The organism is Kribbella sp. NPDC000426, from assembly GCF_040300265.1.
Lineage (GTDB): Bacteria > Actinomycetota > Actinomycetes > Propionibacteriales > Kribbellaceae > Kribbella.
On record NZ_JBEPDK010000005.1, the window covers coordinates 780658 to 837557 of the forward strand.

Here is a 56900-nt window from a genome sequence, read left to right on the forward strand (position 1 = left end):
GCCCGCGGGGGCATCCACGACCTCGCGCAGGATGCCGAGCACCTTGTCCGACGACTCTGTGCCCAGGGCAAGCAGGCCGACGACCGCTTGCGGCCGCACCTGCCAGGCCGAACAGACGCGGATCCCGGCGAGGCGGCGTGCGAACGAGGTCGTCGTACAGTCGTCGTCGACGAGGTTGTCGATCGCAACGACCAGGTACGGACCGTTCACCGGAAGGTCCAGGACGGTGGCCGCCTCCTGGACGAAGGCGCGATTGGCCCGGCCCTCCAGCAGGCCCTCCCAGAGCGTCGACCGGCGTTGCTCGTCTGCGCGGACCAGATAGCGCTCGGCGGCGTGGTACGCGGCCGCCACCTGCGACGACGTACGGTCCACGACCTCCCATACCTTGCCTGCGACGTCCAGCAGGACCTCGGACTCTGCCATCCCCTGGGCGCGCGCCTCGTCGATCAAGGCCTCCCAGACCAGCCGGCCACCGAGCCGGAACGACTTGAGTACGTCGTCCAGCGGCATCCGCTGCTCGGCCCGCCGGCGCCCGGTTGCGAGCGCGGCGTCGAAGTAGTGCACGCCCGGGTTGTCGCCCGCGGCAATCATCTGCACGACCCGGGCAACGTTGTCATGACACGAACGCCACAGATCCTGCCGCGGCACCGACCCCATCTCGCGGTACGCCGGATTCTGCTCGTGGATGGTCTCCACCAGCGCATCGGTCAACGCCGGCAGATGAAGCAGCACACTCTCGGCGAGCGCCTCGACAGTCAGCGTCGCCACCGGCAGCACGACATCCCGACCCGCAGCCCTACTCATAGTCGGCACAGCATCGCACAGAGTCGCCACCCCGACCACCCCTCACCCCACCCGACGGAGAGAAGAGAAAGGAAGAAAGAAGAAGAGATTCAGAGTGGTAGCTGCCCTCGGCGGTCAGCCGGAGGTTCAGCTGTCCGACGCGCACACCCGCCGGCCGCGTCATCCACAACCTCGCCGAGTCGTGGCGAATGGTTTGGACCCCGTACGCCGAGTCGTGGATTACGGCAGATTTTCTGGACCAATCTCCACGACTCGACGAACGGCCCTGGAGCCGGTTGCCGGCACGAGCCCGGGGGTTCAGACGGAGCGGGTGGCTACCAGGTCGCAGAGGGTGTCGAGGGCTTGGCGGCCGGGGCCTTCGGGGAGGGTGGTGAGGAGTTTGCGGGCGTCGGCGGCGCGGCGGCGTACGTCGTCCTCGGCCTGCTGGAAGGACGGGTGGGAGCGGAGCAGGTCCAGCGTCTCGGACAGCCGCGCGTCGTCGGACAGGTCTGAGTCGAGGAGGTCCAGCAGACGGGCGTCCGTGGGATCCGTGGGATCCGCCTGGGCCCGGAAGATCAGCACCGGGAGCGTCGGCACACCTTCGCGCAGGTCCGTGCCGGGCGTCTTGCCGGACTGGTCGGACTCCGAGGCGATGTCGAGCAGGTCGTCGGCGAGCTGGAAGGCGACGCCGATCTCCTCGCCGAATGCGCGCAACGACTCCTGCACCTCCTCCGAGGCACCGGCGTACCGGGCACCGAAGAGGACGGACGTCGCGATCAGCGAACCGGTCTTGTCGGCGACCACCGACAGGTAGTGCTTCAACGGGTCCTGGCCTTCGCCGACACCCATTGTCTCGCGGATCTGGCCCTCGACCAGCCGGCCGAAGGTCCGCGCCTGGATCCGGACCGCTTCCGGCCCGAGGTCCGCGACCAGGTCCGACGCGCGGGCGAACAGCCAGTCGCCGGACAGGATCGCGACCGAGTTGTCCCAGCGCGCGTTCGCGGTGGACGAGCCGCGGCGCAGCGCCGCCTCGTCCATCACATCGTCGTGGTGCAGCGTCGCGACGTGCGTGAGCTCGACGACGACCGCCGCCTTCACCACCTCGTCGGCGCCGATCTCAGCGCCGGCCCCAGCGCCGAACTCGGCCCCGAGCAGCACCAGTAGCGGACGGAACCGCTTGCCGCCGGCAACCATCACGTGCTGGGCGGCAGCGGTGACGAACGGCGCCTCGGACTGGGTCGCGTCGAGCAGGGCCTGCTCGACCCGCTCCAGCCCGGCACGAACCCGGGACTCGAGCGCCGCATCGGCGAACTCGAATCCCAGGCTCTCGGCCGGCAGCGGGGTCGGACTCAACGGATGAACTCACCAGCTCGGGCCGCCAGGTCGAGCACCGGTCCGGGAACCAGACCGAGCACCACCGTGGCGGCGAGACCCAGTGCGACCGCCGACGTGGTCTGCCAGCCGGGCAGCGCCACGTCCGGCGCGTCGGCCGGTAGGTCGGAGAAGAACATCAGCACGATCACGCGGACGTAGAAGAACGCGGCGACCAGGCTCGACAGTACGGCGACGACGACCAGCGGCCAGGCGCCGCCCGACCACGCCGCGCTGAAGACCGCCCACTTGCCGGTGAAGCCCGCGGTCAGCGGGATGCCGGCGAAGGACAGCAGGAAGAACGCGAAGATCCCGGCCAGCAGCGGCGACTTCTTGCCCAGACCCGCCCAGCGGGACAGGTGCGTCGCCTCGCCGCCCGCGTCGCGGACCAGCGTCACGACCGCGAACGCGCCGATCGTCGGGAAGCCGTACGAGACCAGGTAGAACAGCACTGCCTGGGTCGAGGTGACCGCGTTGTGGTTGCCGCTGCTCACCTGCGACAGGCCGACGAACGCGGTCAGCAGGAAGCCCGCGTGCGCGATCGACGAGTACGCGAGCATCCGCTTCACGTCGGTCTGGGTGATCGCGACGATCGAACCGACCACCATGGTGAGGATCGCGACGATCCACATCATCGGCGCCCAGTCCCAGCGCGTACCGCCGAGGGCGACGTAGAACACCCGCATCAGCCCGACGAACGCGGCAATCTTGGTGCAGGCCGCCATGAAGCCGGTGACCGGCGTCGGGGCGCCCTGGTACACGTCCGGCGTCCAGGAGTGGAACGGTACGGCGCCGACCTTGAACAGCAGGCCGACACCCACCAGGCCGGTCCCGGCCAGCAGGATCGTGTCGCCGCCGGTCTGGGTGGACAGCGCGTCCGAGATCCCGCCGAGCGACATCGTGCCGGCGTACCCGTAGAGCAGCGCGATCCCGAACAGCAGGAACGCCGACGAGAACGCACCGAGCAGGAAGTACTTCATCGCGGCTTCCTGCGAGATCAGCCGGCGACGACGCGCCAGGCCGCAGAGCAGGTACAGCGGCAGCGAGAAGACCTCGAGCGCGACGAACAGCACCAGCAGGTCGTTCGACGAGGCGAACAGCATCATGCCGCCGACCGCGAACAGGGTCAGCGGGAAGATCTCGGTGTGCTCGATCCGAGCCGCCGTACCCTCCCGCTCGGCCTCGGAGCCCGGTACGGCGGCCGCCTGGCCGGCGAACGCGGACAGGCCGCCGTCGATCGAGCGCTCGGCGAACAGCAGCACGCTGATCAGCGTCAGCGCCAGCAGGATCAGCCAGGTGAACAGCGCAGGGCCGTCCACCGAGATCGCACCCTGCGCGGCGATCAGCTCCTTCTTGTCGTTCATCAGCAGGCCGGTCAGGACCCCGGACACGACCACGGCGACCACCGTGATCGCCAGCTGCACCAGGTGCCGCAAGGGCCGCGGCAGGAACGCCTCGACCAGGACGCCGACGCACGCCGCACCGAAGACGACGAGCAGCGGCATCAGCTCGTTGTACTCGATCTTCGGCGCCGTGAAGTCCGCCAGCGGCAGCAACATCGCGCTCACTTCTGTCCCTCCGTCACGGGGATCTGCGGTGCCTTGTCGGTCACGCCTACCCGCTGCATGGTCGATTCGACCGCGGGCTTGATGATGTCGACCACCGGCTTCGGGAAGATGCCCAGGCCGATGATCAGGATCACGAGCGGTGCGATCGCGAGCAGCTCACGCGGGTTCAGGTCTTTCAGTTTCTCGATCCCGTCGCGGACCGGACCGGTCATCGTGCGTTGGTACATCAGCAGGATGTACAGCGCCGCCAGCACGATACCGACGACGGCGATCACCGCGATCACCTTGTGCCGGCTGAACGTCCCGGCCAGCACCATGAACTCGGAGATGAACGGCGACAGGCCGGGCAGCGCCAGGCTGGACAGGCCGGCGAAGAGGAACGTACCGGCGAGCACCGGCGCCACCTTCTCGACCCCGCCGTAGTCGGCGATCCGCGCGGACCCGCGCCGGGAGATCAGGTACCCGGCGACCAGGAACAGCGCCGCGGTGGAGAGACCGTGGTTGAACATGTACAGAGTCGACCCGGTCAGGCCCTGCGACGTCAGCGCGAAGATACCCATCACGATGAAGCCGAAGTGCGAGATCGAGGTGTACGCGATCAGCCGCTTGATGTCGGTCTGCCCGATCGCCAGCAGCGCGCCGTACAGCACCGAGATCAGCGCCAGCACCAGGACCACCGGGGTGGCCCACTCCGACGCGTTCGGGAACAGGCCCAGGCAGAACCGGATCATCCCGAAGGTGCCGATCTTGTCCAGGATGCCGACCAGCAGCACCGACGTACCCGGGGTCGCCTCACCGGCCGCGTCCGGCAGCCAGGTGTGGAACGGCACCATCGGCGCCTTCACCGCGAACGCGAACATGAAGCCGAGGAACAGCCAGCGCTCGGTGTTCTGGCTCATGTCCAGCTTCATCATGTCGCTCAGCAGGTACGACGGGGTGCCCTGCTTGGCCGAGACGACGTACAGGCCGACGACCGAGGCCAGCATCAGCAGACCGCCGAGCAGCGAGTACAGCAGGAACTTCACCGCGGCGTACGAACGCTGCGGGCCGCCGAAGCCGCCGATCAGGAAGTACATCGGGATCAGCGTGGCCTCGAACAGCACGTAGAAGAGGAACACGTCGGTGGCGGCGAACACGCCGATCGACAGCGCCTCCAGGCCGAGGATCCAGGCGAAGAAGGACTTCTCCGACCAGCGGCCGTTCTGCGCGTCGTTCCAGGAGGCGATGATCACGACCGGCGACAGCAGCGCGGTCAGCACGATCAGCACCACACTGACACCGTCGAGGCCGAGCGCGTAGTGCGCGCCGAAGACCTTGATCCAGGTGTGCGTCTCGGCGTAGTCCTCGGCGCCGTTGCGCTGGTAGCCGATCGCGACGATCGCGGTCAGCACCAGCGTGACGAGCGAGAACCCGAGCGCGACCTGCTTGGCCAGCAGGCCTTTCGCCTTGGGCACCAGCATCGTCGCGACGGCCCCGACGAACGGCAGGAGCAGTAACAGGGTCAGCCAACCGATGTTCACGACAACCTCACCGCGAGGAGGGCGACGACCACGAATGCGGCGCCGAAGACCATGCTGAGTGCGTACGAACGGACGAAGCCCGTCTGGACCCGGCGGAGCCGGCCGGACAGTCCGCCGAAGAGCGCGGCCAGGCCGTTGACCAAGCCGTCGACGACCCGGTTGTCGAACCAGACCAGTGTCCGGGTCAGGTACTGGCCCGGGCGCATGAACAGAGCCTCGTTCAGCGCGTCGCCGTACAGGTCACGCCGCGCGAACGTGGTGATCGGCGATCCGGCCGGCGCCTCGCGCGGGATGTCCCGGCGGTACATCAGCACCGAGATCGCGATGCCGACGGCAACCACCGCAAGCGTGATGATCGTCGACACAGTAGCGCTGAACGGAGCGTGCTCCTCCTCGTTGCCGACGATCGGGTCGAGCCAGCCGACGATCCAATGACCGACGAAGTACAGCGCGCCGCCGCCGAGGGAGAGCGCGGCCAGGATGATCAGCGGCCACGTCATCAGCTTGGGCGACTCGTGCGGGTGCACGTCCTCGGCCCAGCGCTTCTTGCCGAAGAACGTCATCATCATCACCCGCGTCATGTAGAACGCGGTGATACCCGCTGCGAGCAGCGCGCAGAGACCGACCACCAGATTGTGGGCGAAAGCCGCCTCGATGATCTTGTCCTTGCTGAAGAACCCAGCGGCGCCCGGAAAGCCGATGATCGCGAGGTAACCGCACGCGAACGTGATGAAGGTGATCTTCATGGGGATCCGCAGGGCGCCGTAGTGGCGCATGTTCACGTCGTCGTTCATGCCGTGCATCACCGAACCGGCGCCGAGGAACATGTTGGCCTTGAAGAAGCCGTGCGCGATCAGGTGGAAGATCGCGAACACGTACCCGGCCGGGCCGAGGCCCGCGGCCAGCATCATGTAGCCGATCTGGCTCATCGTCGAACCGGCCAGCGCCTTCTTGATGTCGTCCTTGGCGCAACCGATGATCGCACCGGCGACCGCCGTGACCGTGCCGACGATCACGACCGCGGTGGACGCGGCGTCGGACTGCTCGAAGATCGCGTGCGAGCGGACCACCAGGTAGACGCCCGCGGTGACCATGGTCGCCGCGTGGATCAGGGCCGACACCGGGGTCGGGCCCTCCATCGCGTCCAGCAGCCAGGACTGCAGCGGCACCTGCGCAGACTTACCGCAGGCGGCCAGCAGCAGCATCAGGCCGAGCAGCGTGGCCCAGGTGTTCGACAGGTGCTCGGCGCCGGCGTTCACGGTGGCGAAGGCCGACGAGCCGAACAGCGCCCACATGCTCATCACCGCGAGCGACAGGCCGATGTCACCGACCCGGTTCACCACGAACGCCTTCTTCGCGGCGACCGCTGCCGACGTCTTGTACTGCCAGAAGCCGATCAGCAGGTACGACGCCAGACCGACGCCCTCCCAGCCGACGAAGACCAGCAGGTAGTCGGCGGCCAGCACCAGCAGCAGCATCGCGGCGATGAACAGGTTCAGGTACCCGAAGAACCGCCGCCGGCGCTCGTCGTGCGCCATGTAGCCGATCGAGTAGATGTGGATCAGCGAACCCACACCGGTGATCAGCAGCACGAACAGGATCGACAGCGGGTCGATCAGCAGCGTGAAGTTGACCGTGATGTGGCCGACCGAGAACCACTCGAACAGCTTGACCGTTTCGGACCGCTCACCGTCGGGCTTGCCGCTCATCTGGACGAACAGCACGACGCCGAAGGCGAAGGAGATCAACGGCGCCAGCGTGCCCAGCAGGTGACCCCATGCGTTGGTGGCCTTGCCACCGAGCAGCAGGATCGCCGCGGACAGCGCCGGTACCGCGACCAGCAGCCACGTCAGCTCATGACTCATCGGTGCTTACCTCAGTACTTGAGCAGGTTGGCGTCGTCGACCGAGGCCGAGCGACGGGTGCGGAAGATGGCCATGATGATCGCCAGCCCGATCACGACCTCGGCCGCGGCCACCACCATCACGAAGAAGGCGGCGATCTGGCCGTCGAGGTTGCCGTGCTGGCGGGCGAAGCTGACGAACGCGAGGTTGGTCGCGTTCAGCATCAGTTCGACGCACATGAACACGACGATCGCGTTCCGGCGTACCAGCACGCCGAGCGCGCCGATACTGAAAAGGATCGCCGCGAGCACGATGTACGGCTCGGTGCTCATGCGCGTCCTCGCTTCGCTCCGGGCGCGCATGAGCATGGGCTGCTGCGCTTAATGGCTCGCTCGCTACGCTCGCTCACGGCTTCGCCCCTTCGTCGTAGTCCTCGCCGGCGTCGAGCTTGCGGACCTCGTCGACGTCCGCGCGCTCCTCGGTTTCGGGGAACACGGTGCCACGTGCCTGCAGCACGCGCGAAACCGAGGTCGGTGCGATCGACCCGTCCGGCAGCAGCGCCGGGGTGTCGACGGCGTTGTGCCGGGCCAGCACACCGGGGGTCGGCAGCGGACCCGGGTGGATGCCCTGCTCGGCGTACTTGCGGATCCGCTCCTCGGCGTGGTCGCGCTGGGTGCGCTTCTTGGTCAGCCGCTCGCGGTGGGCCAGCATCATCGCGCCCATCGCCGCGGTGATCAGCAGCGCGGAGGTGACCTCGAAGGCCCAGACGTACTTGCCGAACAGCAGCGCGGCGATCGCCTTCGGGTTCCCGTCCGGCTGTGCGTCGGCCAGCCCGGTCGGGTGTCCGAACGTCGCGTTGCCGACCGCGGCGAGCAGCAGTACGCCGAACGCGATGAACGCGATCGAGGCCAGCAGCCGCTGACCCCGGATCGTCTCCACCAGCGAGTCGGACGCGTCGACGCCGACCAGCATCAGCACGAACAGGAACAGCATCAGGATCGCGCCGGTGTAGACGATGATCTGGACGGCGAACAGGAACGGCGCGTCCTGGGCGGCGTACTGCACCGCAAGGCACACCATCACCGTCGCCAGCAGCAGCGCGGAGTGCACCGCCTTGCGGACCAGCACCATGCCGATCGCGGCCAGGATCATCACCGGGGCCAGCAGCCAGAACGCGACCTGCGGGCCGGTTACCAAGCCGATCACTTCGCGTCACTCCCCTCGGCCGGTACGGCGGCACCGGTCAGACCGAGGTAGTAGTCCTTCTCGGTCGCGCCGAGCTGCATCTCGTGCGGCGGCTCCTGCATCCCCGGGAGCAGCGGCGCCAGCAGGTCCTTCTTCTCGTAGATGAGGGACTCGCGGCTGCTGTCGGCCAGCTCGTACTCGTTGGTCATGGTGAGCGCCCGGGTCGGGCAGGCCTCGATGCACAGACCGCAGAGGATGCAGCGCAGGTAGTTGATCTGGTAGACGCGCCCGTACCGCTCACCCGGCGACATCCGGCCGCCCTCGGTGTTGTCGGCGCCCTCGACGTAGATCGCGTCCGCGGGGCAGGCCCACGCGCACAGCTCACAGCCGACGCACTTCTCCAGCCCGTCCGGCCAGCGGTTCAGCTGGTGCCGACCGTGGAACCGCGGTGCGGTCGGCTTCTTCTCGAACGGGTACTGCTCGGTGAACACCTTCCGGAACATCGTCCGGAAGGTGACCCCGAACCCGGCTACCGGGTCCCAGAGGGACTCTTTGACACTAGCCACGGGAGGCTGCCCCCGATTTCGTCTCGGACTGTTGAGTGGTGATCGGTGGTGGGACCGGGAAGCCGCCGGCGAAGGCGTCGAACTCCTTGCCGTCGGCAACCTCAGGCTTGTCTTCGGGCTTCGGCTTCTGCGGGACGAACATGCTGACGGCCGCGATCACCAGCACCACGGCGGCGGCGACCAGCAGCGTCGTCCGGCTGAAGTTGGTCTCCCGGCCGACCGCGCGAACGGTGGCGACCAGCAGGATCCAGGCCAGCGAGATCGGGATCAGGATCTTCCAGCCGAGCTTCATGAACTGGTCGTAGCGCAGTCGCGGCAGCGTTCCGCGCAGCCAGATGTAGAAGAAGATGAAGCCCATCAGCTTGCCCATGAACCACAGCACCGGCCAGAAGCCGGAGTTCGCGCCGTCCCAGATCGAGATCGGCCACGGCGCCCGCCAGCCGCCCAGGAACAGGGTGGTGGCCAACGCGGACACGGTCGCCATGTTGATGTACTCCGCCAGGAAGAACATCGCGTACTTGATCGAGGAGTACTCGGTCAGGAAGCCGGCCACCAGCTCGCCCTCGGCCTCGGGCAGGTCGAACGGCGCCCGGTTGGTCTCGCCGACCATCGAGATCACGTAGATCACGAACGACGGGAACAACAGGAACGCGTACCACCCGGGCAGCGGGATCGCCGCCCCGAACCAGTGCACGGTCTGGTGCGACTGCGCCGCGACGATCTCCGAGGTGGACATCGAACCGGCGAACAGGAACACGGTCACCAGGGCCAGGCCCATGCCGACCTCGTAGGAGATCATCTGCGCGCTGGACCGCAGACCGCCGAGCAGCGAGTACGTCGAGTTCGACGACCAGCCGCCGAGCACGATGCCGTAGATGCCGATCGAGGCGACCGCCATCACGTACAGCACCGAGACCGGCAGGTCGGTCAGCTGCAGCCGGGTGTAGGTGTCGGTGCCGGGGATCTTCACCGTCGGCCCGAACGGGATCACCGCGAAGGTGAGGAAGGCCGGTACGGCGACGATGGCCGGCGCCAGGATGAAGACGATCCGGTCGACGCCCTTCGGCATCAGGTCTTCCTTGAGCATCAGCTTGACGCCGTCGGCCAGCGACTGCAGCAGACCGAAGGGTCCGTGCACGTTCGGCCCGATCCGGTGCTGCATCCGGGCCACGACCCGGCGCTCCCACCAGATGTTGAACAGCGTCAGCACTACCAGGAAGACGAAGATGAACAGGACCTTGATGAGGACGACCCACCAAGGGTCGTGCCCGACCCCCGCATCCGGCACCGCGAGCGGGATGTTCGTCATGCGTTCCCTCCGGCGATCGTCACGATCGAGCCATGGTCTGCGTGCAGTGACCGGCGGACGTGGGAGTCGGCCGAGTTGGTCGGCAGCCACACCACGTTGTCGGTCATCGGGGTGATCACGACCGGCAGCCGGATGCTTCCGGCGTCGGTGCTCACCACCAGCTCGTCCCCGTCGGCGACGCCGACCCGGCGCGCGGTGGTGAGCGAGATCCGCGCGACCGGCGTACGGGCGGTCGCGGTCAGGTGCGGCTCACCGTCGCAGGCCCGGCTGTCGTCGATCAGCATCCGCCAGGTCGCGAGCCGGGTGGAGTCGAACGCGCCGAGCGCCGGAGCGGCCTGGTACGTCGGCTCCTGGGCGCGGTCGCCGTCCCAGCGGCCGAGCTCGTCGTACTCGCGCTTGGCCCCTTCCGGCGTGCTGAACCCGATCGAGCGGCCCATCTCCTGCGCCAGCGCGGCCAGCGCGCGGACGTCCGGCATCGCGGTCGGCACCTTGAGCACGACCGGGAACGACCGCTCGCGGCCCTCCCAGTTCACGAAGGTGCCGGACTTCTCCACCGGCGGTACGACCGGGAACACCACGTCGGCGTACTCGGTCACCTGGGAGTTGCGGACCTCGAAGCTGACCACGAACGGGGCCGCCTCGAGCGCAGCCAGGGCCGCGGCCGGGTCGGGCAGGTCGTCGATCTCGACACCCGCGACCACCAGCGCCTGCAGCGATCCGGCAGCAGCGAGGATCTCGGTCAGGTCCTTGCCGGTCTCACCCGGCAGGTGGTCGACGTCCCATGCGGCCTGCAGGTCAACCCGCGCCTGCGGGTCGGTCACCAGCCGGCCGCCGGGCAGCAGCCCCGGCAGACAGCCGGCCTCGAGCGCACTCCGGTCACCGGCACGGCGCGGGATCCAGGCCAGCTGCGCACCGGTGTCGAGCGCCAGCCGCAGTGCCGCGGAGTACCCGCCCGGGACGCTCGCCAGCCGCTCGCCGACGACGATGATGGAATCCGCGCCGAGCGCGGCCCGGGCAGCTGCCCCGGCCTCACCGGCGTTGCCGAGGTCACCCAGTACGGCGGCCTCGGTGCCCGGCGACGTCAGTACGACGACGCCGTCCAGCTTCTCGATCCCGCGCGAACGGTGCGCCGCGACCGTGAACACCTTGGTCCCGTGGGTCCGGACGCCCTTGCGGACCCGGAGGAAGACCGACGCGGCTTCTTCCTCGGGCTCGAACCCGGCGAACAGCACGGAACCCGCGTTCTCCAGGTCGGTGAACGTCGTACCCAGGCCGGTGCCGGCCACCGCGGCGGCGAGGAAGTCCGCCTCCTCCGCGGAGTGCGGGCGGGCCCGGAAGTCGATGTCGTTGCTGCCCAGTGCGACCCGCGCGAACTTCGAGTACGCGTAGGCGTCCTCGAGGGTCAGCCGGCCGCCGGTCAGCACCGCCGCGTTGCCGCGGGCCGCCGTCAGCTTCTCCGCCGCGAAGGTCAGCGCCTCCGGCCAGGACGCCGGCCGCAGCTCGCCGTCCTCGCGGATCATCGGGTGGGTCAGCCGGTCACCGGTGGTCGCGTAGTTGAACGCGAACCGGTCCTTGTCCGAGATCCACTCCTCGTTGACCTGCGGGTCGTCGCCGGCCAGCCGGCGCATCACCTTGCCGCGCCGGTAGTCGATCCGGATCGCCGCACCGGACGAGTCGTGCTCGGCCACCGACGGCACCGACACCAGGTCGAACGGCCGCGAGCGGAAGCGGTACGCCGCACTCGTCAGCGCACCGACCGGGCAGATCTGGATCGTGTTGCCGGAGAAGTAGCTCTCGAAGGGCTCCTTCTCGTAGATGCCGACCTGCTGCAGTGCACCGCGCTCGATCAGCGCGATGAACGGGTCACCGGCGATCTGCTCGGAGAAGCGGGTGCAGCGCGCGCAGAGGATGCAGCGCTCGCGGTCCAGCAGCACCTCGGCCGAGATGTTGATCGGCTTCGGGTAGGTCCGCTTGACCTCGGTGAACCGGGACTCGCCGCCGCCGTTGGACATCGCCTGGTTCTGCAGCGGGCACTCGCCGCCCTTGTCGCAGACCGGGCAGTCCAGCGGGTGGTTGATCAGTAGGAACTCCATGTTCCCGTGCTGCGCCTTGTCGGCCACCGGCGAGCTCACCTGGGTGCGGATCACCATGCCGTCGGCCACCGTCAGCGTGCAGGACGCCTGCGGCTTCGGCATACCGCGGCCGTTACCCGCGTCGGTGACCTCGACCAGGCACTGCCGGCAGGCGCCGACCGGGTCGAGCAGCGGGTGGTCGCAGAACCGCGGGATCTGGATGCCGATCTGCTCGGCCGCCCGGATCGCCAGGCTGTTCTTCGGAACCTTGACCTCGATGTCGTCGATGGTCACGGTGACAGTTTCGACACTGCCGGTCCGCTCCACCTCCGACCCGGCCGGCGGGTTCACGGCGTTATTAGCGATCGTCATGCGCTAGCTCCAGCGGTCGCGAAGACAGTGCTTGCCATCGGGTCGAACGGGCAGCCGCCGTTCTCGAAGTGCGCCAGGTACTCGTCCTTGAAGTACTTGATCGAGCTGGTGATCGGAGCGGTCGCACCGTCGGCCAGCGCGCAGAACGAGCGGCCGGTGATGTTCTCGCACAGGTCCAGCAGCGTGACCAGGTCCTCCTCGGTGCCCTTGCCCTGCTCGAGGCGCTCGAGGATCTGCACCAGCCACCACGTGCCCTCGCGGCACGGCGTGCACTTGCCGCAGGACTCGTGCTTGTAGAACTCGGTCCACCGCAGTACGGCGCGGACCGAGCACACCGAGTCGTCGAAGATCTGCAGGGCCTTGGTGCCCAGCATCGATCCGACCGACCCGACACCCTCGTAGTCCAGCGGTACGTCGAGGTGCTCGCCGGTCAGCAGCGGCGTGGACGAACCGCCCGGCGTCCAGAACTTCAGCGTGTGGCCCGCACGGATCCCGCCGGCGAGATCGATCAGCTCGCGCAGCGTGATCCCCATCGGGGCCTCGTACTGCCCCGGGCGGGCGACGTGCCCGGACAGCGAGTACAGCGTCATGCCCTTGGACTTCTCGGTGCCCATCGAGCCGAACCAGTCCGCGCCGTTCTTGACGATGGCGGGAACCGATGCGATCGACTCGACGTTGTTGATAACAGTGGGGCAGCCGTACAAGCCCGCGACCGCGGGGAACGGAGGGCGCAGCCGGGGTTGACCGCGACGTCCTTCGAGCGAGTCGAGCAGCGCCGTCTCCTCGCCGCAGATGTAGGCGCCCGCTCCGGCGTGCACGACCACGTCGAGGTCGTAGCCGGTGCCGAGGATGTTCTGGCCGATGAAGCCCGCGTCCTTCGCCTCCTGCACGGCCTGCTGCAGCCGGCGGATCACGTGCAGCACTTCACCGCGCACGTAGATGAAGGCGGCCGACGCGCGGATCGCGTAGGACGCGATGATGACGCCCTCGACCAGCGTGTGCGGCGAGGCCATCATCAGCGGGATGTCCTTGCAGGTGCCCGGCTCGGACTCGTCCGCGTTCACCACCAGGTACTTCGGCTTCGGGTTGTCCTGCGGGATGAAGGACCACTTCATCCCGGTCGGGAAGCCCGCGCCGCCACGGCCGCGCAGACCGGAGTCCTTGACGGCGGCAACGACATCTGCCGGCTGCATACCGAGCGCCGTCCGGAGCGCGTCGTACCCGCCGGTGCGCTGGTAGGACGCCAGCTGCCAGGCGTTGATCTGGTCCCAGTTGTCGGACAACACCGGGGTCAGCGTGTCGGCCATGGTCAGCCCTCCTTCGGGGTGTCGGAGCCGTTCGGGGCGGTCCAGTTCCGCTCGCGGGCCAGCCGGAGACCGGCCAGCGACGCCTTGCCGCCGGTCGGGCCCTCGTCGGCGCGGCCGTCGGGGAAGCCGGCCAGCACGCGCTCGGCCTCACGCCAGCTGCAGATCGTGGCGCCGCGCGGCGACTTGACCTCGGTGCCCTCGCGCAGGTCGTCGACCAACTGGGTCGCCGTCTCCGGCGTCATGTCGTCGAAGAACTCCCAGTTCACCGTCATCACCGGCGCATAGTCGCAGGCGGCGTTGCACTCGATGTGCTCGAGCGTGATCTTGCCGTCCTCGGTGGTCTCGTCGTTGCCGACGTCGAGGTGCTGCTTGAGCCGGTCGAAGATCAGGTCGCCGCCCATCACCGCGCACAGCGTGTTGGTGCAGACGCCGACGTGGTAGTCGCCGACCGGACGGCGCTTGTACATCGTGTAGAAGGTCGCCACCGCCGACACCTCGGCACCGGTCAGCCCGAGCAGCTCGGCGCAGATCTCGATGCCCTCCGGGGTGACCCGGCCCTCGACCGACTGCACCAGGTGCAGCATCGGCAGCAGCGCCGACTGGGCCTGCGGGTACCGCGCCATGATCTCGCGCATCTCCGCGATCGTGGCGTCGGTGATCTTCGAGTCGCCGGTGCTGTAGGGCACCGGCTTGTCGGTAGCAGTCGCGTGGTTCTCGGCCATTTAGCGGTCCACTCCACCCATCACCGGGTCAAGGCTGGCGACGGCGACGATCACGTCGGCGACCTGGCCGCCCTCGCACATGATCGGCATCGCCTGCAGGTTTGCGAAGGACGGGTCACGGAAGTGCACCCGGTACGGCTTGGTGCCGCCGTCGGAGACAACGTGCGCGCCGAGCTCGCCGCGCGGCGACTCGATCGCCACGTAGGCCTGGCCGGCCGGGACCCGGAAGCCCTCGGTGACCAGCTTGAAGTGGTGGATCAGCGCTTCCATCGACTCGCCCATGATGTGCTTGATGTGGTCGAGCGAGTTGCCCATCCCGTCGGCGCCGACGGCCAGCTGGCTCGGCCAGCCGATCTTCTTGTCGGCCACCATCACCGGCTGGCCTTCCATCTTCTCCAGCCGGTCGGCGCACTGCTCGACGATCTTCAGCGACTCGTGCATCTCCTGCAGCCGGACGCGGAACCGGCCGTACGAGTCCGAGCTGTCCCAGGTCGGTACGTCGAAGTCGTACGTCTCGTACCCGCAGTACGGCTGGGTCTTGCGCAGGTCCATCGCGTACCCGGTGGAGCGCACCGTCGGGCCGGAGATACCGAGCGCCATACAGCCGGCCAGGTCGAGGTAGCCGACGTCCTGCAGCCGCGCCTTGAAGATCGGGTTGGCGTTGCAGAGCTCGGCGTACTCCTTGAGGTGCTTGTTCATCCAGGTGATGTACTCGCGGATCTTGTCCAGCGCACCCGGCGGCAGGTCCTGCGCGACACCGCCCGGCCGGATGAACGCGTGGTTCATCCGCAGGCCGGTGATCAGCTCGAACAGGTCCAGCGTCTTCTCACGCTCGCGGAAGCCGATCGTCATCACGGTCAGCGCACCGATCTCCATACCGCCGGTGGCGATGCAGACCAGGTGGCTGCTGATCCGGTTGAGCTCCATCAGGAGCACCCGCATCACGTTGGCCTTGTCCGGGATCTGGTCCTCGATCCCGAGCAGCCGCTCGACCGCGAGGCAGTACGCCGCCTCGTTGTAGAACGGCGACAGGTAGTCCATCCGGGTGACGAACGTGACGCCCTGCGTCCAGGAGCGGAACTCCATGTTCTTCTCGATGCCGGTGTGCAGGTAGCCGATGCCGCAGCGGGCCTCGGTCACCGACTCGCCCTCGAGCTCGAGGATCAGCCGGAGCACGCCGTGCGTGGACGGGTGCTGCGGGCCCATGTTGACGACGACGTGCTCTTCCGGCTCGTCACCGAGACCGGAGACGACCGAGTCCCAGTCCTGACCGGTGACGGTGAAGACCTTGCCCTCGGTCGTGTCCCGGGTGGTCGCGTACGGATCTGTAGTGGTCATTAGTTGTACGACCTCCGCGTGTCGGGCGGTGGGATGACAGCGCCCTTGTACTCGACGTCGATACCGCCGAGCGGGTAGTCCTTGCGCTGCGGGTGGCCCGGCCAGTCGTCGGGCATCTGGATCCGGGTCAGCGCCGGGTGTCCGTCGAAGACGATGCCGAAGAAGTCCCAGGTCTCCCGCTCGTGCCAGTCGTTGGCCGGGTAGACCGAGACGATCGACGGGATGTGCGGGTCGCCGTCGGGCGCCGACACCTCCAGCCGGATCCGGCGGTTGTGGGTGATCGACAGGAAGTGGTAGACGGCGTGCAGCTCGCGGCCGGTCTCCTCGGGGTAGTGCACCCCGCTGACACCGGAGCAGAACTCGAACCGCAGCGCCTCGTCGTCACGCAGGTGCTGACAGACCTCGACCAGCTTCTCCCGCTTGATGTGCAGGGTCAGCTCGTTGCGGTCGACCACGACCTTCTCGATCGCCCCGTCACCGACCAGCCCTTCGAGGCGGTCGACGGCGCCGTCGAACCAGGAGCCGTACGGCTTCGGCGTACTGCCCGGCAACGCGATCTGGCGCTTGAGCCGGCCGAAGCCGGAGGTGTCACCGGTACCGCGGACACCGAACATGCCCTCGCGCTGCTCGATGACCTCGGCCTGCGGCGTCTGGGCGTCACTGGCTGCCGATGTCGCCGGCAGGTTCTCCGGCTGGGTGTCGCTCATCGGAGCAGGCCCTTCATCTCGATCGTCGGCGCGGCGACCAGGGCCGCGGCCTCCTGCTCGGTCTGCAGCGCCTTCTTGTGCGCGCCGAGCTTCATGTGCTGGATCTGGTCGTGGATCTTCAGGAACGCGTCCAGCAGCATCTCCGGCCGCGGCGGGCAGCCGGGCAGGTACATGTCGACCGGTACGACGTGGTCCACGCCCTGGACGACCGCGTAGTTGTTGAACATGCCGCCCGACGACGCGCACACGCCCATCGCCAGCACCCACTTCGGGCCGGGCATCTGGTCGTAGATCTGGCGCAGCACCGGGGCCATCTTCTGGCTCACCCGGCCGGCCACGATCATCAGGTCGGCCTGCCGCGGCGACGCCCGGAAGACCTCCATGCCGAACCGGGCCGCGTCGTACCGCGGCGCGCCGGTGGTCATCATCTCGATCGCGCAGCACGCCAGCCCGAAGGTTGCCGGCCACAACGACGCCTTGCGCATATAGCCGAGCAGGCCTTCGACCGTGCTCAGCAGTACGCCGGCCGGAAGCTGTTCTTCAAGACCCATGTCAGTCCCACTCCAGTCCGCCACGACGCCATACGTAGGAGTACGCGATGAAGACCGTGACGATGAAAATGACCATCTCGATCAGCCCGAACAGCGCCATCTGGTCGAAGGCGACGGCCCAGGGGTAGAGGAAGACGATCTCGATGTCGAAAACGATGAACAGCATCGCGGTGATGTAGTACTTCACCGGGAAGCGCCCACCGCCGACCGGCTGTGGGGTCGGCTCGATGCCGCACTCGTAGGAGTCCAGCTTGGCCCGGTTGTATCGCTTCGGGCCGACCAGCGCGCTCACGGTGATGCTGCCTGCGACGAAGAGCGCCGCGAGCACACCAAGAGCGAGAATCGGTGTGTAGGGGTGCATCGCTGGGTGCTCCCTCCTTCAGCCGGTTGGATCTGTCGATCAGCCCAGTTACCAGGACTGTGTTATCAGTAGCGCTGTGGCTCAGCTCACTCGCCCCGCCGGTTAGGCGGCCGGTGCGAGCTTCGTGAGACCGTTGATGATTTTGTCCATCACGTCCCCGTCACGCGGGTCGGTGAGGTTCGCGAGCAACTTCAAGGTGAACTTCATCAGCGTGGTGCGCGGCAGACCGTACTTCGTGCACAGCCGCATCACCTCCGGATTTCCGATCAGCTTCACGAAGATCCGGCCGAGCGTGTAGTAGCCGCCGTACTCCTGCTTCAGCGCCTTCGGGTACGCCGACAGCGCGCGCTCGCGCTGGTTCGACTGCCGGCGCAGCGCCTGGGCGGCGACCTCGGCGGCGAACGCCCCGGACTCCATCGCGTACGGGATGCCCTCGCCGTTGAACGGGTTGACCATGCCGCCGGCGTCGCCGAGCAGCATCAGGCCGCGGGTGTAGTGCGGCTGCCGGTTGAAACCCATCGGCAGCGCCGCACCGCGGATCGGGATGGTCTGGAACTCGTCGCGGAACTGCCACTCGTCCGGCGTGACCTTCAGCCACTGCTTCAGCAGGTCCGCGTAGTCGACCTTGCCGAACGCCTCGGAGGTGTTCAGGATGCCGAGGCCGACGTTGACCGTGCCGTCGCCCATCCCGAAGATCCAGCCGTACCCGGGCAGGAGCACCTTGCCGCCGGGCTGCTTCGGGTCGTCGGCCCACAGCTCCAGCCAGGACTCCAGGTAGTCGTCGTGGGTCCGCGGGCTGGTGAAGTACGTCCGGACCGCGACACCCATCGGCCGGTCGTCGCGCTTGTGGATGCCCATCCCGATGCTCAGCCGGGACGAGTTGCCGTCGGCCGCCATCACCAGTGGCGCCCGGAACTCGAGGTCGGCGCCGGCCCGGCGGCCGTTGTCGTCGACCGGCTTCGCGGTGACGCCGACGATGAAACCGCGGTCGTCGAGGATCGGCCCGCTGACGTTCGTCCGCTCGCGCAGCCGCGCCCCGGCCTTGACGGCCTGCCGGGCGAGCATGTCGTCGAAGTCCATCCGGTTGCGGGTCAGGCCGTAGTTCGGGTGGCTGGCCAGATCCGGCCAGTCGAGCTGCAGCTGGTGCCCGGCGCCCTGGATCCGCAGCCCGTAGTTGCGGATCCAGCCGGCCTCTTCGGAGATGTCGATGCCCATGTTGATCAGCTGCTTGGTGCCGCGCGGGGTCAGCCCGTCACCGCACACCTTCTCGCGCGGGAACGCGGTCTTCTCCAGCAGCAGCACGTCGAGTCCGGCGTTCGCCAGGTGGTACGCCGCCGCTGATCCGGCGGGCCCGGCACCGACGACGATCACATCGGCGGTCTCCACCTGCTGCGCGCTCGGCACGCTCTGGCTCATCTCGATTCCTGGCCTGGCTGAGGGGGCTGGTGCGCTCGTGAATCGCTTCACGAGCACTCGTCACTTGACAGTCTAGGACTGCCTGACGCGGACACGAAACTCGCCCCAACCCCCTTGCAGGCAAGCAAATTACGCTTAAGTTCCGTTGCGTAATTAAACTGCCGCGCTTTTACCCTGAGAAGGCTTCACTCCTCGGTGGATGGCGACCAGACCGCCGGTCAGGTTGCGCCACTGGACGTGGCTCCAGCCGGCGTCCTGGATCGTGCGGGCCAACGGCTCCTGCGGGAGCCACGCACGGGTGGACTCGGCCAGGTACTCGTACGCCTCGGGGTTGCTCGAGACCACCTTCGCGACCGCCGGTACGGCGCGCATCATGTACTCCAGGTACACGACCCGGAACGGTTTCCAGGTCGGGTGCGACTGCTCGAGTACGACGAGGCGCCCGCCCGGGCGGGTCACCCGGAGCATCTCCTGCAACGCGACCGTGACGTCGTTCACGTTCCGCAGCGCCCACGAGATCGTCACCACGTCGAAGGTGTCGTCGGCGAACGGGAGCCGGAGCGCGTCACCGGCGATCAGGTCGAGTTCGGGGTGGCGGCGCTTGCCGACCCGAAGCATCCCGACCGAGAAGTCGCACGACACCACCTCGGCGCCGGCGTCGCGCAGGTTGACGCTCGACGCACCGGTCCCGGCGGCCAGGTCGAGGATCTTCATCCCCTTCCGCGGGGCGATCTCCTTGACCGTCTCCGGTCGCCAGTAGTGCTTCTCCAGACCCATCGTCGCGACCGCGTTGGTCCGGTCGTACCCCTCGGCCACGTTGTCGAACATGGCCGCCACCGCGTGCGGTTCCTTGCTCAGGTCTGCCTTCGTCACCTGTCTAGTTCATCACGGGTGAGGCGGTCGGCCGACCGGCAGGCATACGCTTGCATCTCGTGAGTACATCTCTTGGGAGCCGTCCGGCCGCCGCAACCCGGGGCCGCAGCACGTGCGAGGAGTGGTCCCGTGAGTTTGTCTGAGCCGGTGCGCGACCAGGCTCCGCGCCTGGTGATCCGCAGCCAGGTGGTCGACGACGTGTCCGCGCAACTGCTGGACCATCTGCCCGCCGAGGGGGGACTCGCCTGGGTCCGGCGGGGCGACGGCCACGTCGGTTGGGGTGTCGCCGCCCGGCTCGACGTTGCCGGTGGCAACCGCTTCCAGGACGCGATGCGCTGGTGGCAGGAGCTCACGTCCGCGGCGGTGGTGCGCGACGACGTCGGCGTACCAGGGTCCGGGCTGGTCTGCTTCGGATCGTTCGGCTTCACCGACCAGGACCCGAGTGTGCTGGTCGTCCCCGAGGTCATCGTCGGCCGTCGGGCCGGCACCACCTGGGTGACCACGGTCTCGCCGGCCAGCTCGCTGGCCGCGGCGCCCGAGCTGGTCAAGCACGAGCCGTCGCCGGTGTACGACGTGACGTTCGCGGACGGCGCCCGCACCGGCACCGCCTGGTCGAGCATCGTCGCCGAAGCCGTCCGCCGGATCACGGCCGGTGAGCTCGACAAGGTGGTACTCGCCCGCGACCTGATCGCGATCGCCGAGCAGCCGATCGATCTGCGCTGGCCGCTGCACCGGCTCGCGACGTCGTACCCGAACTGCTGGACGTTCTCCGTCGACGGGCTCATCGGCGCGACACCGGAGCTGCTGGTGCGCCGGGAGAAGGGCCTGATCACGTCCCGCGTGCTGGCCGGCACGATCCGCCGTACCGGGGACGACGCGCACGACCTCGCGCTGGCCGCGTCGCTGGCCCGGTCGTCGAAGGACCTCGAGGAGCACGAGTACGCCGTCCGGTCGGTCGCCGAGGCGCTCGAGCCGCACTGCAAGTCGATGAACGTGCCGGAGACGCCGTTCGTTCTCCACCTGCCGAACGTGATGCACCTCGCGACCGATGTCGCGGGGGTCGCGAACAACGGCGCGTCCGCCCTGGGTCTGGCCGCCGCGCTGCATCCGTCCGCGGCAATCTGCGGTACGCCGACGCCCGTTGCGCGCGACCTGATCGGTGAGATCGAGGGCATGCAACGCGGACGCTTCAGCGGCCCGGTCGGCTGGATGGACGCCGCCGGCGACGGCGAGTGGTGCATCGCCCTCCGTTGTGGGCAGGCCGACCCAGACAACCCCCGCCGGATGCGCCTGTTCGCGGGCGCCGGCATCGTCGCGGGCTCCAACCCCGACGCCGAACTGGCCGAAACCAACGCCAAACTGGTCCCGATGAGAGACGCACTAGGAGACTGACAAGTGAAGCTGACGAAGTTCGCGCATGCTTGTGTCCGGTTGGAGAAGGACGGGAAGGTGCTGCTGATCGATCCCGGATCGTTCAGTGAGGACGCCGCGTTCGAGAAGGCGGACGCGATCCTCGTCACGCATGAGCATCAGGACCACCTGGACGTCGACCGGGTTGCCGCGCTCGATGTGCCCGTGTACACGAACCCCGGTGTCGCCGCGCAGCTGACCGCGCTGGGCGAGCGGGTGCACGTGGTCGAGGGCGGGCAGTCGTTCGAGGCCGCCGGCTTCTCGGTGAGTGCCTATGGCAAGGACCACGCGGTGATCCTGCCCGAGTGGGGCGTGCCTTGCGAGAACATCGGATTCCTCGTCGACGACGCCGTGTACCACCCGGGCGACTCGTTCACCCAGCCCGATCGCGCCGTACACACCAATCTCGTGCCGATCTCCGGCCCGTGGTTCGCGCTTCCGCCGGCCGTCGACTACGCCCGCTCGATCAAGTCCCAGCAGACCGTCGGCATCCACGACGCCCTGCTCAGCCCGATCGGCCAGAGCATGTTCTCCCGCTTCCTGAACGCGGACGACCGCCCCTACCTCGGCCTCGCCCCCGGCGAATCCACCGAGATCAACTGAAACCTGCGCAGGTCGGCCACAGCCTCGAAGCCGAGCTGCTGGTAAACGCGATGTGAGTGCGGATTGCCGAGGTCTGTCCGCAAACAGACCTCGGCAGGCCGCAGGTACTCCGCAAGCCGCCCGGTCAACGCACTCCCGTACCCACGCCGCCACGGCAACAGCCCAGGCGTCGGCGAACCGCCTCGACCAGCGCGCCGCCGGCGTCCAGCTCTTCCAGGAGTACGACGTGACGCACCGGATCGATGATCATGCGGAGAACTCGACTTCGACGAAGTCTGCGACCGGGCGGTAGCCCGCGTGCTGGTAGATCTTGTTGGACGTGGGATCGGCAAGGTTCGTGTACAAGCAGGCTTGATTGCCGGCGGCGAGGATCTCAGCGGACACGCGACTCGTCAGGGCGCCGGCGTACCCGTGCCGCCTGTGCTCGGGCGGCGTGTACACGGGCCCGATACGGCAGACGCCGAAGACCGGCAGGTGATGAGCGACCATGCTCACCGGTTCGCGGTCGACCGTCCAGAGCCAGAGCCGCTGTTCGCGCAGGTGCAGCCTGGACCAGTCCAGGTAGTTCCCCCCGATCTCCTGCGCGAACCCGTCCGCTCCCCACGCGGCGACCAACTCGACGTCAGCCGCTGTCATGAGGCGTGGCACGCCGTCCGCCGGCAGCGGTGTCAAGGTGTCCAGCTTGTGCAGACGAGCTGCTCGGACCTCGGTCGCCCGGCAACCGCGCCGCGCACACCACCGATCAGCGAAGCGAGCTGCGACAGCGCGATCGCCCGCCACCCCTGGCGCATCCGGCAGCGCTTCGAGGAACGCATCCGCGACGATCTCGGCGTACGCCGGGCGCAGCGCGCCCAGATACACCAGCCGACCCGGCGCTCGCATCGCGGCACCTGTCACAACACCGTCGGGTCCGTCGTGCACCGAGACGAAGTACGCCGCCTCACGCTCGGACCGTGGCGTGCCGGCGAGTTCCTGCACGCTGGTCAGGATGATCAAGTTCCGGACCGGATCGCTTTGCAGGAAAGGGAAGACGAGATCCCGGTACGCCGACGCGTCCGACGTGAGCTCGGCTCTCACCTGGTGAACTCCACGTCGACGAAGTCGGCGACCGGGCGGTAGCCGGCCTGGTGGTAGATCTTGTTGGAGGTCGGGTTGGCCAGGTCCGTGTAGAGGCAGGCTTGGTTGCCGTCGGCAAGGATGATGGCGGAGACGTGGCTGGTCAGCGCGCCGGCGTACCCGTGGCGTCGGTGCGTCGGCGGCGTGTAGACCGGACCGACGCGGCAGACGCCGAAGAGCGGGAGGTGGTAGCCGACCATGCTCACCGCCTCGCCGTCGACCTCCCAGATCCACATCGTGCCCTCGGCCAGGCGCTTGGCAGCCCACTCGTGATGACCGGTGAACAGCTCCTCCGCGAAGCCGTCCTTGCCCCACGCGGCGACCAGGTCGACCTCGTCGGCGTTCATCGGGCGCGGCGCTCCGCCGTCCGCCGAGAGCGGGGTGAAGTCGATCAGCTTGTGCAGCCGGGTGCCGCGCGTCTCCGTGAGGCTTCCGCCGCGTCGCTCGACCCAGCGTTGCGCGAACCTGTGCGCGGCCGGCCGATCGCCCGCGACCCCGCCGAGCTCTGGCAGTACTTCGGCGAACGCGTCGGCGATCGGTTCGGCGAGCTGCTCCGGGAGCGCACCGAGGTACACACCGCGGCCCGGCGTCCGCATCGCGACGCCGATCACATCCGGGTCGTGCGCAGAGTCGTGCACGGAGACGAAGTACGACGGCTCGGACTCGGCCCGCGCCGTACCGTTCGCGCGCTCGTGCACGTTGCTCATGATGATCGTGTGCAGCACCGGATCCTGTTGCAGGAAAGGGAACACGGTCTGCTCGAACGCCTGCGGATCGCTCGTCACCCGGACATCCATGGCCCGGATCGTACGCCTGCAGGCGTACGCGGGTCGTCCGGATTTACACTGCGACCATGTCCACCACGCGGTTGTTGCTGCTCGGCGTCGTGCGGATCTTCCAGCCGGCGTACGGGTACCAGCTGCGCCGCGAGCTGATGAGCCGGGGTTGATGTTCGCCCACGCCTGCACGTTCCACGTCATCCACCCGCTAATCAGGATTGATTAGTCAAAGTTGATTAGTCACACTGGCTCGCATGATGATCGAAGCTCGTGGGCTGGTGCGGACGTTCAAGACCAAACGCGGACCCGTGCAAGCCGTGCAGGGGGTCGACCTGGATGTGGCCGACGGGGAGATCGTCGGCTTCCTCGGGCCGAACGGGGCGGGGAAGACCACGACGATGCGGATGCTGGCGACGCTGATCAAGCCGACCAGCGGGACCGCGACCGTCGCCGGTTGTGATCTCGCGAAGGACCCGGTCGGCGTCCGGCGCGGCATCGGGTACGTGCCGCAGAGCGGATCCACGCTCCCCGAGGCGATCGCCGGCGACGAGGTCGTCGACCACGCCCGGCTGTACGGCGTACCGAAAGCGAAGGCGTCCGCGGACGGGCAGCGCCTGTTCGAGGAGTTCGACCTGCCCGGCCTCTGGCGGCGGCAGTGCAAGACGCTGTCCGGCGGTCAGCGCCGGCGGCTGGACATCGTGATGGGCCTGATCCACGACCCGAAACTGATCTTCCTCGACGAGCCGACGACGGGCCTCGACCCGCAGGCCAGGGCCAACCTCTGGGAGCACATCCGCGGCCTCCGCGACCGCGGCGCGACGATCTTCCTCACCACGCACTACCTGGACGAGGCGGACGCGCTCTGCGACCGGATCCTGGTCATCGACCACGGCAAGATCGTTGCCTCCGGCACCCCGGAGAACCTCAAGCAGCAGGTCTCCGGCGACGCCGTCCGGCTGAGTCTGGCCGACGCCACGCAGGCACCCGAGGTGATGAAGATCGTCCGCGAGCTCGACGGCGCGGTGGAGGTCGAGACCGACGCCGACGTGGTCGGTTTCCGGATCCAGCGCGGCGGTTCGGTGCTGCCCGGCCTGCTCCGCTCGATCGATTCCCAGGGCATCGAGTTGCACGGGGTCGAGGTCCACCGCCCGACCCTCGACGACGTGTTCCTGACCATGACCGGCCGCTCGCTGCGCGACGAGGACACTGCCGCCCCCACCGCCCCCACCGACGAGAAGGAAGAGGCCGTCGCATGACCGTCCTCCGCGAAACCTGGATCGTGTTCCATCGGCAGATGCGGCTGTCGCTGCGCAACCCGATGTGGTCGATCCTGATGCTCAGCCAGCCGCTGATGTACCTGTTCCTGTTCGGCCCGCTGCTCAAGCCGCTCACCGCGCAGATCAGCCAGGGCCAGGCCACGAACGCCTACCAGGTGTTCATCCCGGGTCTGATCGTCCAGCTCGGCATGTTCGGCGCGATGTTCGTCGGCTTCGGCCTGATCGCGGAGTACCGCGCCGGTGTGATCGAGGCCGACCGCGTGACCCCGGCGTCCCGGATGGCCCTGATGGCAGGCCGCGTACTGCGCGACGTCGTCGTATTGGTGGTCCAGTCGATCCTCCTGCTGCTCGCCGCGCTCCCGCTCGGCCTGCGCGCTCCGTGGGGCGGCGTACTGCTCTCGCTCGTGATCGTCGCCCTGCTCGGTGCGACGTTCGCCTCGCTGTCGTACTCCGTCGCGCTGATCACCAAGAGCGAGGACGCGCTGGCCCCGCTGCTCAACGGGATCGCCATGCCGTTGCTGCTGCTGTCCGGCATCCTCCTGCCGATGCAGATCGGCCCGACATGGCTCCAGCGGCTGTCCGACATCAGTCCGCTCAAGCATGTCGTCAACGGCGTCCGCGCCCTGTTCCGTGGCGACATCAGCAGCTCTGCGTCGATGTGGGGCCTGTTCTGGGTCGTACTGCTCACAGTGATCGGTCTGGCCGTCGGAGCGCGCACTTTCCGTAAGGAGTCCGCCTGACGCTAGGCACTGTTCACGTGGAGGTCGCTCAGGGCCACTAGCGTTTCGGGCATGCGTTCGCCGATGGTCCGTGGGCTGGTCGGCTCTGTCGTCGTTGCTCTGGCCAGCCTGGTGACCTCGGTGGTGCCCCAGTCGTCCTGGGTCGCCGGTCTGCCGATCACGGGCGATCTCCGTCACTCGCTGGTCGGCCGGATGGTCGGCCTCACGTTCATGGTCGCCGGGCTCGGGCTGATGGCCTGGGCCTGGCTGGCCGTGGGCCGCCGAGTCATGGCCGGCGAACGGCTCCCGCTGCTCCGCATGACGGCGTACTGGAGCGCACCGCTGTTGCTGGCCCCGCCGCTGTTCAGCCGCGACGCCTGGAGCTATGCGGCGCAGGGCGCGCTCGTGGCCAACGGCTACAACCCGTACGACGTGGGCCCGGGCGTGCTGTCAGGCCACATCGTCGAGGCCGTCGACCCGATGTGGATGCAGACACCTGCGCCGTATGGGCCGTTGCCGCTCGCGTACGGCGGACTGGTCGCCCACGTGACCATGAACCCGTACACGCTGATGCTGGCGCACCGCCTCCTCGCCGTACTGGGCATTGTGCTCATCGCCTGGGCTGTACCGCGTCTGGCCGGCGCATGTCGGGTCGACCCGGCCTTTGCGACCTGGCTGGTCGTGCTGAACCCGATGCTGATCACGCACGGCATCGGTGCGGCCCACAACGACGTACTGATGATCGGACTGGCCTGTAGTGCGTTCGCGGTAGCGCTGACCGGCCGGTGGGGTACGGCGGCTGTCATAGCGGGCGCCGCAGCAGCGGTGAAGCTGCCGGGTGGACTGGTGGTGATTGCTATTGCTGCAGTGATGAGCCCACTGGCCGGACGGCTGCTTCGGTTCGCCAGTCTGGCGATTGCTGGCGCTGTGTCGGTGCTGACGCTGTTCACCATCGGTGCACTGACCGGTGTGGGCTCTGGGTGGTTCGGTGCGCTGGATGTACCCGGACTGGTCCGGTCGCCGTTCTCCATCGCCAATCTGGTCGGCATGGCAGCGTCCGGCGTACTGGGGTGGCTGGGCGAGGACACTGCGGCTGCGCAGGCGCTCCAGATCGTCAGACTGGTCGGAATGGTCGCTGCGCTCGGATTGATCGCAGTACTGAGTCTTCGGTCGTCGATCCACTACGCCGCGCGGGCAGTCGGCATCGCATTGCTCGTAGTGGTCGTGCTGGGTCCGAGCGCCCACGACTGGTACTTCCTGTGGTGCCTGCCGTTCCTTGCCGTCGCGAGGCCCGGCCGGAAGCTGACGATGATCATGACCGCCGTCAGCCTGATCTTCACGATCGCCGCGCCGCTGAACTCGTCGCTGCGCGGCGCGACCATCCCGATCCTGACCACGACCGCGCTGGTGATCGCGGTGGCGCTGCCCCTGCTCAACCACCTGCGCACCATGCACCCGGCGCGGAAGCCGGCGAAGGTCCCGGTTACAGCTGCTTGAGGGCAGCCACCATCGCCTCACCCAGCGGGCGGTGGTCGTCGCGTGAGATCTTCACCTCGACGACGTCCAGGCCGGCCACCGTCGGCGTCAGCGCAGCCCGCAGCTCGTCGACCGTCGCGACACTCGTGTACGGCGTACCCGTCGCGGCGCACAGTGCGCGCAGGTCCACGTTGTGCGGCGTACCGAAGACTCGCTCGAAATGCGTGGCATGCGTCGGATCGCCCTGCTCCAGCGTGGAGAAGATCCCGCCGCCGTTGTCGTTCACGACCACGATCCGCAGATCAGGACGGGCCTCGTCCGGGCCGATCACGAGCCCGTTGCTGTCGTGCAGGAACGCCAGATCACCGATCAGCGCGTACGTCGGACCCGCGTTCGCCAGCGCTGCGCCGACGGCCGTCGAGATCGTGCCGTCAATGCCGGCCAGCCCACGGTTGGCGATCGTGCGGATCGGGACGACCGGGGCCAGGTCGAGGTCGCGGATCGGGTTCGAGGACGCGACGACGAGCATGCCGTCGGCGCCGGCCGCCGCACCGACGAGTGCTGCGACGCGCGGTCCGCTCAGACTGTCGGCGAGGACCTTGTCGATCTCCGGACGCGCCAGCTGGTCGGCGTGCTGCCACTGCTCGAGCCAGTCGGTCGTATCGGCGCCGGTGACCTCGAGCCCGGTGACGACCGACCTCGCGCGCCGGGCCGGGTCCGGCCAGAGACCGGTCGGCGAGACGACGATCAGCTCCACGTCCGGCCGGGCCAGCAGCTTCGAGATCGGCCGGGACAACGTCGGGTGCCCGAACACCAGCACCCGTTCGATCTCCGCGCCCAGAGAGCTTGCCTGCAGCAACAAACGGTACGCCGAGATCGCCGCCGAACCGATCCGCGCCCGGCTGGACGGCTCCGCGAACAGCGGCCACTTGCCTGCCTCCGCGGCCAACCGCGCGGCCTGCGATGCGCCGTCACCTGCGACCACTACCGTCTTCGGGCCTGGTGAAATGACCGACGGCTTCGCGGCTGCCGCGTGCACTGCAGTCCAAGGTCCAGTGCTGCGGCCCTGCAAGGACTCCGGCCACTCTGGTCCGTCTGTGGGCACCAGCGGCTCACTGAGCGGGCAGTTGAGCTGGACCGGGCCGGGGTCGGCCGAGCGGGCCCCAGTCGCGTTGGCGACTGCGCGCGCGACCTGAGACCGCCAGTACGCCACCTGTCCGATCTCGCGGACCGGCGTACCCATCTCGTGGAACAGCCGGACCGCAGAGCCGAACACCTTGATCTGGTCGGTCGTCTGGTTCGCACCGCTACCTCTGAGTGCCGGCGGCCGGTCCGCACTCAGCACGATCAGCGGGAGCCCACTGTGCGATGCCTCGAGTACTGCGGGGTGCAGGTTCGCCACCGCCGTACCGGATGTGGTGACCACTGGGACCGGCAGACCGGTGCCGCGCATCAGACCGATGGCGAGGAATCCCGCCGTACGCTCGTCGATCCGCACGTGCAGCCTGAGCCGGCCACTGCGATCCGCCTCGGCGAACGCCAACGCCAACGGCGCACTCCGGGAGCCCGGTGACACCACCGCTTCCCGTACGCCGTTGCGGATCAGCTCGTCGACCACCACAGTCGCAAAGGCCGTGGACGGGTTCATCCCGCACTCCTCACTCGCATCAGGCGTTCTTCCCACACCTTGGTCCGCTCTGCATCGGCACGTGCCGCTTCCAAGCGGTCCGGTACGACGCGCTTGACCGGCAGGAACCCGTCAACTGCAACTAGAGGCTCTGTAACTAGTTCGGATGTGAACATGGAGACGGTTGCCAGACCGCAGGCGTACGGGAGCTCGGGAAGTGCGGCGGCGAGCGCCACCCCCGCAGCGATCCCGACCGAGGTCTCCAACGCCGATGACACCACGACCGGCAGCCCGATCTGCTCGGCAATCTCCAAGCACGCCCGGACCCCACCGATCGGCTGCACCTTCAGTACGGCGATGTCCGCAGCGTCGAGTTTCTTCACCAGCAGCGGATCCTCGGCCCGCCGGATCGACTCGTCCGCCGCCACCGGTACGTCGGTCCGCCGCCGCACCTCGGCCAACTCCTCCACGGTCGCCGACGGCTGCTCGACGTACTCGAGGTCGAAGCGCCGCAACTCCTTCAGGCTCTGCACGGCCTGGTCGACCGACCATGCGCCGTTCGCGTCGATCCGCACGCGGCCGGAACCGATCGCGTCCCGCACTGCTTCCACACGCGCGATGTCGTCGGCCAGCGTCTGCCCCGGCTCGGCCACCTTCACCTTCGCCGTACCGCAGCCGCTGGCTCTGACGATCTCCGCTGCCTTCTCGGGGCCGATCGCGGGCACGGTGCAGTTGACGGGAACGCGGTCGCGGACCGGCGCCGGCCACCCGACCTCGGCGGCTTCGCGCGCGGCGCGTAACCAGGACACGCAGGTCGCGTCGTCGTAGTCCAGGAACGGGCTCCACTCCGCCCAGCCCGCCGGCCCTTCGAACAGCATCCCCTCGCGGACCGTGATGCCGCGAAACTTGTTCTTCAGCCCGATCGAGTACGTGATCACCGCACGCCCTCCAGCAGTCCCTGCCGATCAACCTTGCCCGAGGCAAGCATCGGCAACGCGTCCAGCCCGATCACGTCCCGGGGAGCCCAGGTCCGGGGCAACGTCTCACTCACCCAGTCCCGCAACGCGTCCCGCCCGATCTCGCCGACGACGAACGCGACCACGCGCGAACCCCACTCCGCGTCCGGAACCCCCAGGACCACAGCGTCCTTCACCTGCGGATGCTCGAGCAACCGCGCCTGCACGGTGGTCAGCGTCACGTTCACCCCGCCGGAGATCACCACGTCATCGACCCGGCCGACCACCCGCAACCGCCGGTCCACGAACTCACCCCGGTCCTGCGTGCGGAACCAGCCGTCCGTCAGCACCTCGGCCGTCAGCTCCGGTCTCAGCCGGTACCCGGAGAACAGCGTGCTCCCCTTGATCAGGATCCGCTGTTCGTCGTCGAGCTCGACCGACGTGCCCTCCAGCGGCACACCGGCGTACACGCACCCGCTCCCGGTCTCGGTCATCCCGTACGCCGGGATCGCGGTCACGCCCGCCTCCGCCGCTCTCGCCTTCAACGGCGCCGGCATCGACGCCCCGCCGATGATGATCGCGTCGAACGAGCGCAGTGCGTCCGCATCGGTCTCGAGGTACCGCGACAGCTGGGTCGGCACCATCGCCGTGTACCGCCGGGCGCCGGTCAGCGTGGCGGCGCTCTCGGTGAAGCTCTCGCCGAGCATCACCGGTGTCGTGCCGGCGACCAGCGACCGGGTGAGGATCTGCAACCCGCCCACGAAGTACGGCTTCATCGGCAGCAGCCACTGGCCCGGCCCGCCGAGCCGGTCGTGGGTCGCGTGGGCGGACGCGATCAGCGCTTCCCGGGACAGCAGCACGCCCTTCGGCTCACCGGAGGAACCCGAAGTGGTGAGCACCACAGCGCATCCGTCCTCCAGCGGCCGGTCCGGCGCCGCAGCCTGCTCGACCCGGGTTGCCCCCGCCGCGTCGTCCGGCAGCGGCGCGAACGGCGTACCGCTGCCGTCCAGCACACCGGCGAGCGCCGCCAACACCTCATCCGGCGTCCCCGGAACCAGCCGCAACCTAGCCATAACAACCCGAGCGTACGGCCCGCTGCCCGCGCTCGGCCTCTCGGCTGACAGAATCGACGGTCATGGCCACCCCTGCCCAGTGGATCGAAGGCGCCCGCCCCCGCACGTTGCCCGCCGCGATCTCCCCTGTCCTCGTCGGAACCGGCGCGGCGGCGTACCTCGACGGCTTCGTCTGGTGGAAGGCGCTGCTGGCCCTCGGCGTCGCGCTGGCGCTCCAGATCGGCGTCAACTACGCCAACGACTACAGCGACGGCATCCGCGGCACCGACGAGAACCGCGTCGGCCCGCTCCGCCTCGTCGGCTCGAAGGTCGCCTCCCCCGGCCAGGTCAAGGCCGCTGCGTTCACCTGCTTCGGCATCGGCGCCGCGCTCGGCATCGTCCTCGCCGCGACCACCACCTGGTGGCTCCTGGTCGCGGGCGCCGCTTCCCTCCTCGGGGCGTGGTTCTACACCGGCGGCAAACGCCCGTACGGCTACCGCGCGCTGGGCGAAGTCAGCGTGTTCCTCTTCTTCGGCCTGGTCGCCGTCCTCGGTACGACGTACGTCCAGGCCGAGACCATCACGTGGCCTGCCGTTGCCGGCGCTGTCTCGGTCGGCGCGATCGCGTGCGCGCTTCTGGTCGCCAACAACCTCCGCGACATCCCGACCGACTCGGTCACCGGCAAGCGCACCCTCGCCGTGGTCCTTGGCGCCGCGCGCTCGCGCCAGTTGTACGCCGCGCTGGTGATCCTCGCGTTCGTCCTGGCCGCAGTCTCCGTGATCGCCACGCCCTGGACCCTCCTCGCCTTCATCGCCGCGCCGCTCGCGATCAAGTCGATCCGGGTAGTCCTCAGCGACGCCGTCGGCCCCGCCCTGATCCCGGTCCTCAAGGGCACCGGCCAGACCGAACTCCTCTACGCCATCGGCCTAGCGCTCGGCCTGGCACTGGGCGCGTAGTCCGGCAGGACCAAGCTGCTGTTGGCCTCCCGACCCTCGTCACCCGTCATACTCGCCGCCCGAAGCGCGGCGTTGCGTGCGTCGAGGATCTCTTGGGTGCCGGGGGCAACGAACTTCTTGCCGGTCTCGACCAGGGCCTGGTTCTCCTCGACGAACGCGCGGATCCGCTTCTCGTACGCCGCGAACGCCTCGGCGTGATCGGCGTACGTCGCCAGCTCGCCGGCCAGCACGTACGCGCCGACGAGCGAAACGCTCGAGCCCTGACCGGACATGAACGAGGTCGCGTACGCCGCGTCGCCGACCAGCGCGACCCGGCCCCGCGACCACGTCGGCATGTGGATCTGACTGACGACGTCGAAGAACAGATCGTCGGATTCACGCATCGCGGCGACCAGTCGCGGCACGTGCCAGCCCTGGTCGGGGAACGTGGCGGCGACAAGTTCGCGCTGCGCCTCGGGGTCGCGGAAGGCGTCGTACGGCGGCTCGCCCCGCCGGAACGTGAGGAAGCCGTGCATCGGCTCGCTCGGGTCGTGTGCGTACAGCACCGCGGCCCGGCCGGCGACATTCCAGGAGACGCCTTCGTGGGACAGCCCGAAGTCGTTCGGGATCGTGAAGCCGGCGAACACGTAGCCCTGGTACGCGTGGAACTCCTCCTCCGGCCCGAAGACGAGCCGGCGGACGTTCGAGTGCAGGCCGTCGGCGCCGACGACCAGATCGAACGTACGCCGGGCGCCGCTGTCGAAGACGACGTCGACACGATCGCCCCGGTCGTCGAGCTGCGCGATCGAGTCGTGGAACAGGAACTCGACCTTGTCCGCGATCGGCGCGTAGAGCGCGTCAGCCAGGTCACCGCGCCGTACCTCGAGATCCAGCCCTTCCGTGCCACCGGTCATCGACTCGGGCCGGACCGACGCGATCAGCTCGCCGTCTGCGTCCACGAACGAGATCTGCTGCGTGTCGACATGCGCCTTGCGGAGCTGCGGCAGCAGGCCCATCCGGTCGGCGACGTCTCTCGCCGTACCGCGGATGTCGATGGCGTACCCACCGCCCCGGACCGCGGCGGCCTTCTCCACCACGGTCACCTCGAAGCCGTAACGCTCCAGCCAGTACGCAAGAGCGGGCCCGGCGATGCTTGCACCTGATATCAGAACACTGGTCATGGTAGTGATCCCTTCCAGAAGTATGTACCTTAGGTACCTAACTCCTGGAGCATAAACATACCTAAGGTAGGTAATCAAGTGTCAGGTGACTCCCGGGACGAGCTGGCGTTGCTCCCCCGCCTGGCCCAACTAGGCACGGCCATGAACCGCGGCCGCATCGCACAACAGGCCACGGAGGCGACCGGCCTGGCCCTGGACCGTCCGGCGATGACGATCCTGCTGACCCTCTCCATGGCCGACACCCCCCTCCGAGTGGGCGAGATCGCCGACCGCATGCAGGTAGTCGGCCCCCACGTCACCCGCCAGGTCCAGTCCCTCGAACACCGCGGCCTGGTCCGCCGAGTAACCGACCCCAACGACCGCCGAGCCAGCCTCATAGAACCCACCCCAACCGGCACCGAGGCCGCCAACCGCTACACCGAAACCATCAGCACGTGGTTCCGCGAGGTAATCGCCAACTGGCCCGAGAAGGACCGAGCGGAGCTGAACCGCCTCCTGATCAAACTCACCGACGACATCACAGCCCGCCTAGCCGACTCCTGAGGTCATCGGAAGTCACCGGCGAGCAGGAGGCACGTCGAGGAACGCGGCGACGAGGAAGCACCTGGGCGTGGAGCTACCCACAGCCCCCGCCCGTAGGCACCAGCCATGCGGTCGAACGCGACCTGCAGCTAACAAGCGCAGGCAGCGCATGCGGGGCGAACCACCTTCCCCGACGACCAGCCTCCGCCCAGCCGCAGGCGCCAGCCGCGCAGTCGCCCGCACTCACACGCGAGCGGAGCGAGCGCACCGCGGCGGCAGCCGCAATCCGCCGGCCGCAGCCGACACCACCCGGCGACAGCCCGACAACCCGGCGACAGCCGGAGCATCCGGCGATAGCCGGCAGATACACGGCGCTAAGCCGGGGGCGGGTGGGAGCGCGCGGTGCAGGCGCGCTGAGGAGCGCAGCGACGAAGGAAGCGGCTGCGTAGCACGCGGGGGCTGACCACACTCCCCTCTACAACCCCACTTACTCCGGTTCGGTCCAGATGCCCGTGCGGGCGAAGGTTTCCAGGGTGACGGTGTACGGGGTGATGTCGATGCCGCTCGTCCGGAGCCAGGCGTCGTCGTAGTACGTGTTGCCGTAGCGTTCGCCGCTGTCGCAGAGCAAGGTGACGATGCTGCCGCGGGTGCCGGCCTTGCGCATTTCGGCAGCCAGCCGGAGCGAACCCCACAGGTTCGTGCCGGTGGAGCCGCCGACGAGCCGGCCAGTGACGCGGGAGCAGAAGCGCATCGCAGCGATGGACGCAGCATCGGGGACCGAGATCATCCGGTCGACCACGCCCAGCACGAACGACGGTTCGACCCGCGGCCGGCCGATGCCCTCAATACGAGACGGCCGGCCCGTGGAGAACTCGTGGTCGCCGGCTTCGAACGCGGGGAAGAACGCGGAGTTCTCCGGGTCGACCACCGCGACCGACGTGTCGTACCGCTGGTAGCGGACATACCGCCCGATGGTCGCCGACGTACCGCCGGTGCCCGCGCCGACCACGACCCAGGTCGGGATCGGGTGCTGCTCGAGTGACAGCTGCCCGAAGATCGACTCGGCGATGTTGTTGTTGCCGCGCCAGTCCGTCGCGCGCTCGGCGTACGTGAACTGGTCCATGTAGTGCCCGCCGGTCTCCTCGGCCAGGCGCTTGGCCTCGCCGTAGATCTGGCCGGAGCGTTCGACGAAGTGACAGCGGCCGCCGTAGAACTCGATCAGCTCGACCTTCTCGGGGCTGGTCGAGCGCGGCATCACCGCGACGAACGGGAGCCCGAGCAGCCGCGCGAAGTACGCCTCGCTCACCGCGGTGGACCCGCTGGACGCCTCGATGACCGTGGTGCCTTCGTGGATCCACCCGTTGCAGAGGGCGTACAGGAACAGGGACCGGGCGAGCCGGTGCTTGAGCGAGCCGGTGGGATGTACGGACTCGTCCTTGAGGTACAGGTCTACACCAGTACCGTCCGGCATCGGGAACACGTGCAGATGGGTGTCCGCGCTGCGGTTCGCGTCGGCATCGACGATCCGGATCGCCTCGGACACCCAGGCCCGCGCCTTGTCGTCACGCCGGTCGACCTCGCGGCACGCCCTGTCAGCCTCACTCATGCGGGCCAGGCTAGGACCTACAGCCCGATTTGAGTATTCCTACGCTCGGTGACCGGGGCCGGCGGGCGACAGGATCGGAGTCATGATCCCCCTCGGAGCGGTCGAGTTCTCCCCCGGCGAGGTCGCCATGATCCTCGCCGTACTCACCCTCGGCGCCACCGCCCTCGCCCTCCCCGCGACCCTGACCTTCGCCTGGGTCGGGCACCGCCGGGCCACGCAGCACCGAGGCTGGGCCGCGTTCGGATATTGGCTCACAGGTACGGCGATCTGCCTCGCCACCACCGCCCTCGCCGCGGACAGGGGCCTCGGCTGGTGGGCGGTCCCCCTGGGCTGGATCCCGACCTTGTTGCTGGCGGTAGCGCTCAGGCCTCGATCGGACCCGAAGGCGAGCTAAGTTGGGGGTCCATGACCACCGGGAAGCAGGGGGCGGGATGAGCGAGAACGGCGATCGGCCGACGCGGCAGCGGGTGACGTTGACCGACATCAGTTCGCGGGCGTGGGAGCACCCGGCGGACCGTGGTGCGCTGGTGGCACTGCGGCAGTTGAAGGGCTTCGACTACGTCCTGCGGAAGATGTCCGGGATGATCAACGAGCGCGCGTTCCGGCTGCAGTTCCTCGGCGGGGCGATCCGGGTGGACGAGCGGCAGTTCCCGACCATGCACCGGCTCTACACCGAGGCCGGCGTCACCCTCGACGTCCGCCAGCTTCCCGAGCTGTTCGTCACCAACAGCCCGATCTGGAACGCGATGACGATCGGTATGGACAAGCCGTTCATCGTCGTGAACAGCGCGCTGATCCAGGGCATGGACGAGGAGGAACTGCGGTTCGTCCTCGGCCACGAGCTCGGTCACGCACAGAGCGGCCACGCCCTGTACCAGACGCTGCTGCTCTGGCTGATGCGGCTCACCGGCGCGTTCAACTGGATGCCGCTCGGCGCGCTCGGGCTGCGCGCTATCATCGCCGCGCTGCACGAGTGGTCCCGCAAGGCCGAGCTGTCCGGCGACCGGGCCGGCCTGCTCGCGACCCAGGACCCGGCGGTCGCGCTGCGGGTCCAGATGAAGCTCGCCAGCGGCGGTCAGCTCGCCGAGCTCGACACGACGGCCTTCCTTGCCCAAGGCACGGAGTACGAGAGCGCCGGCGACCTTCGCGACAGCGTGCTGAAGCTGCTGCTGCTCGAGGCGCAGTCGCACCCGCTGGCCGTGATCCGCGCGCACGAGCTGCGCCGCTGGGTCGACGAGGGCGAGTACACGACGATCGTGTCCGGCGACTACCCGAAGCGCCAGGACGACGCCAACGCGTCGATCTCCCAGGAGGCGAAGAACGCCGCCAAGTCCTACACCGACGCCTTCAACCGCTCCCAGGACCCGCTGGCAAAGCTCATCCGCGACCTCGGCGACGGCCTCGGCGGCGTCCGCGACTGGGTGTCCTCCAAGTTCCCGCCTCGGTGACGGGACAGGTGCTGAAGACCGCGCGTCTGGAGGCGTTCAGCGACGGTGTCTTCGCGATCGCGATCACGCTGCTGGTGATCGAGATCAAGGTTCCCGAGGACACCGCGCACCTGATGCAGCAGTTGGGGCACCTGTGGCCGTCGTACCTCGGTTATGTCATCAGCTTCCTCGTGATCGGCCTGGTGTGGGCGAACCATCACGCGATGTTCGACCACATCGCGAGCGCCTGGTCGCCGGCGGCCTGCCGTTCAACGCGATCTGGGAGCACGCCCGCCGCGGCCACCGGCTGCTGGGCGACACGATCAGCCCGCAGGATGCTCGTAAGATGAGCCGCCGCTTCCTGCTCGGCCCGCTGCTGTACGGCGCAGGCACCGCGCTCGGCGCGATCCTGCCGATCCTCGGCATCATCGCGTTCTCACTACTCATCCCGTTCTACTGGCTGCCGCCCCTGACCCGACGGATCACCACATGATCGATGTACAACCAATCGGCCCCGACGACTGGAAGGCCTGGCGCGAACTGCGCCTGGCCGCGCTCGAGGAGGCGGCGTTTGCCTTCGGTTCGCAGCTTGCGGACTGGGTGGACGCGCCCGAGGAGCGTTGGCGCGAGCGACTCGGCGCGCCCGGTGCGTACCAGGTGATCGCCTCGATCGACGGTACGCCGGCAGGTATGGCCGGCGGGTTCCCGGACGAGGACCACGCGGAGCTGGTCTCGATGTGGGTCGCCCCGGCGGGCCGCGGCAAGGGCGTCGGCAACGCGCTGATGACCGCGATCGAGGACTGGGCCCGCGGCATCGGCGCCACCGCCCTCAAGCTGTCCGTTGTCCCCGGCAACGATCCCGCCCACAGCCTCTACGAACGCCACGGCTACACCGACACCGACGAACCCGGCGACCTGATGCCCGACGGCGTACGCCGCGAAATCGTCATGCAAAAACCCCTTTGAGAGCAGAAGGAAAGAGCTCGAAAAGAACAAAGGAAAGAAGCTTTAGAGTAGTGGCTGGCTCCGGCGATCAACTGCACGAAGCCTCGAATGCCTTTCCCAGAAAGAAAAGATCAAAGATAGAGATTTAGAGTGATGGCTGGCTTCGACAGTAGCCGCAAGTTAGCCGGCCGGAGGGACCAGAACCTTGGGGGCGCCTCCACGAGATCACTCATCAGCCGCTCGCGTTCGCAGGCCAGCCTTTCAGAACCTACCTGCCTTCCGTCACGCCAGGAGCACAGGCAAACTCGCGGCTGACCTCCGGCGGTCAGCCGGAGGTTTGGCTCTGCGACGCGGGCCCGTCGCCCGTCGCCTGCGTCATCCGCAACCCCGCCGGGTGGTGGCGAACGGCTCCCCCCGTAGGCCGAGTCGTGGATCACGGCAAATCTCCCGAACCACACTCCACGACTCGGCGGACGCACTCCGAGCCAGTTGCCACGACTCGACGAACGGGCGGAGTTAGCTGACGGTCCGGGAGATCGGGGCACCCAGACCATGCTCACTGATCTGGAAGACCCCACCGATAGTCAAACTTGTGGTTCACCGCCGAAGCCAGCCACTACTCTAAATCTCTGTTGTTTCTTTGGTCTTTTCTTTCAGCTGTTGCTAGCTCTTTGCACGAAGGCGAAAGGCCCGCTTCCCCCCTCCCGGGAAGCGGGCCTTTCGGGTATTGGCGGGGCTCAGCCCATGTGGACCGGGGACTGGCCGTCGTTTGCCAGGTCCTTGTGCTTGATCGACAGGCCGATCAGCGTGATCAGCGCAGCGCCTAGCGCCAGGAACGCGGACCAGATGAACGCGCGGGTGAACCCGTGCGTCGTAGCCAGCGCGGTGAACTGACCCTGCAACTGCTTGATCTGCTCCGGCGACTGCCCGGACTCCGCCGCCTTCTGCAGGCCCGGGGCCAGCTCGGCGAACTTGTCCTTGATCGCGCTCGTGGAGATCGTGCCCAGCAGCGCCAGGCCGACCGCACCACCGATCTGCTGCACGGTGTTCAGTACGGCGGATCCGACACCGGAGTCCTCCGCAGCGACACCGCTGACCGCGGTGAGCGTGAGCGGCACGAAGATCAGGCCCATACCGAACGAGAGCACCAGGATGTACGGCAGCAGGTGCGTCCAGTACGTCGAGTCGACCTCGAGCCGGCTGAACCCGAACATGCCGGCCGCAACGAACACGCCACCGGTACCGGCGATCCAGCGCGGGTCGACCCGCGCCACCAGCGTCGACGCGACCTGGGCCGCGACCACGATGCCGAGGCTGAACGGCAGGAACGAGATACCGGTCTTCAGCGCGCTGTAGCCCATGATGCTCTGCACGAAGATGCCCAGGAAGTAGAACATCGAGAACATCGCCGCGCCGACGATCAGCATCACGAAGAAGCTGACCCCGCGGGTCCGGTTCGCGAGGATCCGGAACGGCATCAGCGCGTGCTTCGACCGGGCCTCGATCCCGAGGAAGATCCCGATCAGCGCCAGGCCGCCGAGGATGTAGGTCAGCGTGAGCGCGTCGCCCCAGCCGTTGGTCGCGGCGTGCGTCAGGCCGTAGACCAGCGAGGTCAGACCCAGCGTGCCGGTGATCGCACCGGGCAGGTCGAACTTGCCGGTCTGCCGCTCGGACTCGCCCAGGAACCGGAACGCCAGTACGGCGACCAGCAGGCCGATCGGCGTGTTGATGAAGAACGTCCAGCGCCAGGACGCCTCGGTCAGCGCGCCACCCAGGATCAGACCGACGGCGGCACCCGCACCGGACATCGCGGCGTACACGCCCATCGCCCGGTTGCGCTCCTTGCCGGCCGGGAACGTCGTGGTGATCAGCGCGAGCGCGTTCGGCGAGGCCGCCGCGGCCGCGAGACCCTGCAGGATCCGGCTGATCAGCAGCACGCTCTCGCTCTGCGCGATACCGCCGACGAACGACGCGAGGCCGAACAGCACGACACCGAACACGAACACCTTGCGGCGGCCGAGGATGTCACCGATCCGGCCGCCCAGCAGCAGCAGACCGCCGAAGGCCAGCGCGTAGGCGTTGACGACCCACGGCAGCGACGCGTCGCTGAACCCGAGTGCGCCCTTGATGTGCGGCAGGGCGATGTTGACGATGGTGCCGTCCAGCACCACCATCAGCTGCGCCATGCAGATCAGCGCGAGCGCGATACCGAGATTGCGGTGACCGTGACCGGCGGACTCGCCGACCGTATCGGTCGGCCTGCCTTCCGGCGGATCGGCCTTGATGACTTCTTCGGACATAAGAGAACTTCCCCTCTTGGGCAGACTGTCTTGCTTTGCCGCGGACCGGCCCCTCACCGGTCAGCTCACCTGCGACCCCCGCGCCGCAGGCAGGATCACGTTGTCGATCACTCGGAGGATCAGGTCGTCGGTCGGCTCGACGCCGAGGATGTAGGCGTGGTGGATGACCACGGCCGGCAACGTCACCGACAGCAGGTCGACGTCGACGCCCGGAGCGATCTCGCCGCGCTCGACGGCACGCTCGTACACCTTGTTGGTGAGGGCCTGCCGGGGCGCCAGGAAGCGCTCGCGGAAAGCCTTCTGCAGCTCGTCGTCGCGGTGCAGCGCGGTCAGCAGACCGGCGATCACCGACATCGGCATCTCGTCGGTGAAACCACCGGCGCCGCAGGACATCGAGATCAGGTCGCCGCGCAGGCTGCCGGTGTCGACCTCCTCCGGCATCGGGCACCCCTTGGCCCGGCTGATCGCGTCGACGACCAGCTCGGCCTTCGTGGACCAGCGCCGGTACAGCGTGGCCTTGCTGGCCTTCGCCGCCGTCGCCACCGCGTCCATGGTCAGCCGGTCGTAGCCGAGCTCGGCCACCACCGCCACGGTCGCATCGAGGATCTCGTCCTCACGACCACCCTCGACCCGCGGCCGCTGCCGCACGCCTGCTGTGTCCACCATCATCACCCTGCGTAGCTACAAGAACACCGATAGAACGAAACTGTTTCGTTTCATCCATCACTCTACGACTCATGTGAAGGAATGCACAAAGGATTTTGCGGAGATTTCGCCAGTGGCATAAGTCACTGTCCGTACCAGTTGATCACTGGTACAACCCCAGCAGCCCCGCCCGCCAACCCCGACCGCAGCTCCCCCGCTCGCGAACATCCAGGGCCGACCCTCTCGCCATGAGCAACGTGGATCGACATCGCCCGCCCGTCAACCAGGGTTGCCAATCCAGGGGTGGTTCACCCACCGGGTTGTGGGTTCACCACCGCTACTCCAGGCCGCGAACCCACCACGCGATGGGTGAACCCATCTCGTCGGTCCGCATCGCCCCCAGATCTGCGGCGCGCCAACCGGCCCACTCGGGGTCGTCCCCCCGGGACAGCCACGCCGGTGCGATACCGCGCGGCTGGTTCACACCACCGAATCCACGGGGTCGATCGGCCAGCTCAGGGGTGGCCCCCCGGGGATGGCCGCGCTGGGGCGTGTTCTGGCGGCGTTCACCATGCACGCGGCGTTCACCATGCACGCGGCTGCATAGCGGATGGATCTCCGCGGTGTCGACGATCGCACCTGGGGGCGAGCGTCAGTCGTCGTCTTCGGCGGTGCGGGCTTGCTCGAGGCGCTGGGAGATGGTGTGGGCGCGGGTGTCGATCTTGCCGGCCAGGCGGTCCCGGGCGGCGCGCAGGACGAAGATCGAGAGGATCGAGGAGATGATCAGCGCGACCAGGAGCAGCGGGAAGATCGTCAGCCAGCTGTGCAGCGCGAACCACAGCACGGCGAAGCAGACGGCGAACAGGGCCGCCCGCAGGCCGGTGTAGATGGCGAACTCTTTCATCTCAGACCCCAGCGTAGGAGTGCAGGCCCGAGACCAACAGGTTCACGCCGACGAAGTTGAAGATGAAGACGAACCAGCCGACGATCGCGATCGTCGCGGCCCGGCGGCCACGCCAGCCGGCGGTTGCGCGGGCGTGCAGGTAGGCGGCGTACACCACCCAGGTCACCAGCGACCAGACCTCCTTGGGGTCCCAGCCCCAGTACCGGCCCCAGGCGTGCTCGGCCCAGATCGGACCGGCCACCAGGACGCCGAAGGTCCACAGCGGGAAGGCGAACGCGAGCACCTTGTACGCCGTACCGTCCATCGCCTCGGCGCTCGGGAGCCGGCGTAGTGAGGCCGACATCGTGCCGCCGGCGAGGACCTTGCGCTCGGCGCGGGCTTTCACGAGGTACAGCACGGAGACCAGGCCGCCGACAGTGAACGCACCGCCGGAGATCGCGGCCGCGGAGACGTGGATGACGAGCCAGTACGAGTGCAGCGCCGGGACGAGCGGGCCGGCCGGGGTGTAGAGCGCGAGCGAGGCCAGGCCGAGTACGGCGGCGATCACGAAGGTGACGCCGAGCCCGAGCCACTGCAGCTTGTACTTCTGCACGAAGATCAGGTAGACGATCGCGACGGCGAGCGATGCGGTGATGGAGAACTCGTACATGTTTCCCCACGGCACCCGCCCCGCCGCCAACCCACGGGTGACGACACCACCCAGGTGAAGAACAAACCCAAGCCAGGTCAGCAGAAGCCCGATCCGGCTGGCCGCATCCAACCGCTCGCTCGACTCCTGATCAGTTGGTTCTTCGCTCTCGGCAACAGTCTGCTCACCACCGGAGGCGACCAGCACCTGTTCCTTCACGTCGGCCTTTGCCACCGAGGTGCGGCCGAGGGCCCACTCCATGGCGTGGGAGATGAGGGCCAGGACGTAGATCACCGTGGCGGTCGGGATCAGCAGGTTGGAGACTTGTGCGTAGGTCTCCGGGCTCATGGCTGCTCCTCGGTCTTCCGGCTGGCTGGGTTGAGACTCTTGGTGATGGCTTGGATCTCGTCGCCCAGGCCGCGTTCGGGGCCGCGGTCCAGACCGGCGACCTCGACAACGGTACGCCCGTCCTCGTCGCGGACGCGCACCCAGGTACGACGCGGGTGGACGAACAGCGAGCCCATCAACCCGAGGATCGCCAGCAGGATGCCTGCCAGCGCGAGATCCGTCCCGGGAGTGTGGCTGACCTGCAGCTTCACCCACCGGCTGTATCCGTTGAACGTGATCGACCCGGCCTTGTCCGGCAGCGGGACGGTCTGCCCGGGCGCGAGCTGGAACCGCCACTTGTCGCCGTTCTGCTGGAACTGCGTCAGCTTGGACTTGTCCAGCTGGTACACCGACTCCGGCTTCCCGGTCTCCGGCTGCGGCCGGCCGTAGTACCCGGTCATCACCAGCTCCGGGTTCAGGTCGTCGGGGAACACCGACACCGGACCGTCCGGACCGATCACCGCGGTCGGCAGGAAGAACCCTTCGAAACCCAGCGTCATCGGCCGCGCGTCGGGCGCCTTGATCACGCCGAACGACGAGAAGTTCGAGTCCTGCGGCAGGAACGGCGCCGGCCCGGAGAATGCCACGTTCCCCTGCCCGTCGCGCACCGTCACCCGCGGCGCGTACCCGTGCCCGAGCAGGTAGACGCTGCTGCCGTCCAGCTTCAGCGGATGGTTGACCTGCAGCTCGTACGACTTCTCCGGCGCGTCCGGCGTCTGCTGGTAGTCCAACTGCGCCTTGAACTCCCGCGCCGCACCCTTCTGCGGACCGTCCTCCTGGAACTTCACCTCGAAGTCCTTGACGGTCAGCGAGAACGGCGGGAGGTCGTCGTCACCGCTGAAGGCGCGCCCGGGCGTGAAGTCGTCGTACTGCGCGATCGTGTTCGAGAACCCGTTGCCCACGACAACCAACACCGTGCCGCGGTAGCCGAACAGCGAACCCCAGGCGACGCCGACCAGCGCGAGGATCAGCGAGAAGTGGAAGAGCAGGTTGCCCGCCTCGCGCAGGTACCCGCGCTCCGCACCGACGGCGCCGTCGTACGCCTGCACCCGGAACCGCCGCTTCCGCAGCTCGCGGGTCGCAGCCTCGAGGACGCCGTCGCCGGCGTCGACCTCGAACCGCTCGTACCCGGGCAGCCGGTTCAGGTTCCGCGGCGGTTTCGGCGGCCGGGCCCGCAAACCCTTCGCGTAAACGGAAAGCCGCGGTACGACGCAGCCGATCAGTGAGATGAACAGCAGCAGGTAGATCGCGGAGAACCACGCCGATTTGTAGACGTCGAACAGCCCGAGCTTGTCGTAGATAGGCCCGAGCGTCTTGTGCGCGGTGAGGAAGTCCGAGACCTTGATCGGGTCGATCGGCGTCTGCGGGACCAGCGATCCGGGCACCGCGCCGAGCGCGAGCAGGAACAGCAGCACCAGCGCGGTCTTCATCGAGGTGAGCTGCCGCCAGGTCCAGCGCAGCCAGCCGACCAGTCCCATCGCCGGCGGCGTCGACGGTTCCTCGGGCTTCGAGGACGCCGCGATCCGGTCCTTGACGTCGCTCATCTCAGACCGCCGATCCGAAGTTGGCGACCCACTGCCGCAGGTCCGCGGTCATCGCATCCCACACTCCCGTCAGCAGCAGCAGTCCCACCGCGATCATCAGTACGCCGCCGATCCGGATCACCAGCAGCTGGTGCTTGCGGACCCACGCCACCGCGCCCAGCATCCGCCGGAACGCAAGCGCCGCGACGATGAACGGAATGCCCAGGCCGAGGCTGAACACCAGAGCCAGCGCCGCGCCCCGCCCGGTGCTGCCCTGGGTGGTGGCCAGCGTCATCACGGTCCCGAGCGTCGGACCGATACACGGAGTCCACCCGAATCCGAACAGTACGCCGAGCAGCGGCGCCGCCGCGATCCCGACCGCCGGAACCCGGTGCACCCGGACGTCGCGCTGCGCGAAACCGAACCCGCCGAGGAAGATGATGCCGAGCACAACGGTCAGTGCGCCGAGCACTCGGGTGATCGCGGTCTGGTGATCGATCAGCAGATCACCGGCCTTGCCGAACAGCACTCCGGTCAGGATGAACACCGCGGAGAAGCCGGCCACGAACAACGCCGTACCCGCGAGCATCCGGCCGCGCTTCGCCGAGTCCAGCTCGGCCGCGGACAGGCCGGTGACGTAGGACAGGTAACCGGGCAGCAGCGGTACGACGCACGGCGAGAAGAACGAGATCGCGCCGGCGAGCACTGCGATCGGCAGCGCTACCAGCATCGACCCCGTCATCGAGTCGGCGAACCACTGTCCCATCAGCCTGCGTCTTTCACCATGCCTAGCAAGGTCTGTTTGGTGACCTCACCGACCACGCGCCCCGCGACCTTGCCGGTCTTGTCGATCACCAGCGTGGTCGGGATCGCGGCCGACGAGATCTGGCCGCGGAACCGCAGCAGGCCCTTGCCGTCCGGGTCGTAGAGGTTCGGGTACGGCACCGCGAACTCCTGGACGAACTTCTTCGCCTGGGCCTGGTCGAGGTCGCGCGTGTTCAGCCCGATGAACTGCACCGACGGGCCGAGCTCCTTCGACGCCGCGACCAGATCGGGCGCTTCCTTGCGGCACGGCGGGCACCACGAGCCCCAGACGTTCAGTACGACGACCTTGCCGGTGTGGTCGGCCAGCGTCCAGGTCTTCCCGTCCAGGGTCTTCCCGGTGAGCTCCGGCGCTGCCTTCCGGTCCCCGGCCGCGAACACCGACACGTTGCCGTTGCCGCTGACGAAGCCCGACTGACCCTGCCGGCTCTGCGCGGCCTGCTGACCCGAGCTACATCCCGCGATCAGGAGCAGTCCGGCCACGGCAACCGCCGTACGACGAATCATCACGCACCGCCCACGAACTTCTTGGGACTTTTCACGGGAAGCAGATCCTTCGCCGGTTCCGAGTAGCCGACCGAGACGATCTGGTCGCCGTGGAAGGTGAACGAGGTCAGGCTGGCCAGGCTGCACTGCCGCTTGCGCGGGTCGTGCAGCATCCGGCGGCCCTCGACCGCGGACCGGACGGTCCAGATCGGCAGCTGGTGGGACACGATCAGCGCCTCGTGCCCGGCGGCCTTCTCCCGGGCGGTCTCGATCGCGTCGCGCATCCGCCGGACGATCTGCTGGTACGGCTCGCCCCAGGACGGCTTCCAGGGATTGCGCAGCAACCACCAGGCGCTGGGCCGGCGCAGCGCGCCGTCGCCGACACCGAACTTCTTGCCCTCGAACAGGTTCGCCGCCTCGATCACCCGCTCGTCGATGTCGGGGGTGAGCCCGAACACCTTGGCGATCGGCTCCATCGTCTCCTGGGCCCGCTCCAGCGGCGAGCTGACCAGGTGCACGATGTCGCGGCCCTTGACGTGCTCGGCCACCCGCTCGGCCATCGTGCGGCCGAGCTCGGACAGGTGGAAGTCGGGGATCCGGCCGTAGAGCACGCCGGTCGGGTTGTGCACCTCGCCGTGACGCATCAGGTGCACGACCGTCGTTTCGGTCACCGCTGTCCCTTCAGTTCTGTACTGCGGCTGCCGCCCGGGCAGCCGGGGCGAGGGCCGACTCCAACGCGGCCAACGCGTCGTCGTCGATGGCCGCACTGACGAACCAGGCCTCGAAGGCGCTCGGCGGCAGGTAGACGCCGGCGTCCAGCATGGCATGGAAGAACGCCGTGAACCGGGGCAGCACCTGGGCGTTCGCACCGGCGAAGTCCCGGATCTCGGCAGGTCCCTCCGAGGACTCCACGAAGAAGACGCTGAAGAGGTTCCCGGCCGCCTGGATGACGTGCGGCACACCTTCCTTGTCCAGCGCGGTCGACACCAGCCGCTGGATCGTGAGCGACGTCTCGTCGATCTTGGCGTAGACCTCGTCGGTCGCCAGCCGCAGCGTGGTCAGCCCGGCCGTGGTAGCGATCGGGTTCCCGGACAGCGTGCCGGCCTGGTAGACCGAGCCTTCGGGCGCCAGGTGGGCCATCACGTCGGCCCGACCGCCGAAGGCCGCGGCCGGGAAGCCGCCGCCCATCACCTTGCCGAAGGTCATCAGATCCGGCTCTACGCCGTCGACGCCGTACCAGCCGGAGCGGGTGATCCGGAAGCCCGTCATCACCTCGTCGGAGATGAACAGTGCGCCGTTGTCGCGGCAGGCCTGCGCGAGGAACGCGTTGAAGTTGTCGCGCGGCGGAACGACGCCCATGTTGCCGGGCGAGGCCTCGGTGATCACGGCCGCGATCTGGTCGCCGTACTCCGCGAACGCCGCGGTCACGGCGGCCTGGTCGTTGTACGGCAGCACGATCGTGTCGGCCGTGGTCGCCTCGGTGACACCCGGCGTACCGGGGATGCCCAGCGTGATGACGCCGGAACCGGCCTGGGCCAGCAGCGCGTCCACATGACCGTGGTAGCAGCCGGCGAACTTGATGATCTTGGCACGACCGGTGAATCCGCGGGCCAGCCGGAGCGCGGACATCGTCGCCTCGGTCCCGGACGACACCAGCCGGACCTTGTCCACCGGCGTCCGGGCGACGATCTCCTCACCGAGCAGCACCTCGGTCTCGGTCGGCGTCCCGTACGACGTACCCCGGGCGACCGCGGCCTGGACGGCGGCGATCACCTCCGGGTGCGCGTGTCCGAGCAGCAGCGGACCCCAGGACGAGACCAGGTCGAGGTAGCGGTTGCCGTCGACATCGGTCATGTGACATCCGTCACCAGATGCCATGAAGCGCGGTACGCCGCCGACGGCGCGGAACGCACGTACGGGAGAGTTGACCCCGCCCGGAGTGACTGCGGAGGCCCTGTCGAAGAGCTCGGCGGACTGATCTGTGTGTGCGGGCACGACGGACATTGTCCCCGACCGGCCAGTCGGGCCGGTGGGCAGGGCGGTCCGAATTACACGGGTGGATCGTGCGCGAGGGGTTCACAGGCGCTTTGTTACGCGCCAGTATGGGTACCCGGTGACGGCACGTACACGGTCTCGTCCGACGCGTAACCCACGCAACGGGGCGGACGTTAGACCTATTACGACGACAACCGACGAAGAATTACAGACTGTCCGCGGCGTGGGGCCGGGCTGGTCGATGAATCACGGAGGGGAATCATCGATGGCGAAGGGCAAGCGCCGCGCCACGGGTAGCGGCTGGCGTCAGGTGGCGCCGCTGATCCCGGTGGCGTTGTTCGCGAGCGCATTCACCGTCAGTGCCACGGACGATCCGGCGGTCGCCACGGCGTCGCTGGAGCAGGGTCTGTCCGGTGGCAACTCGGTCGTCGTTCCGAAGCAGCCGATCTCCCAGCCGGCCAGCGTGCCGCAGCCGGGTGTGGTCGGTCCGGGCGTCGATCCTGGCGAGCAGCCGACCCAGGTGGTCTCCGGACTGTCGAAGAACGGCATCCCGAACGCAGCCCTGAAGGCGTACTCCCGGGCCCAGCAGGTGCTGGCCCAGGCCGACCCGTCGTGTCACCTGCCGTGGACGCTGGTGGCCGCGATCGGCCGGGTCGAGTCCAACCACGGCCGCTTCGGCGGCAACGCGCTGAACTCGCAGGGCGTCGCGGTTCCCGGCATCTTCGGCCCGCGGCTGGACGGCTCGTCCGGCATGGCCCGGATCTCCGACACCGACGCGGGTGCGTTCGACGGTGACGGAGCGTTCGACCGCGCGGTCGGTCCGATGCAGTTCATCCCGGGCACCTGGCGAGCCATGGGAGTCGACGGCGACGGCGACGGCGTGCGGAACCCGCAGGACATCGACGACGCGGCCATGTCGACCGCGGTGTACCTGTGCTCCGGCAAGACCGACCTGTCCAACGCCTCCGACCTGAACGCGGCCGTCCTGCGCTACAACCACTCGCAAGCCTACGTCGACCTCGTGGTCAGCATCGCCAAGGCGTACGCCGGCGGCAGCTGGATCGCGGTCGGCAACGGGACGTCGGGTGACGACGTCGACGACGCGGGCCAGCAGATCGGCGGCGGCGACATCAACGCGCCGTCGGACAAGAACCTGCCGAAGACGATCGACCTCCCGACCCCGCCGCCCACGGTGGTCACGACGCCGACCGACGAGCGCGACGACACGCGGCCGACGGTGGTTCCGACCGACCGCCCGACGTCGAAGCCCACGCCCGGCAAGCCGACGTCGAAGCCGACGCCCGGTAAGCCGACCCCGACCAAGCCGACCTCGAAGCCGACCACCCCGACCACGACGACGCCCGGGGTCGCGACCCTGACGACGGCGGTAGGCCTGATCGTCGGCACGGTCGGCTCCACGGTGGGCGAGCTGCAGACGGCCACGACGTACTGCCAGTCCGAGATGGCGAAGGTGACGATCACCAAGCCGACCCAGGACCAGCTGCAGAAGTGCGTGACCGCCTACCAGACCGGTGGGGCGAAGGCGGTCGACCAGGTCATCCGCAACCTGCTGTCCCTGCTCGGACTGCTGGGCGTCCTGGGCGGAGGCATCCTCGGGAGCTGATCCCCACAGACCGGCGCGCCTGCCCCCACCCCTCCCTAGGCGCGCCCCTGGCGACGCCACGGAGCACATCCCCCCGGCTTCGTGGCGTCGCTCCTTTTTAACGATCAGACGCAGCTAACGATCAGAACTACCAGGCTCGGTCGATGGTCTGACTGATGCTGTTGCCGATGAGATCGGTGGCAGTCACCCGGATGCTCGGGTTCGAACCGGTCGGGACCTGGGCCCGGACCGTGCCGATCCCGCGCAGCGACAGCTTCTGCCAGGTCTTGCCGTCGAAGGAGATCTCAGCCGTCGTACGGAAGATCCCGAGACCACGCACGCCGGGCTGATACTTCGGCGTGAGCTCGAGCCACCCGTTCGTGTGCTTGTAGTCGACCTGCACCAGCGGCAGCACCGCCCGGCTCTTCGTCGGCACCGACAGGAAGTGCCACGTCGTGTGCGTCGACGTCGAGGTGGTCGCCCAACTGTTAGCGCCGCGCTTCTGGTCCAGCGTCAGGTCGTACCACGCGGCCCGCGCCGGCACCGCCCACTGCGCCACCGACCAGTCCGCGCTCCCGAGCTCAACGCCGTTGCTGCTGAGCTTCATGCTCGTCACATCGCCGCGATCACCCCAGCCGAACACGCTCCGATCGCCGCTCACGTACTGCGGAATCGCGATCCGCAGCGCGTTCTCGAACCGCGCCGGCGGCCAGCCCTGGGCCACATCGCCGGCCGAGTCCGACAGGCCCGGTACGGCGGGACGCATCAGCGACTCCCACCAGCCGCGTGTGACCTGCTCGCCCGGACGGTACGAACGCGGGATCGTGGACTCGTACCCGCTCTCGTTCCACTCCCCTGCCGACGTCGTCTCGTCCCACGTCACGCCCTTGAGGTCGGTGACGAGGTAGTCGGTCCGGCTCACCGGCCCGGTCACGGCCCGCGTCGACGTCAGCCCGGTGCTGATTCCGGGCAGGTGCGCGATCCGCTGGTCGGTGTGCAGGAACCACGCGTCGTTCCGCTGGAAGTTCGTGGTCACCACGGCCGGATGCATCTTCGCGACGTCGTACGTCAGCGGTCCCTTCACGGTCGACGGACCGATCGCGACGTCGTACCGGTAGGTGCTGTCGAGGACGCCGTTCAGCTTCGGCGAGACCGGTCCCTTCGCGAGGGCGGCGAGCAACTGCTTGCCCTGTTCGGAGCGCAGCAGATAGACCGGGATGCCTTCATCGGTCCCGGTCGACCAGTAGCCGGGCGCCTCGTTGTAGACGAACACGACCTTGGCGCCGGCCGCCTTCGCCGCCTGCACCTGCGCGACGATGTCGTCGGGCGACAGCCAGCGGATCAGCGCGATCTTGCCCTTGGCGCCGGCCAGCTCGGCCGGCGTACCGTCGCCGCCGTTGGAGAGCGGGAGGTTCTCGTTGCCGACGTACACGCTCCGGTCGGAACCCTGGCCGGGCGTCGGCAGCCGGCCGGCACCCGGCACGTCGACGGTCAACTGCGGCTGGGCGAGGTCCCAGCGCTGCACGACCTGGAAGGTACCGTTGGCAACCTTTCCGAAGTCCTGCACGTAGATGCCGTTGGCAACCTTGCCGTCGAATCCCCAGCCGGACACCGCGTCGCGGTCGCCGACCTTGCGGTGCCAGGCGATGCCGATGCTGTGCGCGTCGGCCGGCCGCGGGGTCTTGATCGTCACCTTGTGCGCGGTCCGGGCGTCGAACGTGAACGTGCGGTCGCTGCCGATCCACTCGTCCGGGTCGCCGAGCAGCGTGATCGAGTTGGCCCAGTTCGCCTCGTCGCCGCCGACGGCGTACGCCATCACGCTGTAGCGCCCGGTCGGTACGTCGAGGGTGCGGCTGCCGTTCTCGTCGAACGCGATCGCGTTGACGTCACCGGTGTCCTGGTTCCACAACTGCACGCCGCTCGCACCGGCCTCGGTGGTCGCCGGCTTGCCGTCGCGGCCGATCGCCTTCACCGTCACCTGGTTCAGCCGGCCGCCGGCGGCGAAGCCGAGCCCGGTGCGGACCGTCTGACCTCCGCCCGCCATACCAGACCGTATGGTACGGGCGGTCAGTGCGCCGGCGTAGTTCGCGGGCTTGGTCTTCGCCAGGTCGAGCGTGACGATCGCGGACGCTGTACCACCGGCGGGGACGGTCAGCCGGGCCGGGCTCACCGTCAGCCCGGCCGCCACCCCCGCCGGAGACTGTGCGCCGACCGACAGCGTGAGCGTCACCGGCCGGGTCGAGTTGTTGCGGTAGGCAACCTTGCGGGTGACCGGCGCGGGAGCGGTCGGGCCGGTCCAGGAGAGGTCGCCGAACAAGAGGTTGGCGGTGTTCGGGAGGACCTTCGGGTCGAGGGCGTTCGGGATGTCGATCCGGCCGAGACCCTGCTGGTCGGTGCGGGCGCCGGCGGACGGTACTGCGGTCGACGCCAGCGCGGCCTTCAGCTCCGGGCCGGTCCAGTCGGGGTGACGCTGGGCCAGGATCGCGGCGGCACCGGCCACGTGCGGCGTCGCCATCGACGTACCGCTCATCGCCGTGTAGTACTGGCCGAGGATGTGGCCCTGCGCGGTGCCGGCGGCACGGGCCGCGACGATCTCCACGCCGGGCGCGGTCACCTCGGGCTTCAGCGCGCCGTCGCCGAGTCGGGGGCCGCGGCTGGAGAAGGTCGCGAGGCTGTCATCGCGGTCGACCGCGCCGACGGTCAGGGCCTCGGAAGCCGCGCCCGGAGAGCCGACGGATTCCTCGGCGCCGGAGTTGCCGGCCGCGATGACGAACAAGGTCCCGCTGGATTTCGACAACCGGTCGACGGCCTCGCTCATCGGATCGGTGCCGTCCGACGGGAGACCGCCGAGGCTCATGCTGACGACCTTCGCGCCCTGCTGGACCGCCCACTCCATACCGGCGATCGCCTCGGAGTCGTAGCCGCCGCCGCTGTTGTCGAGCACCTTGCCGATCAGCAGCTCCGCGCCCGGCGCGACACCCTTGCGCTTGCCGTCGGACGCAGTACCCAGGCCGGCGACGATCGACGCGGTGTGGGTGCCGTGGCCGTGCCCGTCCTGGACCGCCTCGTCCGGGACGAAGCTCTCCGACGCGACGACCTGCTTGGCAAGGTCGGGGTGCCCGGCGTCGTACCCGGTGTCGAGGACGGCGACCTTGACGCCGTGCCCGTCGTACCCCTGCTTCCAGGCGGTCGGGGCGCCGATCTGCTGGTCCGACTGATCGTCCGTCGCGTGGGTGCGGCCGTCGAGCCAGATCTTGGTGACCTGGCCGGTCTTGAAGGTGGTCGGACCGCTGATGCCGTCCCAGAACGCCTTGGCGTCGGACTTCTTGACGGTGACCGCGGAGCTTCCGACGCTGGCGAGCGTACGGCGGAGGGTCGCGGCCGCGGGAGTGGTAGGCGCGCTGCGCAGAGATGCCGGCGCGGTGAGGAGGAGGGGCAGCCGATCGCTGCTCGCGTCGTCGTACCCCTGCGCAGCGAGTTCGGTGAGGTTGAACAGGCGCTTGTCCAGACGGCCCGCGGAGAGCAGCGGGTAGGCCTCGGACGGGATCAGGCTGAGCTCACCGTCGAACGTGCCGAAGTAGTACGGCTCGTCGTCGGTCAGCCGGGCCGACACCTGCCCGTTGGCGCTCGTGGTCAGCTCGGCGACGTCGCCGGTGACGAGCGTGATCCGCTGGACCGACGCACCCGGCGTCGGGTTGACGGCGCCGGCGGGCCGGGCGGCATCGGCGGCGTGCGCCGGGGTGGTCGTCAGCAGCAGGGAACTGACGACCACCGCGGCGAGCAGGCCGGACGCGGACCGGGACGATCGGGCAAACACAGGCGGGACACCTCCCGATGCCCCGACCCACGCGAGGCCATCATCGGGAGCCAATCAGTTGCCCTCAGCCCCGGTCCACCACTCCCGCTGCCCAACACCCGCCATGACCGATTCCAGCCACCTTGAGCACGCACCAACCACAACGCCGGCCGGCAGGTGGTTGGCGGGTGCTCAAAGTCAGGCGAAGCGCTTCGCGATGTTCTCGACGCGCTCCAGCAGATCCAGGTCGTAGGCGACGCCGGGGATGTAGAAGATCACGTAGTCGGCGCCGGCCTCGAGTGCCGCCTCCACCTTGTCCGCGATCTCGTCCTCGGTGGCGATGGTGTTGTCCCGGTCGAACTTCTCCCGGTCCATCGGGCCGAGCGCCTTCGCGGTCGCCTTCTGCGGGTCGTCACCCTTGTCGATCGGGAACACGTTCAGCCCGGTCGACTTGATGATCTCGTCGTAGTCGCGACCGATCTTGCGGCAGTGCTCCCGGAGGATGTCGCACTTCTCCTTGATCACCTCGGGGTTGCCCCCGCCGATGTTCGCGGCGTCGCCGTACTGCGCGACCAGCTTCAGCGTGACCTTCGGGCCGCCGCCGCCGATCCAGAAGCTCGGGTGCGGCTTGCGGACGCCCTTCGGCTCGTTGATCGGCTCGTTGATCGAGTAGTACTTGCCGTCGAAGACCGGCTTGTCCTCGGTCCACATCTTGTAGATGATCTCGGTCGCCTCGCGGAACGCCGCCATCCGCTGCGGGATGTCGGTCCACTCGTAGCCGTACGCCTTCCACTCGTGCTCGTACCAGCCGGCGCCGATCCCGGCGTACAGACGGCCGTGGCTGGCGACGTCGACGGTGGACGCGATCTTCGCGTACAGCGACGGGTTGCGGTAGCCGTTGCAGCCGACCATCTGGCCGATGTTCACGCGCTTGGTGTCGCGGGCCAGCGCCGCGGTCGCGCTCCAGCACTCGAAGGTGGTGTTGTCACTCGGCTCAGGCACCGTGTGGAAGTGGTCGAAGAGCCAGATCGAGTCCCAGGACTGCTCGTCGGCGCGCTTGGCGACGTCGGTCATCGCCTCCCACTGCTCGATCGGATCCGCGATCTGGGCCAGATCCATCTTCCAGCCTTGCGGGACGAAAACCCCGAAACGTGTAGTCATGCCGCCATCCTTTCCACGGATGGCGGCATCGGTCCATGAATCTGAGTACTGAATTTGCACTCAATCGGACCACTGCAGCTTCTTAATTCATCTGGCGCTCAGAACTCCCGCTCCCACACCGGGTCCGGCACGGTGAACCGCCCGGGCGGCCAGGATCGCGTTCAGGGCGATCGGAGCGATCCGTCCGCCGAACTCCTGCCGGGTGAGTGCCGCGACTCCGGCGGCGCTCGGCGCGGACGCCGACGTACCGAAGAAGAGGCAGGCGCCGTTGGTCGTGGTCGGGCAGGTACCGGAGCCGAAGCCGCCGGCGCCGCTCACCGAGACGCCGTCGGACGCGAGCCAGTACGGCGCCGGGAAGCTCACCGAACCGGGACCGGACACGCCCTTGCACGGACCGGGCTTACCGCCCGGGCAGCGGGTGGTGGTGATCAGCTGCGTCGGACCGGCCGCGCTATACGACTCCAGCGGTGTGGTCTTCGGGTCCACCGAGACGCTCGCGTTGACGGCGCCGGCGCTGGTGGCGAAGCCGATGTAGTTCGAGTCCGGGTTCATCGAACCGGCCCGCTCCGGCGGGTCGATCGTCTGGACACCGGCGGACAGCGCCCGCCAGCGCAGGTCGAGGATCGGCGCCTTCTTCGCGGTCGAGGTGCCTTGCACGTCGACGACGAGCTTGACGGCCTGCGCCGCGCCGGTCGTGTTGTCGTACTCGAACTGCTCGATCGTGTCGCCGACGCCGTTGGCCTGGACGCCGGTGCTGGACGCGAGGCACTTCGTACCGGTCGAGTCCATCAGGTACAGGTTGAGGTCGGTGAACCCGCCCTGGCCCGCGGTCGGGAAGACAGCCCGCGGCTCGCTCCACTGCAGGGTCGGCAAGATCGACGCCCCCGGCAGCAGGTTCAGGTCGTACGACGTGTCGTCGCCGCGCAGCTTCACCACGTTGTCCGGATCGAGCGGGCAACCGGTGTACGGACCGGTGGCTCCGTCCGCGCCCTTGCCGGTGCCGACCGCGGCGACCCGCGGAGCGTGCCGGCCGCCGAGGTTGCCGGCCGACGAGCTGATCCAGATGCCGTGCCTGGCCAGGCTCTCCGCGGTCGCGGCGCCGATGCCCTGCTGGAACGCCGGCTCGTCGTCGAGCGCGATGTCCTCGGCGATCATCGTGACGCCGGCGTTGGCGAGGGTGTGGAAGGCCTCGACGTACTGCGCGGTGGTGTCCTGCGTGCTCGCGTACGCCAGCTTCGCTCCCGGCGCCATGTCATGGATGATCTCGAGCATCGCGGTGCCCTCGTCGTCGACGTACGACGCCGCCTGCTGCAGGACCTGGACATCCGGGGGCAGCTCGCCCTGGGCTATCGCCGCGGCGATGTTGTCGACGTCGCCGGAGATCGCGCCGACCTTCTGGCCCTTGCCGGTCAGACCGCGCGCCTGCGCCAGGTCGGCCTTGTGCAGCTTCACGCTCTCGGCGGTCACCGGACCGACGTCGACCTGCGGCCGCAGCGAGGGCCGCAACGCGGTCACCCAGCCGAGCGCGGCGACCGCGTCGAGCTTGTCGTACGGCACCGAGGCGGATACGAGGCCGGTGGTCGGGAGATCGGCTCCGGGGACAGCCTTGAAGTCGGCGGAGTTCTTCTCGACCGTGACGCCGAGCGCGGTGAGCGCTGCCTCTTGTGCGGCGGTGACGGGCGCGGCGGCGTACACCTGGACGCCGAGGCGACCTGGACTCTCCACGCTCATCGCCCGCGGCTGCACGGCGGTCGTCCTGCTCTTCGCTGCCGCGGCGACCTTGTTGGCGGCGTCCCGCAGCATGCTCGGCACCTTCGCCGAGGCGGCCGGCTCCGCAGATGAGGCCGCCGAGGCGGGTGACACCACCGCAACCACAGCCATCGGAACGATCAGCGCCAAGCTGCTCAGCACATAACGAAGCTTCATGGAGTCCCTCCCCCTCGTCGCCGCGACCACAGTCACCCACCCGACAACCAACTGTCCAGACTTCGCGTCCTACCCGAACCGACTCAAGGGAGAACTCTCATCGACAAGTTCGACCAGCTCTTCGCCGACGCCGCTCCACAGATTGCGCAGGGCACCCATCAGCGGGACGAGCTGCCCCGGGACGGCGGTCGCTGGCCCCTCAGCGTCGTACTGCGGCCTCCGCGGGACTGCGCGCTGGCCCACGCGTTGGACGCCCTGACCGCGGAGGCAGCCGCCCTTGCCGGTCCAGACCACTGGCAGACCGGACAGCTCGACTCCGCCCACCTGACCGTCCGCGCCCTCGAACCACGACGCGATGTGATCCCTCCGGGCGACCCCACGCTGGCCCGCTACGACTCCGCCCTCGACCGCGCCACGAAGGCCAGCGCCTGGCCACTCCGCTTCCGCGTCACCGGCCTCACGCTCACCCAGGGCCCGCCGCCACCTGACCGTCGGCACGACCGCCATCTCCGCCGCGGAACTCGTGCGCGCCGACTACCACGCCGGCCTGCGGCCGTATATGCGCCTGACGCCTGTGAGAGCGCTCTAGTTCCGGAACCGGCGAGGTATTGACCCGTGCGACGGGAGGGCTGAGAGTCGGCCCCGACGCGGGTGTGAGGCCCGCGCTGAGGTGGGGAGTCGCCCATGCGTGGTTTTCGGCGGATTGCACTGGTCGCAGCGGCTGCTCTGGTGGCCGGGCTGTTGCCGTTGGATGCGGTGGCTGATGATCCGACGCCGATCACGCTGGCGGCGTTCGAAGGCGGCGAGCCGTTCGCCTACCCGCCGAACGCGGGCATCTTCACCTGGGGCAGCGACGCCGACGACCCGCCCACGATGGAGCTGCAGACCCGAGCCGACGCGCCTGCCGGCGAGAAGGTCCTGCACGGCACCTACAACATCAGCGGGTACGGCGGCTTCAGCCACGACATCACGTACGACGTGAACCCCGCCGACTGGTCGGCGTACAAGGGGATCCGGTTCTGGTGGTACGGGCAGAACACCGCCCCGCTGCCGCCCGGCTCAGGGAAGCGGATCTTCTTCGAGATCAAGGACGGCGGCGCGAACGCGGAGGCCTCCGAGCTGTGGAACACCAGCTTCACCGACGACTGGCAGGGCTGGCACCAGGTCGAGATCCCGTTCAGCCAGCTCGTGTACCGCGGTGACTACCAGCCCGTCGGCGGCATCGACC

Annotated in this window: 54 protein-coding genes (2 of these 54 only partly in view); 14 read left to right on the top strand and 40 right to left on the bottom strand. The window is 68.5% G+C overall.

The window, feature by feature from the left end; translation table 11 throughout:
- The 18 genes from ABT313_RS28025 to ABT313_RS28110 form a co-directional block, all read right to left on the bottom strand.
- A protein-coding gene (locus ABT313_RS28025; protein WP_350859987.1) for a PucR family transcriptional regulator crosses the window boundary here: on the bottom strand, nt 1-804 show its 5' portion. It extends 420 nt beyond the left edge of the window; the window shows 804 of its 1224 coding nt (coding positions 1-804); its start codon is at nt 802-804; its stop codon lies off the left edge, out of view.
- A gap of 297 nt (nt 805-1101) precedes the next feature.
- The gene (locus ABT313_RS28030; protein WP_350859989.1) at nt 1102-2136 is read right to left on the bottom strand and encodes a polyprenyl synthetase family protein; all 1035 of its coding nucleotides are present in this window, start codon (nt 2134-2136) and stop codon (nt 1102-1104) included.
- Nucleotides 2133-3713 carry an NADH-quinone oxidoreductase subunit NuoN gene (gene nuoN, locus ABT313_RS28035; RefSeq protein WP_350860215.1) on the bottom strand — a complete coding sequence of 527 codons (1581 nt, stop codon included), beginning with the start codon at nt 3711-3713 and terminating at the stop codon, nt 2133-2135. The genes ABT313_RS28030 and nuoN overlap by 4 nt, the downstream gene beginning before the upstream one ends.
- A gap of 5 nt (nt 3714-3718) precedes the next feature.
- Nucleotides 3719-5242 carry an NADH-quinone oxidoreductase subunit M gene (locus ABT313_RS28040; protein WP_350859991.1) on the bottom strand — a complete coding sequence of 508 codons (1524 nt, stop codon included), beginning with the start codon at nt 5240-5242 and terminating at the stop codon, nt 3719-3721.
- On the bottom strand, nt 5239-7107 hold the full coding sequence (nuoL, locus tag ABT313_RS28045; RefSeq protein ID WP_350859992.1) for an NADH-quinone oxidoreductase subunit L: 1869 nt from the start codon (nt 7105-7107) through the stop codon (nt 5239-5241). The genes ABT313_RS28040 and nuoL overlap by 4 nt, the downstream gene beginning before the upstream one ends.
- Nucleotides 7108-7118: 11 nt before the next feature.
- A complete protein-coding gene (gene nuoK, locus ABT313_RS28050; protein WP_130441814.1) occupies nt 7119-7418 on the bottom strand; it encodes an NADH-quinone oxidoreductase subunit NuoK in 300 nt (99 codons plus the stop codon).
- Between the two features lie 73 nt (nt 7419-7491).
- Nucleotides 7492-8292 carry an NADH-quinone oxidoreductase subunit J gene (locus ABT313_RS28055; RefSeq protein ID WP_350859994.1) on the bottom strand — a complete coding sequence of 267 codons (801 nt, stop codon included), beginning with the start codon at nt 8290-8292 and terminating at the stop codon, nt 7492-7494.
- The gene (gene nuoI / locus ABT313_RS28060; RefSeq protein WP_350859996.1) at nt 8289-8837 is read right to left on the bottom strand and encodes an NADH-quinone oxidoreductase subunit NuoI; all 549 of its coding nucleotides are present in this window, start codon (nt 8835-8837) and stop codon (nt 8289-8291) included. The genes ABT313_RS28055 and nuoI overlap by 4 nt, the downstream gene beginning before the upstream one ends.
- Entirely contained in the window at nt 8830-10146 is a 1317-nt protein-coding gene (nuoH, locus tag ABT313_RS28065) for an NADH-quinone oxidoreductase subunit NuoH (protein WP_350859998.1), read from the bottom strand. Before nuoH ends, nuoI begins: the two co-directional genes overlap by 8 nt.
- Nucleotides 10143-12590: an NADH-quinone oxidoreductase subunit G gene (locus ABT313_RS28070; RefSeq protein ID WP_350860000.1), complete on the bottom strand. Its 2448-nt coding sequence runs from the start codon at nt 12588-12590 to the stop codon at nt 10143-10145. Before ABT313_RS28070 ends, nuoH begins: the two co-directional genes overlap by 4 nt.
- Entirely contained in the window at nt 12587-13897 is a 1311-nt protein-coding gene (gene nuoF / locus ABT313_RS28075; RefSeq protein WP_350860002.1) for an NADH-quinone oxidoreductase subunit NuoF, read from the bottom strand. Before nuoF ends, ABT313_RS28070 begins: the two co-directional genes overlap by 4 nt.
- A 2-nt stretch (nt 13898-13899) precedes the next feature.
- Nucleotides 13900-14619 (bottom strand): NADH-quinone oxidoreductase subunit NuoE, encoded by a 720-nt coding sequence (gene nuoE, locus ABT313_RS28080; RefSeq protein WP_350860004.1) that lies wholly within the window; start codon nt 14617-14619, stop codon nt 13900-13902.
- On the bottom strand, nt 14620-15957 hold the full coding sequence (locus ABT313_RS28085; RefSeq protein WP_350860006.1) for an NADH-quinone oxidoreductase subunit D: 1338 nt from the start codon (nt 15955-15957) through the stop codon (nt 14620-14622). It lies immediately after the preceding gene.
- Nucleotides 15957-16664 (bottom strand): NADH-quinone oxidoreductase subunit C, encoded by a 708-nt coding sequence (locus ABT313_RS28090; protein WP_350860008.1) that lies wholly within the window; start codon nt 16662-16664, stop codon nt 15957-15959. Before ABT313_RS28090 ends, ABT313_RS28085 begins: the two co-directional genes overlap by 1 nt.
- Nucleotides 16661-17215: a NuoB/complex I 20 kDa subunit family protein gene (locus ABT313_RS28095; protein ID WP_130441831.1), complete on the bottom strand. Its 555-nt coding sequence runs from the start codon at nt 17213-17215 to the stop codon at nt 16661-16663. The genes ABT313_RS28090 and ABT313_RS28095 overlap by 4 nt, the downstream gene beginning before the upstream one ends.
- Nucleotide 17216: 1 nt before the next feature.
- Nucleotides 17217-17576 (bottom strand): NADH-quinone oxidoreductase subunit A, encoded by a 360-nt coding sequence (locus ABT313_RS28100; protein WP_130441833.1) that lies wholly within the window; start codon nt 17574-17576, stop codon nt 17217-17219.
- A 102-nt stretch (nt 17577-17678) separates the two neighbouring features.
- A complete protein-coding gene (locus ABT313_RS28105; protein ID WP_350860011.1) occupies nt 17679-18992 on the bottom strand; it encodes a geranylgeranyl reductase family protein in 1314 nt (437 codons plus the stop codon).
- Nucleotides 18993-19145: 153 nt separating this feature from the next.
- Nucleotides 19146-19865: a demethylmenaquinone methyltransferase gene (locus tag ABT313_RS28110; protein WP_350860013.1), complete on the bottom strand. Its 720-nt coding sequence runs from the start codon at nt 19863-19865 to the stop codon at nt 19146-19148.
- A gap of 129 nt (nt 19866-19994) precedes the next feature.
- Between ABT313_RS28110 and ABT313_RS28115 the strand changes: the two genes are divergently transcribed.
- Together ABT313_RS28115 and ABT313_RS28120 are read left to right on the top strand one after the other, a co-directional pair.
- Nucleotides 19995-21257: an isochorismate synthase gene (locus ABT313_RS28115; protein ID WP_350860015.1), complete on the top strand. Its 1263-nt coding sequence runs from the start codon at nt 19995-19997 to the stop codon at nt 21255-21257.
- 3 nt (nt 21258-21260) lie between these two features.
- Nucleotides 21261-21878 carry an MBL fold metallo-hydrolase gene (locus tag ABT313_RS28120; protein ID WP_350860017.1) on the top strand — a complete coding sequence of 206 codons (618 nt, stop codon included), beginning with the start codon at nt 21261-21263 and terminating at the stop codon, nt 21876-21878.
- 124 nt (nt 21879-22002) lie between these two features.
- Here ABT313_RS28120 and ABT313_RS28125 read toward each other — a convergent pair whose 3' ends face one another.
- The 3 genes from ABT313_RS28125 to ABT313_RS28135 are packed head-to-tail and all read right to left on the bottom strand — an operon-like array spanning nt 22003 to nt 23791.
- Nucleotides 22003-22128 carry a hypothetical protein gene (locus ABT313_RS28125; protein WP_350860019.1) on the bottom strand — a complete coding sequence of 42 codons (126 nt, stop codon included), beginning with the start codon at nt 22126-22128 and terminating at the stop codon, nt 22003-22005.
- Nucleotides 22125-22955, bottom strand: coding sequence for a GNAT family N-acetyltransferase (locus ABT313_RS28130; RefSeq protein WP_350860021.1), 831 nt, complete (start codon nt 22953-22955; stop codon nt 22125-22127). The genes ABT313_RS28125 and ABT313_RS28130 overlap by 4 nt, the downstream gene beginning before the upstream one ends.
- A complete protein-coding gene (locus ABT313_RS28135; protein WP_350860023.1) occupies nt 22952-23791 on the bottom strand; it encodes a GNAT family N-acetyltransferase in 840 nt (279 codons plus the stop codon). Before ABT313_RS28135 ends, ABT313_RS28130 begins: the two co-directional genes overlap by 4 nt.
- A 236-nt stretch (nt 23792-24027) precedes the next feature.
- Between ABT313_RS28135 and ABT313_RS28140 the strand changes: the two genes are divergently transcribed.
- Genes ABT313_RS28140 through mptB form a run of 3 tightly spaced genes read left to right on the top strand, consistent with a single transcriptional unit; the run spans nt 24028 to nt 27266 of the window.
- Entirely contained in the window at nt 24028-25029 is a 1002-nt protein-coding gene (locus ABT313_RS28140) for an ATP-binding cassette domain-containing protein (RefSeq protein WP_350860025.1), read from the top strand.
- Nucleotides 25026-25790, top strand: coding sequence for an ABC transporter permease (locus ABT313_RS28145; protein ID WP_350860027.1), 765 nt, complete (start codon nt 25026-25028; stop codon nt 25788-25790). The genes ABT313_RS28140 and ABT313_RS28145 overlap by 4 nt, the downstream gene beginning before the upstream one ends.
- 51 nt (nt 25791-25841) lie before the next feature.
- The gene (gene mptB, locus ABT313_RS28150; protein WP_350860029.1) at nt 25842-27266 is read left to right on the top strand and encodes a polyprenol phosphomannose-dependent alpha 1,6 mannosyltransferase MptB; all 1425 of its coding nucleotides are present in this window, start codon (nt 25842-25844) and stop codon (nt 27264-27266) included.
- Here the strand turns inward: mptB and menD are convergent.
- From menD to ABT313_RS28165, 3 genes are read right to left on the bottom strand one after another with little or no spacing between them, the layout of a single operon-like run.
- Nucleotides 27253-28893 carry a 2-succinyl-5-enolpyruvyl-6-hydroxy-3-cyclohexene-1-carboxylic-acid synthase gene (menD, locus tag ABT313_RS28155; protein WP_350860031.1) on the bottom strand — a complete coding sequence of 547 codons (1641 nt, stop codon included), beginning with the start codon at nt 28891-28893 and terminating at the stop codon, nt 27253-27255. The genes mptB and menD overlap by 14 nt on opposite strands.
- Nucleotides 28890-29810: an o-succinylbenzoate synthase gene (locus ABT313_RS28160; protein WP_350860033.1), complete on the bottom strand. Its 921-nt coding sequence runs from the start codon at nt 29808-29810 to the stop codon at nt 28890-28892. The genes menD and ABT313_RS28160 overlap by 4 nt, the downstream gene beginning before the upstream one ends.
- Nucleotides 29807-30901 (bottom strand): AMP-binding protein, encoded by a 1095-nt coding sequence (locus tag ABT313_RS28165; protein ID WP_350860035.1) that lies wholly within the window; start codon nt 30899-30901, stop codon nt 29807-29809. The genes ABT313_RS28160 and ABT313_RS28165 overlap by 4 nt, the downstream gene beginning before the upstream one ends.
- Before the next feature lie 62 nt (nt 30902-30963).
- On the opposite strand from ABT313_RS28165, the gene ABT313_RS28170 reads away from it, so the two are divergent.
- A complete protein-coding gene (locus ABT313_RS28170; RefSeq protein ID WP_350860036.1) occupies nt 30964-31836 on the top strand; it encodes a 1,4-dihydroxy-2-naphthoate polyprenyltransferase in 873 nt (290 codons plus the stop codon).
- Here ABT313_RS28170 and ABT313_RS28175 read toward each other — a convergent pair.
- Nucleotides 31794-32996, bottom strand: coding sequence for an FAD-dependent monooxygenase (locus ABT313_RS28175; protein WP_350860038.1), 1203 nt, complete (start codon nt 32994-32996; stop codon nt 31794-31796). The two genes, ABT313_RS28170 and ABT313_RS28175, sit on opposite strands and share 43 nt — an antisense overlap.
- 78 nt (nt 32997-33074) lie before the next feature.
- On the opposite strand from ABT313_RS28175, the gene ABT313_RS28180 reads away from it, so the two are divergent.
- Complete coding sequence (locus tag ABT313_RS28180; protein WP_350860040.1) at nt 33075-33539, top strand: MarR family winged helix-turn-helix transcriptional regulator; 465 nt, start codon at nt 33075-33077, stop codon at nt 33537-33539.
- A 466-nt stretch (nt 33540-34005) separates the two neighbouring features.
- Here ABT313_RS28180 and cds1 read toward each other — a convergent pair whose 3' ends face one another.
- Nucleotides 34006-35124, bottom strand: a complete 1119-nt coding sequence (gene cds1 / locus ABT313_RS28185; protein WP_350860042.1) for an L-cysteine desulfhydrase Cds1 — start codon at nt 35122-35124, stop codon at nt 34006-34008.
- Nucleotides 35125-35206: 82 nt separating this feature from the next.
- Between cds1 and ABT313_RS28190 the strand changes: the two genes are divergently transcribed.
- Genes ABT313_RS28190 through ABT313_RS28210 form a run of 5 tightly spaced genes read left to right on the top strand, consistent with a single transcriptional unit; the run spans nt 35207 to nt 37517 of the window.
- The gene (locus ABT313_RS28190; protein WP_350860044.1) at nt 35207-35518 is read left to right on the top strand and encodes a hypothetical protein; all 312 of its coding nucleotides are present in this window, start codon (nt 35207-35209) and stop codon (nt 35516-35518) included.
- A 37-nt stretch (nt 35519-35555) separates the two neighbouring features.
- The gene (locus ABT313_RS28195) at nt 35556-36572 is read left to right on the top strand and encodes a M48 family metallopeptidase (RefSeq protein ID WP_350860046.1); all 1017 of its coding nucleotides are present in this window, start codon (nt 35556-35558) and stop codon (nt 36570-36572) included.
- Entirely contained in the window at nt 36569-36901 is a 333-nt protein-coding gene (locus tag ABT313_RS28200; protein ID WP_350860048.1) for a TMEM175 family protein, read from the top strand. The genes ABT313_RS28195 and ABT313_RS28200 overlap by 4 nt, the downstream gene beginning before the upstream one ends.
- Nucleotides 36898-37044, top strand: coding sequence for a hypothetical protein (locus tag ABT313_RS28205; RefSeq protein WP_350860050.1), 147 nt, complete (start codon nt 36898-36900; stop codon nt 37042-37044). Before ABT313_RS28200 ends, ABT313_RS28205 begins: the two co-directional genes overlap by 4 nt.
- Complete coding sequence (locus tag ABT313_RS28210) at nt 37041-37517, top strand: GNAT family N-acetyltransferase (protein WP_350860052.1); 477 nt, start codon at nt 37041-37043, stop codon at nt 37515-37517. Before ABT313_RS28205 ends, ABT313_RS28210 begins: the two co-directional genes overlap by 4 nt.
- A gap of 716 nt (nt 37518-38233) precedes the next feature.
- Here the strand turns inward: ABT313_RS28210 and ABT313_RS28215 are convergent.
- The 10 genes from ABT313_RS28215 to hemL all read right to left on the bottom strand — a co-directional run bounded on the left by ABT313_RS28215 (nt 38234) and on the right by hemL (nt 47195).
- Nucleotides 38234-39796 carry an MFS transporter gene (locus ABT313_RS28215; protein WP_350860054.1) on the bottom strand — a complete coding sequence of 521 codons (1563 nt, stop codon included), beginning with the start codon at nt 39794-39796 and terminating at the stop codon, nt 38234-38236.
- Between the two features lie 60 nt (nt 39797-39856).
- Nucleotides 39857-40459, bottom strand: coding sequence for a TetR-like C-terminal domain-containing protein (locus ABT313_RS28220; protein WP_350860056.1), 603 nt, complete (start codon nt 40457-40459; stop codon nt 39857-39859).
- Nucleotides 40460-40778: 319 nt separating this feature from the next.
- Nucleotides 40779-40925 carry a hypothetical protein gene (locus ABT313_RS28225; protein WP_350860058.1) on the bottom strand — a complete coding sequence of 49 codons (147 nt, stop codon included), beginning with the start codon at nt 40923-40925 and terminating at the stop codon, nt 40779-40781.
- 168 nt (nt 40926-41093) lie between these two features.
- Nucleotides 41094-41345, bottom strand: coding sequence for a DUF4229 domain-containing protein (locus ABT313_RS28230; RefSeq protein WP_350860059.1), 252 nt, complete (start codon nt 41343-41345; stop codon nt 41094-41096).
- A 1-nt stretch (nt 41346) separates the two neighbouring features.
- The gene (gene ccsB, locus ABT313_RS28235; protein ID WP_350860061.1) at nt 41347-42321 is read right to left on the bottom strand and encodes a c-type cytochrome biogenesis protein CcsB; all 975 of its coding nucleotides are present in this window, start codon (nt 42319-42321) and stop codon (nt 41347-41349) included.
- Nucleotides 42318-43904, bottom strand: coding sequence for a cytochrome c biogenesis protein ResB (resB, locus tag ABT313_RS28240; RefSeq protein WP_350860063.1), 1587 nt, complete (start codon nt 43902-43904; stop codon nt 42318-42320). Before resB ends, ccsB begins: the two co-directional genes overlap by 4 nt.
- A 1-nt stretch (nt 43905) precedes the next feature.
- Complete coding sequence (locus ABT313_RS28245) at nt 43906-44613, bottom strand: cytochrome c biogenesis CcdA family protein (RefSeq protein WP_350860217.1); 708 nt, start codon at nt 44611-44613, stop codon at nt 43906-43908.
- 35 nt (nt 44614-44648) lie between these two features.
- On the bottom strand, nt 44649-45212 hold the full coding sequence (locus tag ABT313_RS28250; protein WP_350860064.1) for a TlpA family protein disulfide reductase: 564 nt from the start codon (nt 45210-45212) through the stop codon (nt 44649-44651).
- Complete coding sequence (locus ABT313_RS28255; protein ID WP_350860219.1) at nt 45212-45835, bottom strand: histidine phosphatase family protein; 624 nt, start codon at nt 45833-45835, stop codon at nt 45212-45214. The genes ABT313_RS28250 and ABT313_RS28255 overlap by 1 nt, the downstream gene beginning before the upstream one ends.
- A 37-nt stretch (nt 45836-45872) precedes the next feature.
- The gene (gene hemL, locus ABT313_RS28260) at nt 45873-47195 is read right to left on the bottom strand and encodes a glutamate-1-semialdehyde 2,1-aminomutase (protein ID WP_350860066.1); all 1323 of its coding nucleotides are present in this window, start codon (nt 47193-47195) and stop codon (nt 45873-45875) included.
- 256 nt (nt 47196-47451) lie between these two features.
- Here hemL and ABT313_RS28265 point away from each other — a divergent pair, with 256 nt between their 5' ends.
- Nucleotides 47452-48810, top strand: a complete 1359-nt coding sequence (locus tag ABT313_RS28265) for a lytic transglycosylase domain-containing protein (RefSeq protein ID WP_350860068.1) — start codon at nt 47452-47454, stop codon at nt 48808-48810.
- A gap of 127 nt (nt 48811-48937) precedes the next feature.
- Here ABT313_RS28265 and ABT313_RS28270 read toward each other — a convergent pair whose 3' ends face one another.
- From ABT313_RS28270 to ABT313_RS28285, 4 genes are all read right to left on the bottom strand, one after another.
- Nucleotides 48938-52606, bottom strand: a complete 3669-nt coding sequence (locus ABT313_RS28270; RefSeq protein WP_350860069.1) for a S8 family peptidase — start codon at nt 52604-52606, stop codon at nt 48938-48940.
- 177 nt (nt 52607-52783) lie between these two features.
- Nucleotides 52784-53746: an LLM class F420-dependent oxidoreductase gene (locus ABT313_RS28275; RefSeq protein ID WP_350860071.1), complete on the bottom strand. Its 963-nt coding sequence runs from the start codon at nt 53744-53746 to the stop codon at nt 52784-52786.
- Nucleotides 53747-53833: 87 nt separating this feature from the next.
- Nucleotides 53834-55672, bottom strand: a complete 1839-nt coding sequence (locus tag ABT313_RS28280) for a S8/S53 family peptidase (RefSeq protein WP_350860073.1) — start codon at nt 55670-55672, stop codon at nt 53834-53836.
- A 69-nt stretch (nt 55673-55741) separates the two neighbouring features.
- Nucleotides 55742-56170, bottom strand: coding sequence for a hypothetical protein (locus tag ABT313_RS28285; RefSeq protein WP_350860075.1), 429 nt, complete (start codon nt 56168-56170; stop codon nt 55742-55744).
- Between the two features lie 186 nt (nt 56171-56356).
- Between ABT313_RS28285 and ABT313_RS28290 the strand changes: the two genes are divergently transcribed.
- On the top strand, nt 56357-56900 hold the 5' portion of the coding sequence (locus ABT313_RS28290; RefSeq protein WP_350860077.1) for a glycoside hydrolase family 3 N-terminal domain-containing protein. It continues 2591 nt past the right edge of the window; 544 of the gene's 3135 nt are visible here — the first part of the coding sequence; the start codon lies at nt 56357-56359; its stop codon lies off the right edge, out of view.

What these genes read in the sequence shown, in the direction of transcription:
- nuoN (WP_350860215.1), bottom strand. Translation starts at nt 3,713, where the DNA reads ATGTTGCTGCCGCTGGCGGACTTCACGGCGCCGAAGATCGAGTACAAC.
- nuoL (WP_350859992.1), bottom strand. Translation starts at nt 7,107, where the DNA reads ATGAGTCATGAGCTGACGTGGCTGCTGGTCGCGGTACCGGCGCTGTCC.
- nuoK (WP_130441814.1), bottom strand. Translation starts at nt 7,418, where the DNA reads ATGAGCACCGAGCCGTACATCGTGCTCGCGGCGATCCTTTTCAGTATC.
- nuoH (WP_350859998.1), bottom strand. Translation starts at nt 10,146, where the DNA reads ATGACGAACATCCCGCTCGCGGTGCCGGATGCGGGGGTCGGGCACGAC.
- ABT313_RS28070 (WP_350860000.1), bottom strand. Translation starts at nt 12,590, where the DNA reads ATGACGATCGCTAATAACGCCGTGAACCCGCCGGCCGGGTCGGAGGTG.
- nuoF (WP_350860002.1), bottom strand. Translation starts at nt 13,897, where the DNA reads ATGGCCGACACGCTGACCCCGGTGTTGTCCGACAACTGGGACCAGATC.
- nuoE (WP_350860004.1), bottom strand. Translation starts at nt 14,619, where the DNA reads ATGGCCGAGAACCACGCGACTGCTACCGACAAGCCGGTGCCCTACAGC.
- ABT313_RS28085 (WP_350860006.1), bottom strand. Translation starts at nt 15,957, where the DNA reads ATGACCACTACAGATCCGTACGCGACCACCCGGGACACGACCGAGGGC.
- ABT313_RS28090 (WP_350860008.1), bottom strand. Translation starts at nt 16,664, where the DNA reads ATGAGCGACACCCAGCCGGAGAACCTGCCGGCGACATCGGCAGCCAGT.
- ABT313_RS28095 (WP_130441831.1), bottom strand. Translation starts at nt 17,215, where the DNA reads ATGGGTCTTGAAGAACAGCTTCCGGCCGGCGTACTGCTGAGCACGGTC.
- ABT313_RS28100 (WP_130441833.1), bottom strand. Translation starts at nt 17,576, where the DNA reads ATGCACCCCTACACACCGATTCTCGCTCTTGGTGTGCTCGCGGCGCTC.
- ABT313_RS28105 (WP_350860011.1), bottom strand. Translation starts at nt 18,992, where the DNA reads ATGAGCCAGAGCGTGCCGAGCGCGCAGCAGGTGGAGACCGCCGATGTG.
- ABT313_RS28125 (WP_350860019.1), bottom strand. Translation starts at nt 22,128, where the DNA reads ATGATCATCGATCCGGTGCGTCACGTCGTACTCCTGGAAGAGCTGGAC.
- ABT313_RS28135 (WP_350860023.1), bottom strand. Translation starts at nt 23,791, where the DNA reads ATGGATGTCCGGGTGACGAGCGATCCGCAGGCGTTCGAGCAGACCGTG.
- ABT313_RS28140 (WP_350860025.1), top strand. Translation starts at nt 24,028, where the DNA reads ATGATGATCGAAGCTCGTGGGCTGGTGCGGACGTTCAAGACCAAACGC.
- ABT313_RS28145 (WP_350860027.1), top strand. Translation starts at nt 25,026, where the DNA reads ATGACCGTCCTCCGCGAAACCTGGATCGTGTTCCATCGGCAGATGCGG.
- mptB (WP_350860029.1), top strand. Translation starts at nt 25,842, where the DNA reads ATGCGTTCGCCGATGGTCCGTGGGCTGGTCGGCTCTGTCGTCGTTGCT.
- menD (WP_350860031.1), bottom strand. Translation starts at nt 28,893, where the DNA reads ATGAACCCGTCCACGGCCTTTGCGACTGTGGTGGTCGACGAGCTGATC.
- ABT313_RS28165 (WP_350860035.1), bottom strand. Translation starts at nt 30,901, where the DNA reads ATGGCTAGGTTGCGGCTGGTTCCGGGGACGCCGGATGAGGTGTTGGCG.
- ABT313_RS28170 (WP_350860036.1), top strand. Translation starts at nt 30,964, where the DNA reads ATGGCCACCCCTGCCCAGTGGATCGAAGGCGCCCGCCCCCGCACGTTG.
- ABT313_RS28175 (WP_350860038.1), bottom strand. Translation starts at nt 32,996, where the DNA reads ATGACCAGTGTTCTGATATCAGGTGCAAGCATCGCCGGGCCCGCTCTT.
- cds1 (WP_350860042.1), bottom strand. Translation starts at nt 35,124, where the DNA reads ATGAGTGAGGCTGACAGGGCGTGCCGCGAGGTCGACCGGCGTGACGAC.
- ABT313_RS28190 (WP_350860044.1), top strand. Translation starts at nt 35,207, where the DNA reads ATGATCCCCCTCGGAGCGGTCGAGTTCTCCCCCGGCGAGGTCGCCATG.
- ABT313_RS28195 (WP_350860046.1), top strand. Translation starts at nt 35,556, where the DNA reads ATGAGCGAGAACGGCGATCGGCCGACGCGGCAGCGGGTGACGTTGACC.
- ABT313_RS28205 (WP_350860050.1), top strand. Translation starts at nt 36,898, where the DNA reads ATGAGCCGCCGCTTCCTGCTCGGCCCGCTGCTGTACGGCGCAGGCACC.
- ABT313_RS28210 (WP_350860052.1), top strand. Translation starts at nt 37,041, where the DNA reads ATGATCGATGTACAACCAATCGGCCCCGACGACTGGAAGGCCTGGCGC.
- ABT313_RS28215 (WP_350860054.1), bottom strand. Translation starts at nt 39,796, where the DNA reads ATGTCCGAAGAAGTCATCAAGGCCGATCCGCCGGAAGGCAGGCCGACC.
- ABT313_RS28230 (WP_350860059.1), bottom strand. Translation starts at nt 41,345, where the DNA reads ATGAAAGAGTTCGCCATCTACACCGGCCTGCGGGCGGCCCTGTTCGCC.
- ccsB (WP_350860061.1), bottom strand. Translation starts at nt 42,321, where the DNA reads ATGAGCCCGGAGACCTACGCACAAGTCTCCAACCTGCTGATCCCGACC.
- resB (WP_350860063.1), bottom strand. Translation starts at nt 43,904, where the DNA reads ATGAGCGACGTCAAGGACCGGATCGCGGCGTCCTCGAAGCCCGAGGAA.
- ABT313_RS28245 (WP_350860217.1), bottom strand. Translation starts at nt 44,613, where the DNA reads ATGCTGGTAGCGCTGCCGATCGCAGTGCTCGCCGGCGCGATCTCGTTC.
- ABT313_RS28250 (WP_350860064.1), bottom strand. Translation starts at nt 45,212, where the DNA reads ATGATTCGTCGTACGGCGGTTGCCGTGGCCGGACTGCTCCTGATCGCG.
- ABT313_RS28255 (WP_350860219.1), bottom strand. Translation starts at nt 45,835, where the DNA reads ATGCGTCACGGCGAGGTGCACAACCCGACCGGCGTGCTCTACGGCCGG.
- hemL (WP_350860066.1), bottom strand. Translation starts at nt 47,195, where the DNA reads ATGTCCGTCGTGCCCGCACACACAGATCAGTCCGCCGAGCTCTTCGAC.
- ABT313_RS28265 (WP_350860068.1), top strand. Translation starts at nt 47,452, where the DNA reads ATGGCGAAGGGCAAGCGCCGCGCCACGGGTAGCGGCTGGCGTCAGGTG.
- ABT313_RS28275 (WP_350860071.1), bottom strand. Translation starts at nt 53,746, where the DNA reads ATGACTACACGTTTCGGGGTTTTCGTCCCGCAAGGCTGGAAGATGGAT.
- ABT313_RS28280 (WP_350860073.1), bottom strand. Translation starts at nt 55,672, where the DNA reads ATGAAGCTTCGTTATGTGCTGAGCAGCTTGGCGCTGATCGTTCCGATG.